General features: G+C 63.9%; 61 protein-coding genes (2 of these 61 running past the window's edge). 35 read left to right on the forward strand and 26 right to left on the reverse strand.

Going from position 1 to position 54,271, the window contains the following annotated elements; genetic code table 11:
• The 4 genes from DELCS14_RS13435 to DELCS14_RS13450 all read left to right on the forward strand — a co-directional run.
• Window positions 1–851 carry the 3' portion of a hypothetical protein gene (locus DELCS14_RS13435; protein ID WP_013802104.1) on the forward strand. Its footprint begins 109 nt before the window's first position, so only the last 851 of its 960 coding nucleotides appear in the window; the start codon falls outside the window, past its left edge; its stop codon occupies window positions 849–851.
• A gap of 18 nt (window positions 852–869) precedes the next feature.
• The gene (locus tag DELCS14_RS13440) at window positions 870–1,910 is read left to right on the forward strand and encodes a N4-gp56 family major capsid protein (RefSeq protein ID WP_013802105.1); all 1,041 of its coding nucleotides are present in this window, start codon (window positions 870–872) and stop codon (window positions 1,908–1,910) included.
• A gap of 94 nt (window positions 1,911–2,004) precedes the next feature.
• Window positions 2,005–2,460, forward strand: coding sequence for a hypothetical protein (locus DELCS14_RS13445; RefSeq protein ID WP_013802106.1), 456 nt, complete (start codon window positions 2,005–2,007; stop codon window positions 2,458–2,460).
• 19 nt (window positions 2,461–2,479) lie between these two features.
• Complete coding sequence (locus DELCS14_RS13450) at window positions 2,480–3,157, forward strand: DUF6682 family protein (protein WP_013802107.1); 678 nt, start codon at window positions 2,480–2,482, stop codon at window positions 3,155–3,157.
• A 71-nt stretch (window positions 3,158–3,228) separates the two neighbouring features.
• Here DELCS14_RS13450 and DELCS14_RS30480 read toward each other — a convergent pair whose 3' ends face one another.
• Window positions 3,229–3,504 (reverse strand): hypothetical protein, encoded by a 276-nt coding sequence (locus DELCS14_RS30480; protein ID WP_013802108.1) that lies wholly within the window; start codon window positions 3,502–3,504, stop codon window positions 3,229–3,231.
• Window positions 3,505–3,548: 44 nt separating this feature from the next.
• Complete coding sequence (locus tag DELCS14_RS30485; RefSeq protein ID WP_157158265.1) at window positions 3,549–4,055, reverse strand: hypothetical protein; 507 nt, start codon at window positions 4,053–4,055, stop codon at window positions 3,549–3,551.
• A gap of 116 nt (window positions 4,056–4,171) precedes the next feature.
• On the opposite strand from DELCS14_RS30485, the gene DELCS14_RS13460 reads away from it, so the two are divergent.
• Window positions 4,172–5,509 (forward strand): hypothetical protein, encoded by a 1,338-nt coding sequence (locus tag DELCS14_RS13460; protein WP_013802109.1) that lies wholly within the window; start codon window positions 4,172–4,174, stop codon window positions 5,507–5,509.
• A 351-nt stretch (window positions 5,510–5,860) separates the two neighbouring features.
• Here the strand turns inward: DELCS14_RS13460 and DELCS14_RS30490 are convergent, their stop codons facing one another.
• The 3 genes from DELCS14_RS30490 to DELCS14_RS13475 all read right to left on the reverse strand — a co-directional run bounded on the left by DELCS14_RS30490 (window position 5,861) and on the right by DELCS14_RS13475 (window position 9,253).
• Complete coding sequence (locus DELCS14_RS30490) at window positions 5,861–6,475, reverse strand: hypothetical protein (protein WP_013802111.1); 615 nt, start codon at window positions 6,473–6,475, stop codon at window positions 5,861–5,863.
• Between the two features lie 8 nt (window positions 6,476–6,483).
• Window positions 6,484–7,425, reverse strand: coding sequence for a hypothetical protein (locus DELCS14_RS30495; protein WP_013802112.1), 942 nt, complete (start codon window positions 7,423–7,425; stop codon window positions 6,484–6,486).
• A gap of 1,276 nt (window positions 7,426–8,701) precedes the next feature.
• Entirely contained in the window at window positions 8,702–9,253 is a 552-nt protein-coding gene (locus DELCS14_RS13475) for a hypothetical protein (RefSeq protein WP_043796090.1), read from the reverse strand.
• A 186-nt stretch (window positions 9,254–9,439) separates the two neighbouring features.
• On the opposite strand from DELCS14_RS13475, the gene DELCS14_RS13480 reads away from it, so the two are divergent.
• Window positions 9,440–9,706 (forward strand): H-NS histone family protein, encoded by a 267-nt coding sequence (locus DELCS14_RS13480; RefSeq protein WP_013802115.1) that lies wholly within the window; start codon window positions 9,440–9,442, stop codon window positions 9,704–9,706.
• Window positions 9,707–9,745: 39 nt separating this feature from the next.
• Here the strand turns inward: DELCS14_RS13480 and DELCS14_RS13485 are convergent, their stop codons facing one another.
• Complete coding sequence (locus DELCS14_RS13485; protein WP_013802116.1) at window positions 9,746–10,186, reverse strand: hypothetical protein; 441 nt, start codon at window positions 10,184–10,186, stop codon at window positions 9,746–9,748.
• A 138-nt stretch (window positions 10,187–10,324) separates the two neighbouring features.
• On the opposite strand from DELCS14_RS13485, the gene DELCS14_RS13490 reads away from it, so the two are divergent.
• Window positions 10,325–16,270 carry an LPD38 domain-containing protein gene (locus tag DELCS14_RS13490; protein WP_013802117.1) on the forward strand — a complete coding sequence of 1,982 codons (5,946 nt, stop codon included), beginning with the start codon at window positions 10,325–10,327 and terminating at the stop codon, window positions 16,268–16,270.
• Here the strand turns inward: DELCS14_RS13490 and DELCS14_RS30980 are convergent.
• Window positions 16,260–16,430 carry a hypothetical protein gene (locus tag DELCS14_RS30980; protein WP_013802118.1) on the reverse strand — a complete coding sequence of 57 codons (171 nt, stop codon included), beginning with the start codon at window positions 16,428–16,430 and terminating at the stop codon, window positions 16,260–16,262. The two genes, DELCS14_RS13490 and DELCS14_RS30980, sit on opposite strands and share 11 nt — an antisense overlap.
• A gap of 263 nt (window positions 16,431–16,693) precedes the next feature.
• Here DELCS14_RS30980 and DELCS14_RS30500 point away from each other — a divergent pair, with 263 nt between their 5' ends.
• The 17 genes from DELCS14_RS30500 (at window position 16,694) to DELCS14_RS13570 (ending at window position 31,390) form a co-directional block, all read left to right on the forward strand.
• The gene (locus tag DELCS14_RS30500; RefSeq protein ID WP_013802119.1) at window positions 16,694–17,473 is read left to right on the forward strand and encodes a hypothetical protein; all 780 of its coding nucleotides are present in this window, start codon (window positions 16,694–16,696) and stop codon (window positions 17,471–17,473) included.
• Window positions 17,474–17,600: 127 nt separating this feature from the next.
• Window positions 17,601–18,590 (forward strand): hypothetical protein, encoded by a 990-nt coding sequence (locus DELCS14_RS13500; RefSeq protein WP_013802120.1) that lies wholly within the window; start codon window positions 17,601–17,603, stop codon window positions 18,588–18,590.
• Window positions 18,587–19,099 (forward strand): hypothetical protein, encoded by a 513-nt coding sequence (locus tag DELCS14_RS13505; protein ID WP_013802121.1) that lies wholly within the window; start codon window positions 18,587–18,589, stop codon window positions 19,097–19,099. Before DELCS14_RS13500 ends, DELCS14_RS13505 begins: the two co-directional genes overlap by 4 nt.
• A gap of 43 nt (window positions 19,100–19,142) precedes the next feature.
• Window positions 19,143–19,601, forward strand: coding sequence for a hypothetical protein (locus DELCS14_RS13510; protein ID WP_013802122.1), 459 nt, complete (start codon window positions 19,143–19,145; stop codon window positions 19,599–19,601).
• 12 nt (window positions 19,602–19,613) lie between these two features.
• Entirely contained in the window at window positions 19,614–20,285 is a 672-nt protein-coding gene (locus tag DELCS14_RS13515; protein WP_013802123.1) for a hypothetical protein, read from the forward strand.
• Window positions 20,285–22,246 carry a hypothetical protein gene (locus tag DELCS14_RS13520; protein WP_013802124.1) on the forward strand — a complete coding sequence of 654 codons (1,962 nt, stop codon included), beginning with the start codon at window positions 20,285–20,287 and terminating at the stop codon, window positions 22,244–22,246. Before DELCS14_RS13515 ends, DELCS14_RS13520 begins: the two co-directional genes overlap by 1 nt.
• The gene (locus DELCS14_RS13525) at window positions 22,239–24,338 is read left to right on the forward strand and encodes a hypothetical protein (protein ID WP_013802125.1); all 2,100 of its coding nucleotides are present in this window, start codon (window positions 22,239–22,241) and stop codon (window positions 24,336–24,338) included. The genes DELCS14_RS13520 and DELCS14_RS13525 overlap by 8 nt, the downstream gene beginning before the upstream one ends.
• A 2-nt stretch (window positions 24,339–24,340) precedes the next feature.
• Entirely contained in the window at window positions 24,341–25,321 is a 981-nt protein-coding gene (locus DELCS14_RS13530) for a hypothetical protein (protein WP_013802126.1), read from the forward strand.
• A gap of 2 nt (window positions 25,322–25,323) precedes the next feature.
• The gene (locus tag DELCS14_RS13535; RefSeq protein ID WP_013802127.1) at window positions 25,324–26,373 is read left to right on the forward strand and encodes a hypothetical protein; all 1,050 of its coding nucleotides are present in this window, start codon (window positions 25,324–25,326) and stop codon (window positions 26,371–26,373) included.
• 64 nt (window positions 26,374–26,437) lie between these two features.
• Window positions 26,438–26,791 (forward strand): hypothetical protein, encoded by a 354-nt coding sequence (locus DELCS14_RS13540; RefSeq protein WP_013802128.1) that lies wholly within the window; start codon window positions 26,438–26,440, stop codon window positions 26,789–26,791.
• On the forward strand, window positions 26,788–27,105 hold the full coding sequence (locus tag DELCS14_RS13545; protein ID WP_013802129.1) for a hypothetical protein: 318 nt from the start codon (window positions 26,788–26,790) through the stop codon (window positions 27,103–27,105). Before DELCS14_RS13540 ends, DELCS14_RS13545 begins: the two co-directional genes overlap by 4 nt.
• Before the next feature lie 9 nt (window positions 27,106–27,114).
• Window positions 27,115–27,837: a hypothetical protein gene (locus DELCS14_RS13550; protein WP_013802130.1), complete on the forward strand. Its 723-nt coding sequence runs from the start codon at window positions 27,115–27,117 to the stop codon at window positions 27,835–27,837.
• Between the two features lie 2 nt (window positions 27,838–27,839).
• Window positions 27,840–28,208, forward strand: a complete 369-nt coding sequence (locus DELCS14_RS30505; RefSeq protein ID WP_013802131.1) for a hypothetical protein — start codon at window positions 27,840–27,842, stop codon at window positions 28,206–28,208.
• The gene (locus DELCS14_RS13555) at window positions 28,205–29,911 is read left to right on the forward strand and encodes a hypothetical protein (RefSeq protein WP_013802132.1); all 1,707 of its coding nucleotides are present in this window, start codon (window positions 28,205–28,207) and stop codon (window positions 29,909–29,911) included. The genes DELCS14_RS30505 and DELCS14_RS13555 overlap by 4 nt, the downstream gene beginning before the upstream one ends.
• A 50-nt stretch (window positions 29,912–29,961) precedes the next feature.
• Window positions 29,962–30,285: a holin gene (locus DELCS14_RS13560; protein WP_013802133.1), complete on the forward strand. Its 324-nt coding sequence runs from the start codon at window positions 29,962–29,964 to the stop codon at window positions 30,283–30,285.
• Window positions 30,282–30,863, forward strand: a complete 582-nt coding sequence (locus DELCS14_RS13565; RefSeq protein ID WP_013802134.1) for a lysozyme — start codon at window positions 30,282–30,284, stop codon at window positions 30,861–30,863. Before DELCS14_RS13560 ends, DELCS14_RS13565 begins: the two co-directional genes overlap by 4 nt.
• Window positions 30,863–31,390 carry a DUF2514 family protein gene (locus DELCS14_RS13570; protein ID WP_013802135.1) on the forward strand — a complete coding sequence of 176 codons (528 nt, stop codon included), beginning with the start codon at window positions 30,863–30,865 and terminating at the stop codon, window positions 31,388–31,390. The genes DELCS14_RS13565 and DELCS14_RS13570 overlap by 1 nt, the downstream gene beginning before the upstream one ends.
• Window positions 31,391–31,795: 405 nt before the next feature.
• Here DELCS14_RS13570 and DELCS14_RS13575 read toward each other — a convergent pair whose 3' ends face one another.
• Together DELCS14_RS13575 and DELCS14_RS13580 are read right to left on the reverse strand one after the other, a co-directional pair.
• Complete coding sequence (locus DELCS14_RS13575; RefSeq protein WP_013802136.1) at window positions 31,796–32,911, reverse strand: SH3 domain-containing protein; 1,116 nt, start codon at window positions 32,909–32,911, stop codon at window positions 31,796–31,798.
• A 542-nt stretch (window positions 32,912–33,453) separates the two neighbouring features.
• A complete protein-coding gene (locus tag DELCS14_RS13580; RefSeq protein WP_043796100.1) occupies window positions 33,454–33,657 on the reverse strand; it encodes a hypothetical protein in 204 nt (67 codons plus the stop codon).
• A gap of 155 nt (window positions 33,658–33,812) precedes the next feature.
• On the opposite strand from DELCS14_RS13580, the gene DELCS14_RS13585 reads away from it, so the two are divergent.
• From DELCS14_RS13585 to DELCS14_RS13595, 3 genes are all read left to right on the forward strand, one after another.
• Window positions 33,813–34,421 (forward strand): hypothetical protein, encoded by a 609-nt coding sequence (locus tag DELCS14_RS13585; RefSeq protein ID WP_013802137.1) that lies wholly within the window; start codon window positions 33,813–33,815, stop codon window positions 34,419–34,421.
• Window positions 34,422–34,483: 62 nt separating this feature from the next.
• Window positions 34,484–35,014: an isochorismatase family cysteine hydrolase gene (locus DELCS14_RS13590; protein ID WP_267234580.1), complete on the forward strand. Its 531-nt coding sequence runs from the start codon at window positions 34,484–34,486 to the stop codon at window positions 35,012–35,014.
• A 12-nt stretch (window positions 35,015–35,026) separates the two neighbouring features.
• Window positions 35,027–35,488: a YetF domain-containing protein gene (locus DELCS14_RS13595; protein WP_013802139.1), complete on the forward strand. Its 462-nt coding sequence runs from the start codon at window positions 35,027–35,029 to the stop codon at window positions 35,486–35,488.
• Window positions 35,489–35,497: 9 nt separating this feature from the next.
• On the opposite strand, the gene DELCS14_RS13600 is transcribed toward DELCS14_RS13595, so the two are convergent.
• From DELCS14_RS13600 to DELCS14_RS13620, 5 genes are read right to left on the reverse strand one after another with little or no spacing between them, the layout of a single operon-like run.
• Complete coding sequence (locus tag DELCS14_RS13600; RefSeq protein ID WP_013802140.1) at window positions 35,498–35,707, reverse strand: hypothetical protein; 210 nt, start codon at window positions 35,705–35,707, stop codon at window positions 35,498–35,500.
• Between the two features lie 5 nt (window positions 35,708–35,712).
• Window positions 35,713–35,955 (reverse strand): hypothetical protein, encoded by a 243-nt coding sequence (locus DELCS14_RS13605; RefSeq protein ID WP_013802141.1) that lies wholly within the window; start codon window positions 35,953–35,955, stop codon window positions 35,713–35,715.
• An 8-nt stretch (window positions 35,956–35,963) separates the two neighbouring features.
• Window positions 35,964–36,173: a hypothetical protein gene (locus DELCS14_RS13610; protein WP_013802142.1), complete on the reverse strand. Its 210-nt coding sequence runs from the start codon at window positions 36,171–36,173 to the stop codon at window positions 35,964–35,966.
• Between the two features lie 20 nt (window positions 36,174–36,193).
• A complete protein-coding gene (locus tag DELCS14_RS13615; RefSeq protein ID WP_013802143.1) occupies window positions 36,194–36,472 on the reverse strand; it encodes a hypothetical protein in 279 nt (92 codons plus the stop codon).
• Window positions 36,473–36,519: 47 nt separating this feature from the next.
• Window positions 36,520–37,011, reverse strand: coding sequence for an HNH endonuclease signature motif containing protein (locus DELCS14_RS13620; RefSeq protein ID WP_013802144.1), 492 nt, complete (start codon window positions 37,009–37,011; stop codon window positions 36,520–36,522).
• 116 nt (window positions 37,012–37,127) lie between these two features.
• Here DELCS14_RS13620 and DELCS14_RS13625 point away from each other — a divergent pair, with 116 nt between their 5' ends.
• Window positions 37,128–37,781, forward strand: a complete 654-nt coding sequence (locus DELCS14_RS13625; RefSeq protein WP_157158266.1) for an SOS response-associated peptidase family protein — start codon at window positions 37,128–37,130, stop codon at window positions 37,779–37,781.
• A gap of 1,322 nt (window positions 37,782–39,103) precedes the next feature.
• Here DELCS14_RS13625 and DELCS14_RS13630 read toward each other — a convergent pair.
• Window positions 39,104–39,355 carry a DUF333 domain-containing protein gene (locus DELCS14_RS13630; protein ID WP_013802146.1) on the reverse strand — a complete coding sequence of 84 codons (252 nt, stop codon included), beginning with the start codon at window positions 39,353–39,355 and terminating at the stop codon, window positions 39,104–39,106.
• Window positions 39,356–39,489: 134 nt separating this feature from the next.
• On the opposite strand from DELCS14_RS13630, the gene DELCS14_RS13635 reads away from it, so the two are divergent.
• The 3 genes from DELCS14_RS13635 to DELCS14_RS13650 all read left to right on the forward strand — a co-directional run bounded on the left by DELCS14_RS13635 (window position 39,490) and on the right by DELCS14_RS13650 (window position 41,591).
• Window positions 39,490–39,777 (forward strand): H-NS histone family protein, encoded by a 288-nt coding sequence (locus tag DELCS14_RS13635; protein WP_013802147.1) that lies wholly within the window; start codon window positions 39,490–39,492, stop codon window positions 39,775–39,777.
• Window positions 39,778–39,954: 177 nt separating this feature from the next.
• Window positions 39,955–40,092, forward strand: a complete 138-nt coding sequence (locus DELCS14_RS30985; protein ID WP_172642938.1) for a hypothetical protein — start codon at window positions 39,955–39,957, stop codon at window positions 40,090–40,092.
• A gap of 710 nt (window positions 40,093–40,802) precedes the next feature.
• Window positions 40,803–41,591: a class I SAM-dependent methyltransferase gene (locus tag DELCS14_RS13650; protein ID WP_013802150.1), complete on the forward strand. Its 789-nt coding sequence runs from the start codon at window positions 40,803–40,805 to the stop codon at window positions 41,589–41,591.
• 60 nt (window positions 41,592–41,651) lie between these two features.
• On the opposite strand, the gene DELCS14_RS13655 is transcribed toward DELCS14_RS13650, so the two are convergent.
• The 4 genes from DELCS14_RS13655 to DELCS14_RS13670 all read right to left on the reverse strand — a co-directional run bounded on the left by DELCS14_RS13655 (window position 41,652) and on the right by DELCS14_RS13670 (window position 43,102).
• The gene (locus tag DELCS14_RS13655; protein ID WP_012205894.1) at window positions 41,652–41,933 is read right to left on the reverse strand and encodes a hypothetical protein; all 282 of its coding nucleotides are present in this window, start codon (window positions 41,931–41,933) and stop codon (window positions 41,652–41,654) included.
• 151 nt (window positions 41,934–42,084) lie between these two features.
• Window positions 42,085–42,351: a hypothetical protein gene (locus DELCS14_RS13660; protein WP_013802151.1), complete on the reverse strand. Its 267-nt coding sequence runs from the start codon at window positions 42,349–42,351 to the stop codon at window positions 42,085–42,087.
• Entirely contained in the window at window positions 42,348–42,530 is a 183-nt protein-coding gene (locus tag DELCS14_RS13665) for a hypothetical protein (RefSeq protein WP_013802152.1), read from the reverse strand. The genes DELCS14_RS13660 and DELCS14_RS13665 overlap by 4 nt, the downstream gene beginning before the upstream one ends.
• A 161-nt stretch (window positions 42,531–42,691) precedes the next feature.
• Complete coding sequence (locus DELCS14_RS13670) at window positions 42,692–43,102, reverse strand: hypothetical protein (RefSeq protein ID WP_013802153.1); 411 nt, start codon at window positions 43,100–43,102, stop codon at window positions 42,692–42,694.
• A 52-nt stretch (window positions 43,103–43,154) separates the two neighbouring features.
• Here DELCS14_RS13670 and DELCS14_RS30990 point away from each other — a divergent pair, with 52 nt between their 5' ends.
• From DELCS14_RS30990 to cyoE, 3 genes are all read left to right on the forward strand, one after another.
• Window positions 43,155–43,433 carry a hypothetical protein gene (locus tag DELCS14_RS30990; RefSeq protein WP_172642954.1) on the forward strand — a complete coding sequence of 93 codons (279 nt, stop codon included), beginning with the start codon at window positions 43,155–43,157 and terminating at the stop codon, window positions 43,431–43,433.
• A 489-nt stretch (window positions 43,434–43,922) separates the two neighbouring features.
• Window positions 43,923–45,122 (forward strand): COX15/CtaA family protein, encoded by a 1,200-nt coding sequence (locus tag DELCS14_RS13680; protein ID WP_013802155.1) that lies wholly within the window; start codon window positions 43,923–43,925, stop codon window positions 45,120–45,122.
• Window positions 45,119–46,024, forward strand: a complete 906-nt coding sequence (cyoE, locus tag DELCS14_RS13685; RefSeq protein ID WP_012205889.1) for a heme o synthase — start codon at window positions 45,119–45,121, stop codon at window positions 46,022–46,024. Before DELCS14_RS13680 ends, cyoE begins: the two co-directional genes overlap by 4 nt.
• Window positions 46,025–46,104: 80 nt before the next feature.
• Here cyoE and DELCS14_RS13690 read toward each other — a convergent pair whose 3' ends face one another.
• The 7 genes from DELCS14_RS13690 to cyoA form a co-directional block, all read right to left on the reverse strand.
• Window positions 46,105–46,641: a response regulator transcription factor gene (locus DELCS14_RS13690; protein WP_013802156.1), complete on the reverse strand. Its 537-nt coding sequence runs from the start codon at window positions 46,639–46,641 to the stop codon at window positions 46,105–46,107.
• 29 nt (window positions 46,642–46,670) lie between these two features.
• Window positions 46,671–47,972, reverse strand: a complete 1,302-nt coding sequence (locus tag DELCS14_RS13695; RefSeq protein ID WP_013802157.1) for an ATP-binding protein — start codon at window positions 47,970–47,972, stop codon at window positions 46,671–46,673.
• 129 nt (window positions 47,973–48,101) lie between these two features.
• Window positions 48,102–48,815: an SURF1 family protein gene (locus DELCS14_RS13700; protein WP_013802158.1), complete on the reverse strand. Its 714-nt coding sequence runs from the start codon at window positions 48,813–48,815 to the stop codon at window positions 48,102–48,104.
• A gap of 71 nt (window positions 48,816–48,886) precedes the next feature.
• Window positions 48,887–49,327: a cytochrome o ubiquinol oxidase subunit IV gene (gene cyoD / locus DELCS14_RS13705; RefSeq protein WP_012205885.1), complete on the reverse strand. Its 441-nt coding sequence runs from the start codon at window positions 49,325–49,327 to the stop codon at window positions 48,887–48,889.
• Complete coding sequence (gene cyoC / locus DELCS14_RS13710; protein WP_012205884.1) at window positions 49,328–49,960, reverse strand: cytochrome o ubiquinol oxidase subunit III; 633 nt, start codon at window positions 49,958–49,960, stop codon at window positions 49,328–49,330.
• Window positions 49,953–51,959 carry a cytochrome o ubiquinol oxidase subunit I gene (gene cyoB / locus DELCS14_RS13715; protein WP_013802159.1) on the reverse strand — a complete coding sequence of 669 codons (2,007 nt, stop codon included), beginning with the start codon at window positions 51,957–51,959 and terminating at the stop codon, window positions 49,953–49,955. The genes cyoC and cyoB overlap by 8 nt, the downstream gene beginning before the upstream one ends.
• A 66-nt stretch (window positions 51,960–52,025) precedes the next feature.
• Window positions 52,026–53,072, reverse strand: a complete 1,047-nt coding sequence (gene cyoA, locus DELCS14_RS13720; protein ID WP_012205882.1) for a ubiquinol oxidase subunit II — start codon at window positions 53,070–53,072, stop codon at window positions 52,026–52,028.
• A gap of 298 nt (window positions 53,073–53,370) precedes the next feature.
• On the opposite strand from cyoA, the gene DELCS14_RS13725 reads away from it, so the two are divergent.
• Window positions 53,371–54,271 carry the 5' portion of an MFS transporter gene (locus DELCS14_RS13725; RefSeq protein WP_013802160.1) on the forward strand. Its footprint extends 437 nt past the window's final position, so only the first 901 of its 1,338 coding nucleotides appear in the window; the start codon lies at window positions 53,371–53,373; its stop codon lies beyond the right edge, outside the window.

Here is a 54,271-nt window from a genome sequence, read left to right on the forward strand (position 1 = left end):
CTGATGCCTCGGCCGAGGCTGGCGCAGCGCCCGCGCCGGCACCTGCAGAAGCCCCCGCACCAGCGCCCGCAGCCGCAGCGCCTCAGGCCAGCAATGCACCACAGGACGGCGCTGACGCTCCGCCTGCTCCCGAGGGGCGGCAAGCCCAGCCGGGGCAGGGAGCAGTCGATGACGACCCGGTGGTGTTCGAAGGCTACAAGCGCAGCGAGATGCAGCGCCTGCTGGGCAGCGTCGCCAAGGTGGATTCCCTCGAACAGCAACTGCGCAAGGCCAACGGCAAGATCGGCGAGCTCAACAGCCGCATTCAGGCCCCGGCACCTGCACCAGCCCCGACGCCAGCACCGGCGCCCGAGCTGCCCCCGGAGTTGCAGCAGTTCGAGAAGGACTATCCCGACGTTGCCAACTACGTCCGTGCCCTGGGCATCACGCCCCAGCAACAACGCCAGGAAGCCCCGCCGGCTCCCGTGCAGCAGCCCGTGGCCACGGGTGGCGAGCACCCAGCCCCGGCCGAGCATCACCCTGCAGCGCTGGAGCTGGCCGTGCTGGACCGCATGCACACAGGCTGGCGCGACAAGGTGGGCTCGCAGGAATTCAACCTGTGGCTCACCGCACAGGGAGAACAGGTACAGCAGGAGTTCGCGGAAGCGGGCACGGCTGACAGCCTGGGCGCCGTCCTCGGCAAGTACGACCAGTGGACCGCTGCACGCACCGCCGCCGCCGACAAGGCCGCGAAGGGGCAGCAGCGGCTCAAGGCTGCCGTGACGCCCAGCGGCAACGCGCCGCGCCCCCAGACCGCGCCTACCGAAATGGACGCAATGGAAGCCGCCTTCAAGGCGGTGCTTGGGCAGTAAGCCCGCAAGGAGAGAAACATGGCTCAATTTCAGACCACCGCGCCACCGGAGCGGATCGGCAAACTCAAGGGCGAAATCCTGGCGCACGCTGTGGCCACGGAAGTGCTGGGCATCACAGGCCTGCAGCGCGCACTGCCCAAGAACAACGGCCGCACTGTCGTGTATCGCCGCTACCTGCCGTTCGGCGCCGCGAACACTGACTGGAACACGCGCAACCGCCCAGCGGTCAATGCTGCAGCCCACGAGCTGACCGAAGGCGTCACGCCCACGGCCGACACGCTGGTGCCGCAGGACATCACCGTCACCATCAAGCAGTACGGCTGCCTCTACCAGCTCACCGACCAGGTGGTGGACACCTACGAGGATGACGTGCCCGCCGAGATGAAGAAGCACTGCGGTGAGCGCGTGGGCCTGCTGCGCGAGATGATCCGCTACGGCGTCATCAAGTCCTGCACCAACGTGTTCTACGCTGGCGCCGCCGCGTCCAGCCGCGTCACGGTGTCGGCCAAGATCACGCTGAACCTGCTGCGCAAGGTCAGCCGCAACCTGCAGGCGAACCACGCCAAGCGGGTGACCGGCATCCTGGCGCCCAGCATCAACATCGCCACCAAGCCCGTGGAAGCCAGCTACCTGGTCTTCGTGCACACGGACGCCGAGGCCGATATCCGCGACCTGCAGGGCTTCGTGCACGTCAGCGCCTACGGCAGCCGCAAGCCTGTGCACGCCCAGGAAATCGGCTCCTGCGAGAACTTCCGCTTCATCACCAGCCCCGAACTGGCCCCGTACCTGGCCGCAGGCGCGGACGTGGCCAGCACCGGCCTGATGGGCACGGCCAAGGTGGACGTCTACCCGTTCATCATGGTCGGCGAGGAAGCCTGGGGTCAGCTGGCACTGCGTGGCGCCGACTCCATCGACCCGACCTACATCCCGCCCGGGGTGAAGGACAAGAGCGATCCGCTGGGCCAGCGCGGCTACGTGGGCGCCAAGTTCTACATGCAGTGCATGCTGCTGAACGAGGGCTGGATGGCCGTCGTGGAGGCTGGTGTCTCCGCCCTGTAAGGGCCAGACCGCAGCCTGAGGAATCGGGCTGTTGGTTCTTTCAGGTGGCAGGCCCCGCGCCTGCCACCTTCTCCAACCTCAACGAGACATTCACATGGCAACACGCAGACAAATTGACGCCGGCGCCGAGTACCTGGGCCCCGAGGACACGCGCACGCTGGGTGAAATCGGCGGCCACGGCGGCATCGACGTGGTGGACAAGCCCCTGCCCATCGGCGCTCTGGAGATGGAGGCCTTCATGAACGAGATGGTCACCATCGTGGTCAACCCGTCGCAGGACCCCGACGACCCCAAGCTCGTACAGGTCGGCGTCAACGGCGTGAACCAGTTCATCCCGCGCGGCCGGCCTATCCCGGTCAAGCGCAAGTACATCGAGGTGCTGGCCCGTGCCAAGCGCACCGACTTCGGCCAGACCCTGGACGAGCGCCTGGGTGAGGCAATGAACCATCTGCACCCCATGCACAGCCTGCGCTTTCCCTTCAGCGTGGTGCGCGATGCGAATCCGTACGGCGGGGACTGGCTGATCGGCGTGCTGGCCGAGGCCCGCTGATCCAGCGCTGAGGCCGACCATGACCCTCGACGACCTGATCAAGCAGTACCGGGCCGACGCGCTCGACCAGGGCCGGGCCGTCGGCGGTGGTGACACCGATGTCTTCTGCACCGATGACCTACTGACTATCTATGCCAACGAGGCCCAGGTCGAAGCCTGCCGCCGTGGCCAGCTTCTGCGCGATTCGGTCTCTCCCATGTGCCGCATCGCCTTCCTGGCTGGCGCCGAGACGGTGGACCTGGACAGCAGGGTGGTGCGCATCCTGCGCGCCTTCATCGACGGCCAGGAGGTCGGCGAGATCTCGGTGGACGAGATGGACTGCTACCACCCCGGCTGGCAGTTCCAAGATCGCCAGGACGTTCCGCAGCGCCTGGTGGCCGGCATGACCACCGGCAAGCTGCACCTGTGGCCCAGGCCTGCAGCAGACGGTGAACTGCGCCTGACCGTGCAACGCCTGCCGCTCAAGCCCATGCGCATCTGCATGGACAAGCCCGAGATTCGGCCCGAGCTGCACTTCGCCCTGGTGCACTGGATGCTTTACCGGGCCTACGGCCGCGAAGACACCGACATGCACAACGACACCAAGGCCGCTGTGGCCCTGGCCAAGTTCGAAGCAGAGTTCGGGCGCAAGGCCAGCGGGCGCAATGAAGAGTGGGTGCGCTCGCGCGAGGTGGGTGTGCCGGGGCCGCTGGCTTAAATTTTCAAAGGAGCACCAGATGACAGCAGAGAGCATCAACCCTTCGCCAGCTCAGCAAACCCAGGACGCCATCACTCTCCTGTATCAAGCTGCACAGGAGGCCGAAATAAGGTTGCCGTCATATCGCGAAGCACAACCATCTGGTCGGGAGAATCCACAATCCCCGGTGTCGCCATCAATTGGCCGATGAGTTGGTCGTATGAGATTCTCACTGCCTCAGGATTGGGATGTGCCAGGATCAGTGCGCGCACCGCGCACACAATTGCTGCGCTCTGGACGACGGGGCCAAGAGTTGGCCCAAGGCGGGAGAACGCCTCACGCGCCGCATTCTGCTCAGGGGTTGCCATAGATTCCTCCTTACGGGAATGTAGCAGGGGCGGGGCGCCCCTCTTCAGGCTGAGAGCTGCAGCGCTGGTGCAAACACTTCGTCAGCGTGGAGGAGCTGATCCCTGATCTTCCTGAATGCTGCGCCCCTTGCCTCCGCCAAAGACTTTCTGTCCGCGATCGCGTCTTTCAAGTTCTGATTTGCCATGTGTAGGTCAGTCAATAGGTCCCAAAGCTCATGCCTCACGTAGTGGTAAATCCGTTCATCGAAGATCCAACGGGCGCCTTGGATGCCAATGAGAAATTCCCTCTCATCCCTAGCTGAGAATTCCCCGTTCTGAAGGGTAGTCGTGATGGCCGTCATTGCTGCGTTGTAGACATCCAGTCGACGCTCAAACAGATCAAGTCGAAGTTTGCTCTTTGCGGTCTGGGCAGCGGCCGCAGCTGTATCGGCCTGTTGCCGAGCGATGCCTTCCTGGATGCGGCCAAATTTATGGGTTACCCACGCACCAACTCCTGCCGCGAGCACCGCTGCAAGTAATGGTGCAACAGCCCTCAGAACTTCAAGCCACATCGGAATACCTGGCGCCATGAGTTACCTCCCTGATTGATTGTTCATGCCCCCACTGGGGTTCGACGCGCCGAGAGCATATCCGCACACTGCCATGAGCAACTCCGCAAGGAATACTCATGGCTACCAATCCACTCGTCGAAGCAATGCGGCGCCAGAACGGCGAACAGCCCTATGCGCCCGCATCCTCCAATGTGACCCATGGCGCCGCGTTCGGCGTCTACCGCAGGCCGGAGACGGCTGGCACGCGGCCGGGCATGATGCAACCCTATGCCGCCACGGGGCCGCGCTCGTTCGAGCCAGCCAAGAGCCTGGACGCGAGCTCCATGCGGATGAACGCCGCCAGTGATCCGCGCTCGCTGACATTCGGGGGCAGTACCCCCGAGGCAGCCAGTCCATATGCAGGCGTCGGGTATCGGCCCCCAGCCCCGCCGAGCACATCTTCGGCCAGCACTGCGGCGCCTCCTGCCGTGCCAACTGCGCCTCCGCAAGCTCCGTCTGCTGACTTCTCCGCAGTGAACGACTTCTCCCAGGCTCCAGCTCCCGCGCCGGCCGTCGCTCCGGCACTTGCCCAGGCAGCCACGCCCATGGCGCCAAGCGGCGCTGTCACGCGCGACGGCAACAGCTACAGCGGACCCGCTGGTATCAGCGGCGACATCACCATCAACGGCAAGCCTCCTGGCGGCACCATGAACTCGCTGCCCAGCGGAGCCACGCCAGGATCGCAGATGCAGGGCATCGCCCCGGGCCTGTCGTCATCCCTGGGCAATCCTCTGGTCCAAGCCGCCGGCATCCGCCACAGTGGCAACGACTGGCAATCCCGCAACGAGTTGCGCAATGCCGAGGTGTCGGCCAGCTCCATCACCAACTCGCGGCGCTTCGGCGGCCGTGGCGCGGAGAACAGCCCGGACATGCAACGGTACCGTGCCGCGCTGGGGACCGATGCAGCACTGCGCCAGGCCGACCCAGCCATGCAGATTGAGGGCATGCGCCAGGGCAATGCCCTGGTGCGCGCCGCCATGGAGCAGCAGGGCCAGAACCAGCGCGCCGGCATGCAGGCCGGGCTGACCCAGCAGCGCCTGGACATGGACCGCGAGACACAGGGATACACGAACCGCACCAACCGGCTGGTGGAGGCGGCACGCAATCAGGTGTCCCAGGAACAAGACCCGACCAAGCGCCGCAGCCTGGTGCAGTACATGCGGGACATCGAGGGCGCGCAGACCCCCAGCGATTGGGATGTGAAGGTCACGCCGACCACCAAGAACCTGGACGGCTCGACTTCCATGGGCAGCGTCATCCGCCACAACAGGGCTACGGGCCAGGTGGAGCAGGTGCCTATGGGGCAGGGAGGCGGTGATCCGCTGTCGAGTCCTGCAACCAGGCCCGTTGGAACTGTCTCAAGCGTGGGCGGGAAGACGGCCGTCTGGGATGGGCAGAAATGGGTGCCGCAATAGGGCGCTTACTTCTTCGGGGGCGAGAGCTCGCCGCGCTCCCAATCGGGGCCGTCATACAGCCTCCGGCAAGCCACCCCAATGAGCTCCGCTGCCCTGGTGCTGCGCGTGTCGCCTGCCTTCTTCGCTGTGCACTCTGGCCCGGACTTGAACCCCAGCATGCCCCGGCCATCTCCCTGGGGCACGGCCTGAATCCCACCAGGGTGCTCAGCGCTGCAGACCTGGAACACCGCCTGGGCTGCGACATCGTTCTGCGTGCCCGGGAGCTTGTCCAGCAGGCACGTGGCCATGTTCGCGGCCATGCAAGGAAATGCCAATGCCATATGGGCTATCAAAAGAAGGCTGCGCATATCTTTAAGGAATTTGTGTGGACTGGCTGTCTGGCGGGGAGAAATCCAATGAGTCGGGTGTGTGTAGTCTGTCGCCAAGATAGTAGAGGCCCCACAAGGTTACTGACACCATCTGGCAAACAAATACTATGTAAATGTAGGTTGCGGCAGACTTCAGAATTTGGCAGTTTTCTGGCGAAACTACATCTTTCAAAATTGGCGCTACGGTTAAGAATGCCACTGCAAGCAGAGTAAGTCCGATACTTAATACAGTTAGGTAAGCAAACATGGACGACAAAAATCGCCGTCTATTCATGGGGATACGCTCTGGATATCCGTTATAAACCACGGTCCCAATCGGCGGCGTTCCCGGCATTGGCTTCAACATGTCTTTGTTGTTGAACGTGGCTATTGCTGCCAAGGCTGCGATATAAAATCCTGGCAGGCTTTGAATAAATCCGAGCAACCGAGAAATTAACCCACTTGAACCGAAGATATCGATCTTCTCAGATGTGAAAAATCCGAGGCTCGTAACTATTGCTGCCAGAATCATTGGCAGAATCCAGTTAATAATCAGCGGCTTCCTCGTTGGATGCGTGATCGTTAAAAACGAGAATGGACGCAATAGATCGAGCAACATGATTTTCTCTATATAAGTTTTCGCATGGCAGAAAGAATGGTTTCATTCAAGGATGTTTGCTGCCCATCAACCTCAATAGCTAAATCGACATTTTCTTTCCTTGTGAATGCGGCGTCAAGGTTATTGATGTCAAATGTATTGGTTTTTGTGGCTCCATCTGGTGCTTTGTAACTTATGCGAGCAAGTTTATAGTCGGAGCCGTCGGATGATTTCTTGAATCTAGAAACTGAGTTCTTGATAAAAGCTCCCGTGATGGTCTTTGCATTGGATGCAACCACATGAATAGACTGAGCCTCTATGTGTAGATTGCCGCTTGAGTCAAAGTCTGACAGCTTATCTGCCACGAGCTCCATGCCTTGAAATGTGCCTTGCCGGAGTACATCATCAAGAAGGGCGCTCATGTGCCCGTGAGTTTCGTATTTATAGTTTACTGAGTAGACTTCGGGGTTGCCATCCTTGTCCAGTCCAGTCGGATGCGGGAAATAAAACAAATCATTATTTGATTTGTCTGATTTAAGTTGCCAAGTTATATCTCTGAGGAACTTTTCAATAGCTTGGTAAGTAACTCCAGAGCCCATTGTCATAAGCATCAATGCTTTTCTTCTGTCTGCTGACGGCTTTATGATTACGTGGCAAGAGTATTCAATGCCCTCAGTTTTGCTTTTTCCGCCTGCGCGCCGCTTCTTTGTTGTGAAGTCTTTAAAAGCAACGTCAGAAACGCTTGAGTCAGCCCGATTTAAAAGAGCGTAATACTGTTTATTTTTCGCGTCGTATTTCCAGTCGGAGATTTCAAGCGAAACATGCTTTGAAACAAGAGTTTCTTGTCCCTTTGGCTTAATTCTGGAAAGTATGTCCGCTATTGCGCAGCACGATGGATTCTTGAGTTTTGCTCGCGTGTAAGAGCTAAGCGTTAAATCATAGAAGTGGATCGTTCTTTGTTGCGGTTTCATGCGACTGTTCCAGGTGGACCTAAGGGATAGACCGATTCTTTCCGACCCCTGGCTGGGGTCCTATAGGTTGCACACTGTAACAGTATGGCTAGTTGAGCCGTTGTGCTCTTTGAGATGAATGACGAGGCGACCGTTCCACACGCCTTTGCTACGCAAATGGTCATGGCCTTCTTGACCGCCCCGCGCGAGCTTCATCGTTTCTGGACGCTGGTGCCGCGAGCTCGCACCTGTGACAATGCCCCGCATGCACGAATGCGTCTTCACCCACAACGGCGTCGAGTTCAGCGCAGACTACGAGGCCTGTGACGACGTGCTTCTGGTCTTCTTGCCGGACGACTCTGCCAGGGAGTCGCCGTTGGGAGGTCGTGACCCGCACGCTGTAGCTCTGGAGCACCTCATGTTTTACGTGGCGACGTTGGAGGTGTAGTACTGAGCCTCACCTGCGCTCAGGTTCGCTCGCCCGGGTTCCCGCTGTTGCTTGGGCATTGAACGTCGCCCTGTGTATCAGGAAACGCGATTTCTATGCCTGCGGACGCGGCAGCAGTCGGCAGAGTGCGCCAAGGTCCAGCGTGTGGCCGTTTCGCGATGAGCCAGATCGCGGCGACTACAGTCAGCGTCCCAAGAATTAGCAGGCTCAGCAATCCGCGCGGTGACCAACTGTCCTGTTGCTCTTCCGGGCTGCTTGATCCCTGCGGGGGCTCGTCATCTTCCATGAGTTGGCCTGGAAATGCCGCGCAAGGCAAAGGTGAGGTGGTACATGGCATGCGCTTTCTTGTGGGAGGGAGAGCGATGCTACGCGCGGTTTTGCCCTGTACCAATATGTATCTTCTCCCAGGCTGTGAGGCCGTACAGGCGGCAATCAGCATGCCCACCCAGCCTAGGCCAACCCCTACCTCGTCATCTCGTTTTGGACGGCACAGGTGCGGTACAACAGGTTCAGAGTTTCTTTCGCTCAGTATTTCTTCAGGGTGCCGCCATGCCAGACTCCATCCAAGCCCCGTGCCCCTTATGCAACCTCCAGTGCACTGCCTACCTCGAAGACTATGGAAAGTGGATGCATTTTTCCTGCCGCTGTTGTCGCGAGCTGAAGGTGAACAAGATGGTGATCAGCAAGCTCCGCGCTGAATCCAATGACGTGCGCGAGCAGCTATCGCAGCGGGCTCGCGCGTTGGGAGAGGGCGAATATCTCCACATCGCTGCAACGGATCAGGGCTCGTTGCAGCCCCGAGGGCAATCTGCTTGGACAGCTGAGGTGCGGACGCGGCCCGTGTGAGGTTTACGCCAGCGTGCCGGCGATGGCCAGCACAGAGCCTGGCACGAACAGGAGCAGGAAAAGGGGCGGGCGCATCAATTCATGAGCCTCGGATGCCTTGAATGTGGCATCTGCTCGGATCAACTGGAAAATTGTCCCCCATGCCGCTAACGCCCCGCCGATTGAGGAGACGACTTTCGGCGCGGTGAGCCCGGCGCATGGAGACTTCGACAATAGGGTGAGCACTCCGATGGAAAAGGCGATGATCAGCAGAGTCCATGCCGCTGCGGACCAAAACTCCTTGCGCATCTTTTTCAGTCGAGCAGCATTGGTTTCATGGAGGGACTCAACGTCCTCATTCAAAGGCCAGCTTCCGGCATCGTGCTTCCGCTTGTAGTCGGCCGAACGAATGCTCACTTCAATGGAATTTCGGGTGGCAGCCTTGATGTACCTCTGGTCCATGAACAGCAGGAAATAGACCAGCCCAGCCCAAACGTTCAGTTTTTTCGGTTGCAGTTGAGACGCGGCCAAGTTCCCCTCCAGTCGTCGCGGCGCCAGGCCGCTGATTGCCGCCATTCTATTCAGGCTCCGGGCGGCACCATCCAGGGGGTGTCTCGCGCGGGCTTCGTCGTTTCTGGGGCAGCTTCAAGCTCGGCACGTCGTTTGCCCCTCCGCAGGATGAGCCCGGCTCGGGGAGGAGGGAGTTTCCGTCTGCAGCCCAGACATGGAACGGTGCACATTTCTGGCCGGAGTCCCGAACATATGTCACGCAAGTACAAGACACTGATGCAGGAGAAAGCTGCATTGGATGCCAAGATCGCTGAGTACTATGGAGCCATGAGGCTCGATGCGATTGATGCAGCACGGGCTCTGGTGAAGCAACATGATCTCAAGGTCTGCGATCTCTTTGCACTGAACACGCCAGCAAACGCGCGTTACCGCAATCCCAAGACCGGCGAGACTTGGACGGGCCGTGGCCGAGCTCCCCGGTGGATCGAGGGCCGAGATCGAAAGCCCTTTGAGATCTGAGCGGGAGTCCGCCCTCTTGCAGGCCTCATCGTTTCTGGGCTAGAAGGGGATCTCGTCGTCAGAAAGGGGCGAAAGCGCACGCTTCTTGCGCGCCTCGGCTTCAGCCTCAGTCCTTGCCATGGCCTCCAATCCAGCGAGGGCACGCCGTTTCATTTCAAAAATCACTGGTGCGAGCTCATACAACGAGGCACCCAGAGCCGGTGCATTGAGACGCGTGAGGGCCTTCAAGTCTTCTTCGGTGAGCGTGCGCGTGGTGAAGAGGAGGTGGATGCATGCCAACGCCAGGCCTTGAGGATCTGGCAGTTCCGTTGTCTGAGATTCCACAGCTTCTATGTAAGTGTCGATCAGAATCTCGGCGTCCAAAAATGCATCGCCCCAAGCTTCAGAGTCTGCGTTTGCATCGGGCAACGTTCCGTAGAGGCGTTCCACAAGGTCGTTCTTCGAGGCGGCGAGCTGTTCTTTGACGGATGTTTTGGCCATAGGGTCTCCGGTTTCAGTTGAACCATCAGTTTGCTGTCACGACCAGCTTTGGATGCATCGTACCGCCCGCCCCGAGCGGGCTTTTCACGCCCCCGCCCAGGGTTCGCGCCCCAGCCCCTGCGTGGGAACACTGGGGGCATGGCAAATACAGACTGGGAACGCGGCACCTTTGCCGCACCGAATGCGGGTGGCGCGCCCGACTGGGAGAAGGGCGCCTTCTCCACACCTGAGCCCGCCAAATCCAGCACCCTCTCCGACCTCGGCAAGTCCGTGAAGGCCGGCGTCCAGCGACTGCCGGGCATGGTCACGGGGCTGGCTGATCTGCCTATCGCCCTGGCCACTGGCGCGCGCCCCGTCACTGCGGCGGCCGATGCGCTGGGCGAGGCCACGGGTTTCCAGCCGGGCAAGTGGGCTGACGAGACGAAGTTCTCTCCGGCTTACGAGGCCGGGCGCCAGAACGTGGACGAGGCCTGGAAGGATGGCTCGGCCGGCGACATCGCGCTGGCCTACCTGAAGAACCCTGGCTACACGGCCAATCAGGTGGCCGAGTCGCTGCCTTCGATGGTGGCCGGCGGCGTCCTCGGGCGCGCAGCCATGGGCGCTGGCGCAGTCACTGCCAAGGCTGCCAACGCCGCCACGGGCACGGCGGCGCGTGCAGCCACACCCGGTGTGCTGGCGCGCACCGTGGGCGAGAAGTGGGCCGCGCCTATGGCGGCGGGTATCGGCGAGGGCGTGGTCACGGCCGGCCAGCAGATGGAGCAGGCCACGGGCGAGGATCAGCAGCGCAATGCAGTGGCGGCCTTGAGCGCAGGCGCACTGACGGGCGCCATCGGCGTGGGGGCCGGCCGGGTGGCCAACCGCCTGGGCCTGGAGACCGCCGAGACGGCCATGGCCAAGATCGGCACGGGCGCGACCACGGAGGTGCCGCTCTCGGCCCAGCGCCGGATCCTTGGCGGAATGGTCTCCGAGGCGGTGCTGCAGGAACTGCCACAGTCGGCCCAGGAGCAGATGTGGCAGAACTACGCCGAGGGCAAGCCGCTGATGGAGGGCGTGGCCCGAGCCAGCACGGAAGGAGCGATTGCCGGTGGCGTGATGGGGGCTGGCGCCAATGTGAGCGGCGCGGCGAACCGTCGCGCTCGCCAGGCAGACCAGCAGGGCCGCCAGCGCGCGGAGGACGCCGCAGCCAGTGCCAACCAGCTGGCCGAGGAGGCGAGCATCCAGAACCTGGCCGGGCAGCCGGTCAACCCCGTGGACCTGGGCGCGCCCGCCAACTTCGAGGACCTGGTGACTTCCAGGTCGCAGGCAGAGCCTGACCCCTACACAGCATGGGACCAGCAGGTGCAGGCTGGCGCACGTGCCGCGCAGCCAGGTGCTGCTGCTCCGGCAGAGGCTGCTGGTCCGGCTGTGGACCCCTTCACGGACTGGGACCAGCAGAACGCTGCGGTGCGTGAGTTCCTCGGTCGCCCACAGGATACCCCCCAGCAGCGTCCCGACTACCTGGCCGAAGTCCAAGCCGCTGTGCGCAGCGGCACGCAGTTCTCTACCCAGCAGACGGTGGACACGGTGCGCGATGCCATGGAAGACGCTTGGCTGGCCGAGAACGTGGGCGCTGATCCTGCTGGTGCGCCAGCCCCTGGTGCTGGGCTGCAGGCGGCAGACGCCATGGGCGTGCAGCTGCAGGGCCAGTTCCAGCAGGCCAGCGAGGATGCCGGCATTGCCGCTGTGGATGCCCGTGTGCGCACCGGCCGCATCCTATCCGGGCTGCAGAACCTGCTGGATGGCGGCGCCGAGAACTCGGCCCAGGTGCTGGGCGGCCTGAACGAGGGCCTTGCCCGCATCAACGAGCAGCCGCTCGACACCACTGAGACGCAGCGCGTGCGCCGCATGGTGGACGCCTACATGGGATTCCGTGGTGTCGGCGAGCCTGCGCCGCTGCCGGCCGACCGCGCGCCAGCGATGGACCCCTTCGCAGACAACGCCGCCATGGAGGCGCTGATCCCCCAGCGCCCGCTGCAGCGTCCTTCCGAGCGCATGGGCATCAACCCTGCAGACGGCCCGCTGTCGCGCGGCGCAGCCATGGCGGTGGATGCCGGGTTCGACGCCACCCAGCAGGCCGCCCTGCAGGTCCAGGAGATCGCAAATGCCCAAGGTGCCCAGGCACGAGCTGCCGCCGTGGCCGCCCCAGCAGCCATTCCCTCGACCGGACCCGGCGCCCTGGAAGCCGCTGGGCCTGCACCCCTGACCCAAACAACAGGAGCCACCTTTGCCCCGCAAGCCGATCAAGCCCAGCAAGCTGGCGCGCAACCTCCGCAAGCAACTGGAGCGCCAGGCGCGCCGGCTGCTGGTGCTGCTGCAGCGCAGGAAGGTCTGACCAATGCCAGCACCACGACTCTCAACAATGGCGCGCAAGGCGGCGCGGCGCCAGGCCCGCAAGGACAAGCGCAGGCAGCAGCGGCCCGCCCGGCCAACTGGCGATCCAGCGCGCTACCTGCCGGCCGCGTGGCCCGGGGTCTGGGAATAGATCCCAAGGGCAAGAGGCTGGCGCAGATCCTGGCCGAGGTGGATGCCGCTGATGCGGCGCGCGCCGGTCAGCAGCAGGCGCCCGAAAACGGAATGCCCCCCGCAGCTCAAGGGGTGGACGCATCTGCCGAGGCTGCAGGCCCTGACCTGACTTCCATCCGCTCTGCGGGGGACGCGGCCAGTGTAGAGCAGGGCGCCGCCGCGCAGTTCAGCCGCAACATGCCCGAGGAATTGGCCCGGGAGATCCGCAAACTGCGCCCGCCAGTCTCCGCTGCTACGAATGCCTCTGTGCGCCAAGCCGTGAACCAACTGGTGGGCGGCATGGGCATGCTGCCCAACAGCCTGGGCCGCATCGTGGTCACCACCTCCGACGACATCCGCGCCAACTGGGAGCCGCTGATCGGCCCCGTGTCCATGGGTGCGGAGGGCGGCGGCAAGGCCCAGGGCTTCTACGATCCCAACACCAAGACCGTGTTCATCATCTCGGACCACATCGTGGCCGGCGACGAGCTGGGCGTGGTGGCCCATGAGTTGATGCACAAGCACGGCCCTGCGGTGCTGGGCGAGGAGGGCTGGAATCAGCTGCATGGCGCCATTGGCCGCTGGGCCAGCGCGCCAGAGGGTAGCCTGGAGCGCCAGGTCTACAACGAGGCCGCCGCCCGCGTGCGCGATTCCCATCCTGCGTCTGGAGATGCTCAGGCCTATTCGTCGCAGGAGCTCTTCCCCTACGCCGTGCAGGTTGCTCTGGAGATGGGTGTGCGTCCCAATGCCCTCGCCAAGCCCGGCACCGTGGCGCGCTGGCTGGACCAGGTGCGCAAGGTGCTGCGCCAGGTCTGGGCCAAGATCGCGGGCAGCCGCAGCGACTTCGCCAGCCAGGACCTGGTGAACCTGGCGTTCGGTATCGCGCAGCGGGAGAATCCCGCGCTGGCTGGCGAGCTGGACGGGGCCACACAAGAAGGCCCCCCGAATCGTCGAGTTTCCGGCACTGACACTGCAAGCGGTGTGGAGCGACCCGGCTCATCCAATTCGGGAGACAGGCCGATGGTAGCGCAGCAGTTCAGCCGGGCCGCGCCGGCCGCGCCCACGGCCAGCCACTACTCCGCCGAGCAGGCCCGCGCCGCAGAGCATGCCTTCGGCGTCCAGGTGAAGCAGACCTGGGCCGAGCGCGCGCAGGCCATGAGCCACAACATCGGCACCAAGCTGCGCCAGGGCCTGGTCGACCAGTTCGCACCCCTCAAGGAGATCAGCGAGAAGGCTTACATCCTGGCGCGCCTGTCCAAGGGCAGCGACGGGGCGGTGGAGGCGGCGCTGCTCTACGGCAAGCCCTACCTGCGCGACGGCGTGGCCGACGTGGACATCAAGGACGGAGGCTTCGCCAACGTGCTGGCCAGCCTCAAGGGCGAGCACGACCGATTCTTCCAGTGGGTGGCCGCCCAGCGTGCCCAACGCCTGAAGGCCGAGGGCAAGGAAAACCTGCTGACCGACCGCGACATCACGGCCCTACGCTCGCTGGATGCCGGCCGCATGGCCGACGGCACGGCGCGCATGCCGCTGTACGCCGCGGCGCTCCGGGAGCTCAACGCTTTCAACGAGGCCAGCCTCAAGGTGGCGCGGGACTCGGGCCTGATTGACCAGGCCGCCTACGACCTCATGAAGGACCAGCCCTATGTGCCGTTCTACCGCCTCATGGAAGAGGACGGGGGCATGCGCGGCCCGCGCTTCAGCTCCGGACTGGTGAATCAGCAGGCCTGGAAGAAGCTCAAGGGCGGCACGCAGCAGCTCAACGCCGACCTGCTGCAGAACACGCTCATGAACTGGAGCCACCTCTATGCCGCCGCCGCGCGTAACCGGGCCTCCCTGGAGACCATGGACGCGGCCGAGAAGCTGGGCGTGGCCTACCGCGTGCCCGCCGATACCAAGGGCTCCGTGAAGGTGATGCGCGAGGGTGTGGCGGAGCACTGGGCCGTCGAGGACCCGTACCTTGTCGATGCCATCTCGGCCATGAGCTATACGCCACCGGGCATCGTCAAGGCCATGGCGCCGTTCAAGCGCCTGCTGACCTTCGGCGTGACGGTGAACCCCACCTTCAAGATCCGCAACCTGATCCGCGACAGCCTCTCGGCCATCGCGCAGAGCGACCTGAGCTACAACCCGCTGGAGAACGTCGCCAAGGGCTGGAAGGCCACGGACAAGAACAGCCAGACCTATGCCTCCATGCTGGCCAGCGGCGGCATCATCAAGTTCGGCACGCAGGAGAACACCAACCAGTTGCGCGGGCAGATCGAGCGCCTGGGCGGCACCATGCTGGACAAGCAGGGCTTCGACAAGCTCAAGGACCAGATGCGCTCTCTGTGGGAGGTGTACGAGGAATTCGGCGACCGCACCGAGAACGTGAACCGCACGGCGCTGTACGAGCGCCTGCGCGCCAAGGGTCTGAGCCATGCCGAGGCCAGCTTCCAGGCCCGGGACCTGATGGACTTCAGCATGTCCGGCAAATGGGAGACCGTGCGCTTCCTGGCCCAGACCGTGCCCTTCCTGAACGCCCGCCTGCAGGGCCTGTACAAGCTGGGCCGCGCCGCCGGTGAGGACCCGCGCCGCTTCGCCGCCATGGCCGGCGCTGTGTCCATGGCCAGCCTGGGCCTGCTGGCCGCCTACGCTGATGACGACGACTGGAAGAAGCGCGAGGACTTCGACCGGGACAATTTCTGGTGGTTCAAGATCGGCGACAAGGCCTTCCGGATTCCAAAGCCCTTCGAGGTGGGTGCCATCGGCACGGTGGCCGAGCGCACGGCCGAGCTGATGATGAGCGAAGAGATGACGGGCAAGCGCTTCGGCCAGCGCATCAGCGACATGGTGTTCAACACCTTCGCCATGGACCCCACGCCCCAGGCCATCAAGCCCTTCCTGGAGGTCTACGCCAACAAGGACAGCTTCAGCGGCCGGGCCATCGAGGGCATGGCCGACGAGCGCCTGCGCCCGCAGGACCGCTACAACGAGCGCACCTCGGAAGTGGCGCGCCTGCTGGGCTCCTGGGGTCTGCCGGACCCGGTGCGCCTGGCCAAGGGCGAGTACTCGGGCCTGAGTCCGAAGCAGGTGGACTTCCTGCTGCGCGGGTACTTCGGCTGGCTCGCCACGGTCAGCACCAGTGCGACCGACGCCATCGCGCGGCCCATGCTCGACCGCGGCGAGCGCCCGGCCATGCGCCTGCGCGACACCTTCGTGGCTGGCAACTTCGTCGAGGAGCTGCCCACGGGCTCCAGCCGCTACGTCACCACCATGTACGAGCAGGCCAAGGATGTGGAGCAGGCCTGGGCCAGCTACCAGGCCGCGATCAAGTCCGGCGACGTCGAGCTGGCGCGCAGCATCCAGGAAGAGGAAGGGCCGAAGCTGCGCAACCGCATGGCCATCAACGCCGCCAAGCAGCAGATGGCCGAACTGGGCCAGCGCGCGAAGAAGATCGACGGGGATCGCTTGCTGTCGGCGGAGGCCAAGCGCGAGCGCCTGAACGAGATCGAGCAGCGCCGCAACGCCATTGCCGAGCGCGTGGCCGGGCTCACGAACTGAGCGTGCCCTGGCGCAGGAACTGCCAGATGAAGCCCACGGCGCCGAGCCCGATGATGATCAACCAGTAGGTCTCGATCATCGAGCGGCGCTCGGCGGGCGTGGTCAGCTTGAAGAAGAGGATGGCCGCGATCACGAGCAGCCAGAAGATGATGCCGGGCATGGTGGCATCGTATTGGGGGAGCTGGTTGCGAGCAATCCATCGACGACGGCAAGGTCGAGTAAGCAATTAGATCTCACTAAACTGTTCCGGCTGACAGGGAGTGGATGGTGATGTTTCGTAGTCCTGATAGAGTCATGTTCGTCAATGGTCATGAGTGAGCTAAGCTGGCTCACTGGTCACCTTGCATGCGACTGACAGGGCTAGGTGAGCAATGTGGAGATTGTCGAAAGCCCGCCAGATCCTCTATTAATCACTCGGAAAACATGAACTCTGCCACCCGAATAAAAGCAATCGTCTCTCACTTCTGCGCTTTGAAGCATGAAAGCCAACAGATTGAAGGATGGAAGACCTATTTGAATATTCAGCCTGGAGCAACTCAGGATCAAATCGAGGAGGCAGTCGTAATTGCGCTTCGTGCCCTAGGTGCAGAATTGCGTAACTTAGAGGCAAAAGCTAGGTATCTCGAAGTGCCGGAGGATTGCTATAAGGGTGTGGTGGCTGGACTATATAAGTCTCTTTCGACTAAATATGTGCATTTACCTTGGAGTCAATCGCAGGGCGGTGTAGTTCCTCCAGAAGTCCGCATGTGTTTGAGCTGGATGTCATGGGCATTAAGCAATTATTCGGAAGAGCAGATGGGTCAGGATGATATGCTCGATCTGATGATGGCTATTTCTGAGCAAGAGGAGTTGCTGGCTAACACCAAGATGCCGGTGGGGCTTAGGGAGCTGCTTGAAAGTCAGTTGAATGAATTAAAAACGGCATTGATCTTGTATCAAATAAATGGCGCAAAGCCTATTGTTGATGCTGTTAATAAACAGTGTGGTGAAATGAGAAATGCTGCGCCTGATCTCGTTAAGGAGGTTGAGAGCAGCTCTGAGGAGGTTAAGTCTGTACTTGCAAAGGGAATGGATTTGATTTCTAAGGCAGCAAAGGCGGCGGAAAATGGATCAAAAATATTCAAATTTGGTCAGGAGGTTTACCAACTTGGGAGCGCTGGTTGGCAGACTTTTGGCCAGGGCCTGTTGACTTCTGCAGGCTGATAAAGAAGCTCGCACGAATACTGGGCCTATTTTTCATGGCCATGGCGTTGCCCCTCGGCGGGAGATTTTTATGGAGTCCTCCGCCTAAGGTTCGTCAGAATTTCTCGCGCCCGGGAAACTCCTGGGCATGCCATCCACCCCCAAGCCCATCGGCCCGTTCCCCCTCGGAATGGACAACCGCGCACCCGACTTCAAGCTCGGGCTGCCCGAGGGCGCCGGCCATCTGCTGCGTGATGCACTCAACGTCGATGTGACGGCCCAGGGCTCGCTCAAGACGCGGGCCGGGTATGCGCTGGCGGAGCAGGGCCTGGACTGTCATTCGGGCTGGTCGCCGCTGGACGGCTCCTATGGCCTGTACTGCGACAGTGGCGACATCTTCCGCATCGATGTGGATGCCTCGGGCGCCACCACGCGCACCCAGGTCGCCGCGGGATACGGCCGGGTCACGCCCGTTGTCTATGCCGAGGTCAACGAGGCCGTGTACTTCACCGACGGCATCCGCGTCGGGTCCTATCACCCCGTGCCCGGCCCGACGCCGCGCTGGCTCGATGCCCAGCCGCAGGTCGTGGGCGATGTGCAGTTCTCCCTGATGCCGGCGGGCAGCAGCATTGCCTACCAGGGCGGCCGGCTGCTGGTGGCTGTGGGCTCGGCGCTGATCTACAGCGAGCCCTTTACCCCGGGCCTGCGCGACGAGTCGCAGGGCTTCGAGATCTTCCCGGCGCCCATCACCTGCATCGCGGCCGTGGAGGCTGGCGTGTTTGTGATGGCGGACAAGACCTATTTCCTGGCCGGTGGCCTGCCGGCGCAGTCCATGCGCGCGGTGCTGCCCTACGGGGCGCTGCAGCAGCAGGCCGGGTATCGGCTCGCGGCCACGGGCGGCACGGACGGCGCGCACTGGATGAGCACGCGCGGCATTGTCTCGGCGCGGCCGGACGGTTCGCTGGTCAACCTGCAGGCCGAGCACATCGCCATAGAGGCCTCGGGCGCTGGCGCAACGCTGTACCGCGAGGCCGACGGCATGCGCGCCATCGTGGCCACCCTCTCTCAATCCCCCAGCACTTCGGCCGGCGTGGGCTCCTATGCCCAGGTCCGGCTTGTACGAAAGGCCCAGCCATGAACACCAACCACGCCATTCCCTGCGGCTTCACCTACGACCTGGCGCTGCGCCGCCGCGCCGACGACGCGCTGGTGCACCGCGAGCGCCTGCACAACCGCGTGCCCGGCGAAGGCCTGGACCTGATCGCCAACGCCTGTTTCAAGGGCGCGGCCATGCCGGCCAACCTGTTCATCGGGCTCTGGTCCGGCTCCTATGTGCCCAACGGCACCGAGACGGCCGCCACGCTGCCCACGCTGGTGACCGAGGTCACGCAGTACGACGGCACGACGCGCAAGGCCTGGGTGCCGGGCAACGTTTCGGCCGGCGGCGTGAGCAACGAGCTGAGCCTGGCGCGGTTCAGCTTCACCGGCATGCAGACCGTCAACGGCGTGTTCGTGAGCAGCAGCTCGGGCAAGGGCTCGGACACCGGCGCGCTGCTGTCCATCGTGCGCCTGCCCGTGGCGCGCGCCGTCGATCCCGCCTTCTACCTGGAGATCCTGGCGGGCTTCCAGTTCATCTCCGTTTCCTGAGTTTCCTGATCCACCGCTTCCTGACCTTTCGAGGACCACCACCATGACGACCAAAGCCTCTACCGGCCTTCGCAATCACATGCTCGCCACGGGCTCGCTCAAGGCGGCCCTGGATGGCGGCTTCCTGGAGCTGTACGGCTGCCCGGAAGTGTCGATCCCTGCCACGGCCGACGCCGCGCTGGACCCTGCCGTGCACAAGCTGCTGGCCCGGATCTACAGCGACGGCACCTCTGCGGGCCTGACGCTCAGCACCACGGCGGCCGATGGCTTCATCGAGAAGCTGTCCACCCAGACCTGGACCGGCACGGTGATCGAGTCCGGTACGGTGCGGTTTTTCCGTTTCGTTGGCGCCAGTGATGCCGGAGGCCTATCCATAACGCTGCCCCGCCTGCAGGGCACCGTGGCGCGCGCAGGCGCCGACCTGAACATCACCAGCGTGGATCTGGCGGTCGGCGCGCCCCAGGCCGTCAACTTCTTCTCCATCGCGCTGCCGGCGTTCTGATCGGGGCAAGGCATGGCTGCTGGAACGCTCGTCTACGAGGCCGGGGCCCTGATGCCCCAGGCCGACGTGCTCGTGGCCGTGGTGGCTGCCGATGATCCCTACCTGGGCCTGGACTTCCAGGACCTGATCGATGCAGCGCACTGGGCGTTCGGCTGGAACGGGGATGCGATCAACCCGTCGCGCGGCTTCCTGGACCTGGGCCTGCCGCCGGCGCCGGACTTCGAGGTCCGGGCCCCGGCCCAGCTGGTGCGCACGATCAACGTGGGGCTTTATCAGGTCACAGGGGCCGTTGAGCCCGTCAGTGTCACGGCGGACGTCACTCTGCTGTACAAGGCCACGAACGCGGGCGTGCATGAGTTCGATCTGGACGCGGCCGGTTCTGTGGTCAAGCCGGTCAACGTGCCTTCAACGGTGCAGGAGCTGCGCCTGGTGAGCCTGGGCGGCGGCATCCAGGTACTCGACGGCGAGGTGTTGCTGGGCGAGATCACGGCAGCCGAACTAGCGGGCACGGAATTCGAGTGGCACGAGATGCGGCCCTATGCGCTTTCAGCGACGGACCGTGTGCAGGCGGATGGGGCCTTCAATGGCATTGATCGCCTTGCTGCCTTCTGGTGGAACGGCACCAGCGGGGGCGGCCCCTCCGAGTTCTGGACCGACTTCCTGCTGGCGCGCGAGGAGGTGTGATGCTGATCCACAAGGACCTCAAGGGCGATGCCGGCGGGCCAGAGCACCAGGCGCTCAAGGGCATGCTGGATGTGGGCAACTCCTTCATGACCGACCGGCGCGACGGCAGCGAGGTGCAGCGCTCGGGCGAGTTCGTCACCATGCGGCGCACGGGTGGCGAGGTCGTGCAGCTGGTGTCGCTGTGGGAGCCGCCGGACGCGCGCCGCCTGACGGATGGCTATGCACAGGCCGTGCCCGACGATGTGGCGCAGCCCGCCCCGGGGGCACCCGACGCTGTGCCCCGGGTGCAGCTCATGGCGTCTGCGCTGGACGAGCAGCAGGGGCCGCTGTCCTTTGGCAACCTGGCCGCTTCCAAGCTGCAGACCCGCGTGCCGCGCTTCACCCGTGTGGAGACCCGCGTGGAGACGGCCGACCATGCCACCAAGAACGGCAAGCGGCGGCTGTTCAGCTTGGGCGACGGCACGGTGCTGCTGGTGCGCGAGGTCTCGGCGGCCGGCGACACGCGGTATTTCGCGGGGATGAATCGCTTCGTACAGACCGTGCGCCGCGACAGCCGCTGCACTGGTGTCGAGCTGGTGCGCATGGACCCGGACCGGCCCGCCGGCGGCAAGGTGCTGCTCTCGTTCGGCGTGCACAGCGGCCTGGGCTTTGATCCGGGTTCGCGCTCCATCGATTTCTTTGCAGACGACGATCGGCTGTACGACGCGAGCAAGGTCTATGCGGCCAATGCGGGCCTGCTATTCGGCAGGGTCTTGCTGAGCATGCGCGCAGACCCCAGCAGCACCTATGCCGTGGCCGAGCCGGCCATGGCCAAGCAGGATGGCAAGAGCTATTTGAGCCTGGTCGCCGTGCATGGGCTGGCCGAGGACTGCTACCACCCCGATTCCTCGGGCCTGTTCCGGCTGACCTGCACGCGCACCACGGCCGATGGCGTGCAGACCTCCAAGATCACCATGCCCGCTGCCGCGGGCCCTGGGCAATACATGGCACCGGTCGAGATGGACCTGGTGCGCCTGTCGCCCCAGACCCTGGTGCTGTCCCTGCGCATGACCACGCTGCGCCTGCCCGGTGGTGGCAGCCAGGGCGCGGCCAGCGCGGGCTGGGCCTATCTCTGGAGCGACGACAACGGCGCCACCTGGGTCCATGTGCCGCATACCGGTATCACGGATGGCAATGCCGCGCCCGTGATCGCCGCCATGGTGCCGCGCGACAAGGACACGCTGCTGCTGGTCTCGGCCCTGCAGCTGGACAGCCTGGTGCCCGCGCCCGACGCGGCCAGCGTGCAGGTCTATGCGTTCACCCGCACCGGCGCCACGCGCATCAGCACCATCCCGGGCAGCCGGTTCAGCGCAGGGCTGCATGCTGGCGATGTGATCGGCGGCCTGCGGCACTACCCGCCTTACTGGGCCGTGGGCTACGGCGGCGGCGTGCGCGTGGACAGGAAGCCGCTGCTGTGGGTCCAGTTTGACCCCCAGTACATCCATGCCGAGGGCTCGCCCGGCGTGATCGACTATCCCGGTAGCCGGGTTCAGCTCATGGTCTCGGCCGACGGCGGCGCCACCTGGGAGCGGCGGATGCTGCCCCAGCCCTGGCCCCAGCGCGTGGGCTTTGTCGTGGCGCTGGACCAGCGCACGCTGGCCATCCCCGTCTACGGCCCGCGCCAGACCGACGAGAACGGCGCCATCCTGCCGCTGGCCGTGAAGCTGCACACCAGCCGCGACGGGGGCCAGCGCTGGCGCGCCACGGCGCACAGCATGCGCCTGCCGTACTGGGCCTGGGTGGACGGCCAACTGCTGCCCGGCTCCAGCGGCTACGACATCGACGACTCGCGCTTCGACTTCAACCGCGGCGAGCTGTTTCCCCTGCTGAGCCTGCGCGACGACAACGGCGAGCTGCTGCCCATGAACCCCGGCCGGCCCTGGATGGCCGACCACCGCGCCAAGGAGCTCGCCAATGGGTAACGCGCTGATCAAGAACAAGAAGCTGGTCGAGTTCGTGCCGGCCACGGCTGCGGACCCGGGGTTTCCGGGCCGGGCTGCAACCCCCGAGCGCATCACCTATGAATGGCGAGACGTGCGCGTGGAAGCCGGCATCAACGAGATGCAGCGCGTTGAATACACCGCGCCCGATGGCTCCAAGGCGGTGGGCTGGCGCACGCCCTTGGATGCCTTGAGCGACAGGGTGGGCAACCCCTTGTTGAGCGCTGAAGCAGCCCACTACAGCGATATCTGGGCCTTGGCCGATATCACTGTGGATGGCGTGATACGCAGGCAGCGCGTGCCCCTGACTTGGACCAGCGCCTGGATCATGCGCCGCGAGAACGTGCGCATCGTGATCCCAGCGCAGCCTGCGATCCCGGCGCGGCCGCCGAAGGTCGCCACCCCGGAGCGCCGCACCTACGACTGGCACTTCGGCTGGAACGGTGGGGCGCACAGCCTGCGCGAGCTGCCGGCCAACTGGATCGGCACGGCAAGCTTCATCGTCGGCAAGGCGGTTGGCGCAGTTGTGGGCTTCACGCTGGCCAGCCGCGTCCCGCGTGACAAGCGCTCATCGTTCGATGAGATCGAGAACGGCCTGGTGTTCGGAGACGGAGAGATCAGCGTGCGGCATGCAGGCGCGACCTTGGGCAGCGTGGGGGCCATGACGGGCAGCGACACAGTCCGGGCCCAGGTCGGTGGCGGGCGCATCGAATGGTTCCTGAACGACGTGAGCATCTACAAGGGGCCGTTTCGGATGAGCGAGCCTGAGCCCTTTGTGCTCGATGCCGTGCTGTACTGCGGCGACGATGCGGTGGACTCTCCGCAGCTGGATGATGGGCTGCCCGCAGAAGACGGCAAGGCGGTGCTGATGCTGGCCCGCCTCAAAGCTGCAGGCCAGGCCTTGGAGCCCATGGGGATGCGCCTGGCCCTGGCGCCGCTGGACCTCTTCGCCGCGGACAGGCCGCTGGCCCAGGTCAAGGCGCGGCTGCGGCCCCTGCGCGTGGCCGGCGACCCCATCCCGCGCGGCGCGCTGCGGCTGGCCGGCGCCCAGGTCCGGGCATCGGACGCCCGCAATGACGCCGTGGCGCGGCCCACGCTGGCGCGCCTGCAGGCCACGGCCCAGGTCGAAGTGGGCGAGGGCGCCTGGATTCCGCAGTACTCCATCGGAACCGCCTTCGTCCCGCCGCCCGTGGTCAACGGGGCCCTCATCAGCGGCCAGGGCCACGACTACCAGATGCGCCTGGGCCCGGCCTTCACCGTGGCTTCGCAGGACCGGCATGCCGAGGGGCGGCTGACACTGGCGCCCCTGCAGTTGCTGTCCGATGTGGAGGCGCTGACCCACCTGGTGCGGGCGCAGGACCTGCTGGGAGCCGATGCGGCGCTGACCGCCAGCGGCTACGTGACCCTGGTCATTGCCGAGCGCGTGGGTGCCTCGGGCGCGCTGACGCTGGGCGCGGCCGGCCTGGTGCTGGACGTGCACGAGCAGATCAGCAGTGCGGCAGAAACCCAGATCTCGGGCGCCATCGTGGCCAGCGTGCTCGAGCACCTGGGCGCCGTGGAGCGCTACCGGGCGCTGGTGTTCCGGGTCGTGGACGGCCGGCCTGTGATGGTCGATCCGGGGCATGCCTGGGTGGTCAACACCGAATCCAGTGCCTCCACCCGCTACGAGGGCTACGCCTTCGACAGCTTCATGACCGTGGGCGGCCGGCAGTTCGGTGTGCGCGCCGATGGCGTCTACAGCCTGGGCGGCAGCACCGACGCCGGCCTGCCCATCGAATGGGGGGCGGGCCTGGGCAAGCATGACTTCGGCAGCCAGGCCATCAAGCGGCTGGAGTCGGTCCATGCCGGCGTCTCGGCCACGGGCCAGCTGTATGTGCGCATCGGCGACGGCCAGCAGACCCACACCTACCGCGCGCGGCGCGTGGATGCAGCGCAGCGTGTGCAGCGCTTCGATCCGGGCCGGGGCCTGGCCGCCAACTACTTCACGTTCGACCTGGTGGGCGAGGGCGCGGCCGAGCTGGACAACATTGTTTTCGGCGTGGTCGCGGGCCAGCGCCGGATCGGGAGGGGCTGACCATGGCCAATGGACGCGCGCTGCCATCAGCGATTCTGTTTGACGAGCTGCTGGGCCGTGCCTGGGGCATTGCGCTGCAGAAGTACGGCGAGGCCCAGGCCATCGAGTCGCCCGTGGCATCCTTCACACCCGCCAGGACCAATGGCGCCTACCGGCTGCCGCAGTACAGCAGCGGATTCGATCCGGCGGATGCAGGCTCCTGGGTGGCCCAGCACGACAAGGCGCTGGCCAAGCAGCTGGATCAGGTGGCCGACGAATGGGCCGTGGAGTTCCAGGGCGTGATGGACATCGTGGCGCCCGTGGGCCCGGGCTGGCGCAATGCCGTGGAGTGGCTGCGCGCCACCATGCATGGCCAGGACGGCCTGGGCTATGTCGGCCAGGACCACCGGATAGCCCAGGCCCGGCAGCAGGGCGTGCAGGTGCTGGGCGGACTCAACCAGCGCGGGCTGGCCGTGCCGCCCGGCGCGGCCAAAGCGCTGCAGGCCGTGGCCGGCGGTGTGGTGGACCTGTACCAGGGCCGACTGGCCGCCCAGATGACCGCCGACCGCGAAGCCGAGCGCCGCCGCCTGCTGGTGGACGCTGTCACCGAGCTGGCGCGCCTGCGCAATGCCGCGCTGGACACGGCAATGGACTTTGTGTTCGGGCGCATGAACATCATGTACGACGTGTTCGGCCGCAACAACGAGTACCTGACGCGCGTGCGCCGCGACGACCAGGCCCTCGCTGCCCAGATGCAGGTGGCCAGCGCCGAGCTGCAGCGCTGGGACGCCCAGGTCCTGGCCAACCAGGACGGCAGCGCGGCCTCGCAGCGCACCGTCAAGGCCATGAACGACCGCGCGTTGGAAGTCATCGGCCTGAACGTCGAGCAGCAGGTCAAGCGCCTGCGCCGCCTGTCCACCGGCTCCGCCGCGGCGCTCAACAGTGCCGGCGTGTCCGTGAACTCGCAGGCCTCCGAATCCAACACCGTCAACGCTGAGGAGTAAGCATGGCCACCACCGGCATCGCAATGCAGGGCCTCTCGGCCGCCATCGTCTACACCGCCATCGACAAGATCGGCACGATGATCAACGACGCTGCAGGCAGGATGCAGTCCAAGATCGGCCCAGCCATCACCCAGATCATCGATGGCATCCCCGACTATCCCGAGGTGGCCAAGGCCAAGCACAGCAACAGCCTGTCTGCCGTGCTGACGGCCCTGGGCCCGGCCTCGGTCGGGGCCTCAGGCCCTGCCGTGGGCCAGCTGCCGCTGCTCGTCGAGCAGGCCGTGGGCACGTTTTTCACGGGCTACAGCAGCGTGGTCAACGACCTGTTCCCGGGTCTGCTGGACGCTGGGGCCGACGCGGATGCGTGGATCCAGTCGGCCCTGACATCGGCGGTGGGCACGACCTACATCGAGAGCGTGGACCGCGTTGCCGGCGACACCGCCTTCGCGCTGGCGCGCAAGGACGCCTGGGCAGGGGAGCGGGATCTGCTGGATGCCGCCGCCGCCAGCGGCCACCGCTTCGCCCCGGGCGCCACGCACAACGCCATCGCGCGGCTGCACGCCGAAAGCACCCGAGCAGCAGCCGATGCCATCGCGGCCACCCACGCCGCGCGCCTGCGCGAGGAGCGCGAGACCAAGATGCGCCTGGTGCGCGCAGAGCTGGACCAGCGCATGGACCGCATCAAGCAGCTGCACCAGCAGACGGCCCAGGCCTTCCGCGACAAGCTGCGCGCCAGGGGCCTGTGGATCAGCGATCAGGATGCCGTGATCGACAGCTACAACCGCAGCTACGCGCTGCCCGCCCAGTTCAACGCCCGCTTGGCGCAATTGGCCCAGGAAGCGGCCCAGCGGCACTACAAGAGCACGGCCGACGCCCTGCAGATCAGCGATGTGGCCGTGGACGTGGCAAAGCTCAAGATGGCCAACGGCCAGGAGATCGTGGACTTCCTCGGCAACATGATCACCACGCTGAACAACCAGGTGCGCGCCAGCGGCAGCTACAGCGGCAGCGAACGGGATGTGACGGACTGGGATTCGATCCTGAATCCGTGATCCACTGAGCCGCGCCCCCGGCTAGGGTTCGCTCCCGGTGGCCCTGCCGGGAACACTGCAGGGCATGACCAAGCCGGCCAATCTCAAACTGCAGATCTACCAGGGCGCGACGTTTCGCAAGCGCCTGCGCTGGCTCAACCCCGACAAAACCCCCATCGACCTGATGGGCTGCACGGCCCGCATGCAGGTGCGCGAGGAGGTGGAGTCCACGGCTGTCCTGCTGGAGCTGACCACCGAGAACGGCCGGATCGCCCTTGGTGGCCCTGCCGGCACCGTGGATCTGCTGGTCGATGCGGGCACCACGGCGGCCATCGCCTGGAGCGGCGGGGTGTTCGATCTGGAAATCGTGCACCCCGGCGGCGAGGTCACACGCTTGGCACAGGGCTCCTGCTGCGTGAGCCCGGAGGTCACACGATGAACGGCCTGCTCGTCGTTTGCGAGAAGGAGATCCTCGTGGAGCAGGTCGAGGACATCGAGATCCTGGCCGTAGCAGAGCAGGGGCCTCCAGGAATTCAGGGCCCACCCGGCGGCGGCGCCGGCGCGACCTACACGCATACCCAGTCCAGCCCGGCCGCCGTCTGGACCATCGCCCACAACCTGGGGCGCTACCCCTCCATCACCGTCGTGGACCACCTCGGCGGCCAGCTTCACCCCGATGTCCGGTATCTCGATGCCGACATTGTCCAGATCACCCACAGCGTGCCGCTGACCGGCCGCGCTTTCTGCAACTGAGGACACGCCATGAAAATCACAAACCACCTCGACGGCTCCGGCAACCGCCTGACGAACATCGGCGATGCCGTCAACCCGCAGGACGCCATCACCAAGGCTCAGCTGGATGCGGCGGTCCAGGGTTTCAAATGGAAGGACCCAGTGCGTGCGGCCACCACGGTCAACATCACGCTGTCCGGCACCCAGACCATCGATGGTGTGTCCGTGGTCGCGGGCGACCGGGTTCTGGCGAAGAACCAGACGGCGGGCTCTGCCAATGGCATCTACCTGGCCGCCTCTGGCGCATGGACGCGCGCCACCGACTTCGATGCTTCCAGCGAGGTGTTGGGCGCGGCCGTCTTCGTGTCCGAGGGCACGGCCAACGGCAACAGTCAGTGGTTCATGACCACGGACGCTCCCATCACCATCGGCACCACGGCGCTGGTGTTCGCTCAGGTAGGTGGTGGTGCGAGCTATACGGCCGGCAATGGCATCTCGATCACGGGCGGTGTCATCTCGGTGGACCCGGCAGTGGTAGCGCGCAAGATGTCGGCCACCGTCGGCGACGGCACGGCCACCACCATCAGCGTGACCCACAACCTGAACACGCAGGACATCGGGGTCAGCGTGCGCGAAGCGTCGTCCAACGCTGGAGTGCTCTGCGACTGGGTGGCCAACGGAGCGAACACCGCCCAGTTCACGTTCGCCGTCGCGCCGACCACCGGGCAGTACCGGGTGACCATCACAGGCTGATCATGAAGTATCTCGGCTCCAAATCGAGCGCAGCAGATCTGGCCACACAGGACGACCTGCGACCAGCGCCTGTATTGACGGTCCTTGGAACCACCCACGATGTTTCCGCAGCCGAGGCGGGAAGATACCTCCGTTTCACATCGACATCGGCCAAGACCTGCACATTCCCGCCAGAGTCTGTCCAGCCGCTGCCACTCAACGGTGAGTGGCATGTGCGAAATGCCGCTGCTGGCAACCTGACATTGCTGGCGGGCGAGGGTGTGACGCTCAATGCCCCCTATGCCGGAACTTTGGTGATCCCCACCGGAGGAACCGTAACGGTCAAAAGAGTGGGCACAGACATCTTCGACGTGATGGGTGTGACAGCGTGATTGCAGGCATCATCGCTTCGTCGCGGCACTCCAAGCGCATTGCCGTCACTGTTGCCGCCCAGCCCGTGGCCGTCGCGGGATATGCGCTGTACATCAGGCTTGATGACATGCCGGCTGGGTTCTGGGATGGCATGGCGCGCCGCGATGGTGGTGACATCCGGGTGAGGACTGCGGCAGGGGCGGAGCTGCCCTTTGACCTGGTGTCGCTCAACCCGATTGCACGCACCGGTACGTTGTTCGCCCAGGTCGATATTTCTGCGTCCGGCCCAACGGCGGTTTATGTGCACTTCGGCGGCGCGGGAGATCTGCCCGTGCCGTGGACAGATCCCAATGGGCGGCATGCCGTCTGGTCCGCTTTTCACCGCGTTTTCATGATGGGTGACTCCTTTGCCGACCGCTCTGGCAAGGGGTCTGATCTAGTCCCGGGTGGATTGGTATATGGCCTGGTTAGCGCGAGCACATCACCGAATCTTGGTGTCCACCAAGGTATCGCCTGGGATGGTGTGAATTACTTCGCTATCGGCACAAATGTCATCAAGAAATACGATTCTTCCTTCAACCTGATTTCTCAGAACACGAATCCGGTTGCAAGCGTCCCCGGCACAAACCACCTGGGAGATTCCGAGGTCGTTGGTGAACACATCTATGTGCCGATGGAGCAATACACGGACCCGGATGGCCACGCCAACATGTACATCGGCAGGTTCCTCAAATCGGACCTGTCATTTGTGGATGCCACGCCCGTCGCATATGCCTCCGGCGTGCCGTCGGGCGTTGATATGTCTGGGTGCGCGTACAACCCTGCGGATGGGCTGCTGTATTTTGGCGCGTGGACCGGTGCTGGCACACGACTGTGGAAGTACGACATGGCCGCCAAGCAGTTCATTGGGGTGCTCAATCTGAGCGCTCCAGTGCTGCGCATGCAAGGCCTCACGTTCTGGCGCGGCGCCATCTTCATCAACCGGGATGACACCGACCAGACTGTGCGCGTGGAGCTGGATGGGACCGTCAAGGGCATGGTTTGGGGCATCGTCGGCGGGTCATATGAGGGCATCAGCCACACGGACGATGCGCTGCTTGTGCTGCACGATCCATCGGGGGATGCTGGTGTGGTGAGAACCCTGCGGGCACGGCAGCCTCGTTTGATCTCAAACGAATTGGGCGCATACATCGCTGGAGCGGGCCACTATCGCGCAGATGGGCTGTCGCAGTTTTCGACCTGGACCATGGGCGGCAGTGCATCGACGATGATCACAGGCTTCTCACGGGCAATCATGAGTTACACGGTCACCGGCTCGGACAGTGGCGCGGGCGGCAACGTGAACCGTGCAACGCTGGCATACCGATCAATAGACCGCTGGGGATTCTGGAATAGCTCTGACAGCTGGATCAACAACGCGAGCGCGCCGGGAACGCAGACACCGGCTCGATTGCATGCAGTGCAGAAAAGCAGTTCCGGGCGGGATCTATATGTGAATGGCAGTCTCGCGGCTTCGTCTGCGAGCTCAGCAGTTCGACCTGGCTCTGGTGGTAGCCATTCGCTATACATCGGTTGCAATGATGCCCAGGTCGCTGAAGTCTGGGACGGGAATATCGGCTATTCGTATCTCTATCCCGGGATGCTGCCTGCAGCATGGATCGCAGCCGAAAGTGCCAATCTTTCGAACCCTTCTGCGTTCTACTCGTTGGGAGAGGTTGAGTAGCCCCCGTGTAGGGTTCGCCAGCGCGGGCCGGCCCCGGAATCATCGGGGTCATGAAAACTGAAACCCTCGAAGCCATTGGCGCAGCAGGAAACAAGGCGACCATCCTTGGTGGCTCTGTCGCCGTGGCCGGCAAGATGTCTGCGGCAGACCTCGCGGCCTACGTCGGGGCTCTGGTTGCGATCATCGGCCTGTTGATCACCTGGTTCTACAAGCGTGAGGCCGCCAAGCTCCGGCGCGCTGATGACGCCCGCAGGGAACGGGAGTTTCTGCGCAGGGATGCCGAGCGGCAATTGCGCATGGACCTGATGCGAGCCACAGGCGCTCCGGCGCAGCACTACGACACAGATTTGGGCGTGCTCGAGGTGGACGAATGAACGCCGGCCGCATTTCTGCCGCTGGCCTGAGCATCGGCGCCGCCATCTTGGCGTCTTGGATCGCTGCCGAGGGTTTCAGCTCCGCGCCCATCATCCCTGTGCGCGGCGATGTGCCCACCATCGGCCATGGCGCCACGCGCTACGAGGACGGCACGCGCGTGACCCTGGCCGACCCGCCCATCACACGCGAACGGGCGCGCGAGCTGGCCATCAACCTGCTGGAGCAGCAGTACGGCGCGTGCGTGCGTGATTCGCTGGGCGACACGCGGGTGCACCCGGCCGAGTTCGCCCAGGCCGTGGACTTCGCGGGCCAGTATGGTTGCGGCGCCTGGCGCGGCTCCTCGATGCTGGCCAGGACACGGGCTGGCGACTACGCCGGCGCCTGCCAGTCCTACCTGTCCTGGCGATTCATGACCAGCACCCAGCCTTTGCAGGGCTTCAGCGCCTATCGATGGGATTGCGCAGGCCGGCCCACGCGCTGGCGCTTTGACTGCTCGGCACCCGGCAACAAGGTGTGCCGCGGAGTGTGGACACGGCAGCAGGCGCGCTACGCGGCCTGCATGGAGGCCCAGCCTTGATGGCCCGCCTGCAAACCCATGCTTGGCAACTGCTAGCTTTGCTGTTGGCGGCCCTGCTGGCCTGGCAGGCCCTGGCCCGCCTTGGCGCCGAGCGCGATGCCGCGCAGGCACGCACCGATCTGGCGGCTGATCGAGAAGCCGCGGCCCTGGCTGCCCTGCAGGCAGCCGAGCGATACCGAAAACTTGAGGAGCAACACCGTGATGACCTGCGCAACATCGACACCCAGGCCAGGCAGGACCTGGCGCGCTCTGCCGCTGACGCTGACGCTGCCCGCGCTGCTGCTGGCCGGCTGCGCGGCGACCTCGCCGACTACCTCACCGCCCACCGTGCCGCCGCCCAGGCTTGCGCCACTGCCGGACAGTGCGCGCCAGACACCGGCGCCCTCGATCTGCTCGCCGAGCTGCAGCGCCGCGCTGACGAGCGAGCGGGAGCGCTGGCGCGCATTGCTGACGATGCCAGGGGCAGGGGCGGCGCCTGTGAGCGCGCCTACGGCGCCGGCGAAGCCTTGATCGAGGCCGCACAGTAAGTACCGGTCGTTGGATGGCTACGCCTTCGACGCTGCGCTGATCCAAGACGCGTGGCCCAAGGTGTCGCGCTGACAGGCATGCGCTCCTGCTGCGTGTGCGGTAGCGGGCTGCTCACGGTCAGGAGCAGACTCTTTCCTCCGCAGATCCTCAACCACCGTCTCTCTCCCTCGCTAAGCGGCATGCGGCCGACGCAATAAGACGACAATTCGAACCTTGTTCTGCCCGGGGTAGTCCTGCGAACGCTGCTCAGTACATCGTCATCGCCGACGACGAAACGAGCGCAGCAGATACGTATACCGTACTACCTACATGACAGGGTGGCGCCGGCGCCGGCTCAATGGCGACAGGTGCAGTGGGTTGTCACAGCAACCTCGCAGCAATCCAAGCCGAACCCACTTCGCGTTTTACTTGAACTTCTCCAGGTAGCGCGAGAAAACCCAGCCCTTAATCTCAACACCTGCGTCCTTGTCCGCCCACACCACAAGAGTAAAGTCCCGCTCGGTCTCCACCACGCGCACGACGTTGCCGAACTTCAGGCGTGCGAGTTCAGGCGAGTTGGCACGCGGGCTCATGCGAACGCTGACCACCTTGCCCGAGATGAACCGCTGGTCGGCAAGCAACTCAGGGACGCTCACCGCAGCCTTGGCGGCTTCCTTGACGTTCTTTGTCGCCTCCTGTGGGCTTTGGGCGGGCACCGCAGTCATGCAGCTCGTGACGGCAACGCTTATCACGGTGCTCACGACCCCACCGTAAATGTGATTAAAGAGGGTGCGGAAGTGCACCCACAGGAACAGCCGCACGAATGGATTCGGGTGGGCTGCCACAGCCTCGGCAATTTGTTCCGTCGCCGCCTGGAAGTCCGCCTGTTCGGATGCCATCTGGGCGATGTCCTCAACCTGCGCCTCAGCCTCACGTAGGTCCTCTTCCGACTCGCCCATTTGGCTGAAGTCGATGTCTCGAAATGTGGCGAAGATGTTGTCGAAGGATTTGCGAGCAGCTTCTATAGTGCTCAGCGCAGGATTCGCCTGCTCTAGTTGACGCACGTAGTCGACGGCGGACATTCCGCCCAGTGCCTGGTGCTGCATTTGCTCCAGCAGGCGTTCGTACGACGACGTCTTGGGCATTGCGTCCTCGAGCATCTTTGCGGTCAAGCTGCCACTCAGACCAATGGCCCGCTTGAACGCTTCCGTGTCTGAGCCGAACAGACCAATGGCTGATGTCTTAGGAAAGTAAGCATTCATCAGCCGCTGTACCTGTTTCGTCGCAGTCTCTTGTTCCATCATCTGGTGGATAAGGCTTGAGCCGCCGATAGACTTCAGCATGGCGAGCAGCCGCTGGTCGGGCGCGTGACGCCGAATTTCCGCCTCAATGTCCTTGAAGTGGTTGTATCCACTTAGCTGGTTGAGCACCTTATGGATGTCCCGGAACGGCCTAATCTGCCGTTCCAAGTCCTCCTGAAGCTTTTGCAGGGCTGTATTCCGCGGGCGCGCCGGCGGCTCGGCGAGGTTTGAGATGTCCATCCCACCATTCTGCCGAAAATGCGTTTTCCGAGGCTCGCCTGAAGGAGTCTTGTGTGCGGAAAGGGGCCGTGCGACCTCGCGGCTGAAAATTTATTAATCCTGGCCGTCACTTACCCCCAGGGTTCTTCGGGGTCTATATGTGAGGGCAAGGATTCGGAGAAACAGCTGCGCTCCCATTCCTCAACACATCACCAAGAGAAATTTATGACTGACACCAAACTCCGCATCTGCCAAGTAGCCTACATCCGGTTATCCGAGGATCCGCTGCTGCGGGGCCTTAATCGTGCGAAGTTAGTTGGCCTGCTGAGAGCGAACTTCTTCAGCTCTACGGGGAACTAGTAAACAGCCACGCCTTGCGGCCTCCCCGCGACTTGCCCTCATAGGCGAGCGGCCGATTTGCGCAAAGCGGCTGCTGCTTTGGGTCGACATGCGACAGTCGAGAGCCGATACCCGACCGCCGCGAGGGCTACGAGGTGCGGCTGCTGGCCGCGCAGAGGGCGTGCACGCGATCGATCACGCCGTAGACGCCGGGTCAGCTGGTGTTACTCGGCTTGCCTCATCGTCGCGGCGCGCGCTGCTTCTGCCGCTTCTCGAGCTTCCTTTTCGGCTTGGATGACGCGTTGCTGCGGTGTCATTGACGCGCCGTCGTAGCCGCCTGTGGCGCGCTCACCGATCTGTATGTGGGAAATCCGCGACGCTCCGTAAAACAGGGCTGCAGCGATGATCAGTAGCGCGATGAATCTCATGCAGCCATTGTGCCGTCCGCCCGTCATTATTTGACGGTCTTGGACGTACACGTAACTTTCGAGAAGCACTACATACCCGTCAGTTGCTGCTTACGCGCCAAGCGCCAAGGTTGGCCGACCATCGCCGGATCGCAACTGTAAACCGGAGTAGTCAAATGGCTAAACCACGATATGACGATTCTCAGCTCAAAGATCTGTTGCTGCAGATGATGGAAACGGAACTGGGAGGTGAGCAGGTGTATAGAACTGCTCTGACCTGTGCCCTGAACGATGACCTTAAAAAGGAATGGGAAGAGTATCTCGAAGAGACGCTCAGCCACCAGAACGTGGTGCGCACTACATGTGAACTGTTGGGGGTCAACCCGGACGAAGCTTCGCCTTCCCGTGATGTCGTGAAGCACATAGGATCATCGCTGGTGAAGGCGATGGAATTGGCTCTCCGAGGTGGTAGCGCAGCCGCTGCGCAACTCGTGGCGTGCGAGTGCGTGGTCCACGCTGAGACCAAGGACCACGCCAACTGGGAGCTCCTGGGCAAGGTCGCAGAGGTGGCTACAGGCGAAACGGGCAAGGCCCTCAAGGAGGCTCACGCTCGAGTGGAAAAGGATGAAGATCATCACCTGTATCACACCAAGGGTTGGTGCCGCGAGTTGTGGATCCAGAGCTTGGGTATGCCAGCAGTCCTGCCTCCCCCTGAAGAGGTCAAGCAGGTTGAAACTGCCATCGGCGCATCACGAGCGGAGCAGCAACGCGAATCCATGCTGTGATGCCCAGGACGAGGTGGTTAGAACCCACGCAAGTGCCTCACAGCGCGGAGGTGCTGTTGCTGGTGGATGTCATCAACCCGCTTCAATTTCCCAATGCTGGGCCTTTGCTGCAGGAAGCGGTACGGGCTGCCCGGCGCATTGTGCGGCTCAAGGCCAGGCTTCGCGAAAAGGGCGTAGCTACGATCTACGCCAACGATAACTACGGCACTTGGCACAGCGAGTTCAGCGACATTCTTGCCGCCTGCCAGGGTTTGGCTGGCGAGCGTGGCGAGATCGCTCGGCTGCTTGCGCCTGATGCGGAGGATCTGGTGATTCTCAAGCCCCAGCATTCGGCTTTTCATTCCACTCCGCTGCTGCATCTGCTGGGCAGAATGCATGCGCGCAGGCTGGTCATCGTGGGGTTTGCTGCGGACATGTGCGTCATGCTCACGGCTACGGATGCACGCATGTCGGGCTACGAGGTCTGGGTGCCCAGCGATTGCACGGCGGCCGAGACGCCTGCGCGGCGGCAGCAGGCATTGCGGCAATTGAGACAGGCCTTCAAGTGTTCAGTGCGCATCTCAGCGCGTAGTCCCTGGGCGGGGCGGAATTGAAGGGGCGTTGGTATGTGGAACCTGGACATCCATCCGTTTGAGTTGTCCGTGCGTGCGCTGGCGGTCTATGTCCTGCTGCTGCTGATGATGCGCATGACGGGGCGGCGTACCGTGGGCCAGTTCACGCCTTTCGATCTGCTGGTGGTGATGTTGGTGAGCGAGGCGGCGGGGCCCTCAATGACAGGGTCTGATCAGTCCCTGCCTGGAGGGCTGCTGGTGTGCGTGATCCTCATTGCGTTGAATACGGCCGTGGGTTTCGTGACGGCGCGCTGGCGCGGGGCGGAAAAGCTGCTGGAGGGCGAGGCGGTGCTGCTGGGGCGGGATGGAACGATCTTCGAGGGTGCGCGCAAAAGCCACCGGGTATCGCGCAACGATATCGAGAAGGCGCTGCGCGAGGCAGACTGCGAGGAATCAGAAATCCGCTGCATGTTCCTGGAGGCCGACGGATCCATTAGCGTGCAGAAAAAGCAGTAGTCGAACCTGTCAATCCTCTGGGCAGCGCTCCATGGCCCAGTCCAGGGCGGCGTCGGCCGAGTGGTGCGGTCCGTCGAATGCCCTGATGCCGCGCTCGTCATCCCAGAGGGCGCCGTCCCAGCGCCGCGCAGCAGGGAAGGGCAGGCGGCCGTAATCCACCACGACCGCATACCAGCCCGGCGCCGTGGGCGCGCCGCCCCAGGTCATGCCATCAGCCATGGCGCTCAGCCAGCAGGCTGTTCCAGTTGCTCGGCGCCGCGCCCGACCCAATGCCAGAATTGATTGCGGCCATGCGAATAGCGCTGCAACTCAAACGTGATGCGCACTCGGCCGGCAAGCAGCGTTTCAATCTCACAGGTGATGTGTTGTGGCTGGCCCCGCCCAGCCACAGGCAACAGGCGTTGTGCTGCCGACATCTCTTCACCACGCACCTTGGCGATTACGCCGCGCTCAATGGGGTTTTGCATGGTAGCTCTCAGAAGGGAGCGTTGGACTGGTGCACGGACACGGGGCCGACACCGCTGTAGACCATGTCACCGTCTGAGTCGTAAACCAGAAACCAATCAGGGTGGAACTGTTCGATGAAATAGTCCTCCGGCTTACCCGGCATGACTTTGACTTCAGGCGTGCCGAACCAGCGCGGCATCGTGAGCAACGTGGGGAATTCCTCGTATGTGAGCAACATGGTGAGCCTCCTGGGTGGGATCAGTAGTCGAACTCGCAGGACCACTCCTGCGCGTGCCATGCGCGGTCACAGTGCTCCAACCCGCTGAACTTCATCTTGCCCGCGCACGCGTAGATCAGCCGCGGTTCGAACAGTTGGTTCTTTCCGTCGTCTCCAAGGATGCGCAGCACGGGAACGGTCCGCTTCTCGCCAGGCACGGGTGCGTGCAGCAGGTCCAACTCGCCCTTGATGTACTGCAGCGGGCCGCGGTGATAGCTGCGCGCGCCTGCCTCGCGGAGGATGGTGACTTTGACTTTCATGACTGTATAAATATACAGTAATACTATGCGTAAGTCAGCGTGCACTTCTACAAAGTGTTCCCCTCGTGCATCGATCGCTTCGCTTCGACGTAGGCTGCGTGAGCCTCTTCCGGGGTGTCGTACAGGCCGAGGTGATGCGTCTTGCCATGCACATGGAGAAAAGCTCGCCACCTGTTTTGGTGAGGGGAGACGCCGAGCAGTCCAGACTTGTTGCCCGCCTTGGCTGAGCGAAGGTTTTGAGTGTTGCGAAAGCGATCCGCCAAACGAAGGTTGGCGATCCTGTTGTCATCCCGGGCTCCATTGATGTGGTCGACTTGATCGGTCGGCCAAGCCCCATGAACGTAGAGCCATGCCAAGCGATGGGCGTAGTACAGCTTGAAGTTGATGCGGATTGCGATGTAGCCGCTTCGCATCTTTGCCCCCACCTGTGTCCCGGCCTGGTAGCGCCCCATGCGAACAAGGCGCTCAAATTGGCCAGTATCTGGGTCGTACTTCAGCAAAGATCGCAATTGGATGTCAGTGAGAGCTTCGCTTGTCATGGTCAGATGTCAGAGATGTAGAGAGTGAGGATGGGGGGCAGTAGTTTGGGTCATCACAAACGGAGGCTGCTATCTGTAATCGCTACAACACCCCGCGAGAGATAGAGATCGAGCGCATGTGGCGGGTTGGCCGGCAGGCGCCGCTCCCGTGGTGGAAGCCGCAGGTCACGCCGCTGGCCCTGGGTCCATACATCACTGCAGGCGGCGTGCTGGACATCGGGCAATGGGGCATGATCCCGCGATCATCCAAGACACGCCGGCCCGTGACAGCCGAGGGCCGGCCGATGTCGACCAACAACGCCAGGCGCGAGACTCTGGCAAGGTCGTGGACCTTTGCCCCGGCGTGGCGTGCTGGCCAACGTTGCTTGATTCCCGTGGAGTCATGGCTGGAACCCTATTGGGGGCTTGGGATCCGCAACGTGTGGTGGTCCTTCCGCCGAGCGGATGGTGGGCCTGCAGCCTTAGCAGGGCTCCACAGCGAGTGGGTGGACCCGGGGACTGGCGAGGTCGTGCCCAACTACACGATGATCACGCAGCCCGCAGACGGGCACCCGGTGCTGTCGCTCATGCACCGGCCCGGCAAGGAAAAGCGCGGCGTGGTGATGCTTGAGGAGCAGGACTGGGATGCTTGGTTGCACGGCACGCCAGACCAAGCCGATGCGCTCATCAGGCTACCTCCGCTGGGCGCGCTACGGTCAGGCGCGGAGAAGCCCGAAGAGGAGGCGTTGCTGCCGGCCGAGCAGCTGCAGGCGCTGCGTGCGGAAACCTGAAGCGACCCGAAGTCTCACCAAAAAGACAGCCCGCGATGCGGGCTTTTTGGTGTTCAGTTTGGCGTAGGTTTTGGCGTAGGTTTCTGGGAATTCTCGTTGTTTTCGGAGGAGGCTTACGTCCTGCCATTGAACGACGCCCGCTTCTACTGGTGGATCAGCATCTTACGCGATGCCGGCATTTGACCCAATGCGGAGCGGTCCGCATCTTCAACATCCTGTCCTTCATGCCGCACCGGCATAAACCTCCGCTTGGTCGCCTGAACCTTGGCGCCGCTGGCACTTCGCTGTGCGCACCCGATGTATGCCTGCCTTGCATCTCTGCAAAGCGGGCCAAAGCCGCAAGAAGCGGCCCCCGCAAAAAAAGCCCGCCAGCGGTGCTGCGAGCTTGTGAATGCCTGCGAAGTGCAGGCACGGGGAAGAAAAAGTCCGGTGCCCTTTTCAGGGCATGCCTATGAATTCCAGGAGGAGAACCATGAGTCAACCATAGGCCCGGCTGTTAACCGCATTTCAGCTCGTGACCGGGAACATCGGCCCTGCCAGCGTGGAGATGTACAGCGAGATGAGGGTCACCACGGACCAGAAAAATGTGAGGAAAAAATGTCGCATCACAATCTCCTTCACGTCATTGAACAAGTGCGCGAACCGCCCGAATGCAAGCCTTCGCAAAACGTCGGAAGGGGCTGCGAGATCTGGTGCTGCGCAACTGAATGAGCTGGTAGCTGCCCCTTACCGGAAAGGCATCCAGGAGACTCCGGTGGTAGCGGGCATCAGGGTCTGGATTGAAGGACTCACTCGGTACGACTTGACTCATGCTTGTCTCCATCAGCAGGGGCATTGCGGGTCTCGGGACTGACGCTATTTCACCTGCTTGTGAGGCTTCCCTGTGCGAGCCAAGTAAGGGTGCTCATGTAGGTCGAGCATGCCCCGTATGTATGAGTTCTTTCGACACGGTGTCCGCTTGGAACTGCGGCCGTTGAAGGGGCAACGAAAAGGGCCCGCAAGCGGCGAAGCTGCGGGCCCTGGAAGAAAAATGCCGATGCCGTGGTGGCGTGCCTGGGGAAGGGATTTGAGAGGGAGGGAGGAGAAAATTCCCAGGCTCGGCGGAATCCGTTGCTGGCCAGTATGCAGACCTTTCCTGAAGGAAAGCTTTACGTCGTGTAAAGAAGTTGCAGGTCTGCTGTGTGATGCAGTTGGGCCGTGGCTTGAAGGCGGCCGTGTTCGCGCCTGCTCCGAGCGTATGGCTGTGCATTTGCGCTGTGCATCCGCGCAGTGACGGCGGGGCGTCAACGGCTTGCGTCTGATTCGTGCAGAGCGCTATCCCACTACTTGGCCGGATGGTCCTTGCGGTACAGCGTCCACTCTTCCATTTCCGTGCCGTTCGGCAGCACGCAGATGCCTTCCTGGCCCTGGGGCGTCTTCTCCATCCGAACTTGTCCGCCGATTTCACCGCAATAGACCGATGCGGGATTGGCCATGCCCACGGAGGGTGCCAGCTTCTGTTGGGCGCATGCGCTGAGTGCCAGTGCCACCAGGGCCACCAGCGCGATTCCTGAGAGTTCCAGTGCTTTGTTCATTGCGCCACTCTATACCTCTGGAGGTTGGGAGTGTTGTTGCGTCCGCAACCTTCGGTTTGCGATGCAAAGGTATGTCAGCGCGGCATTTTGTGCATAGAATACTGACTCGCTAGCATACAACCCAAGAAAAGTCCATGACACCTGATTACAAGACGCTCCTGCAGCAAAAGGCAGAGATCGAAGCACGCATTGCCGAAGTCCTGAAAGCCGAAAAAGGCGGGGCCATCGCCAAGGTTCGCGAGCTCGTCCAGCAATTCCAATTGACCCAGGAAGATGTGTTCAGCACGGGCAAGCGCAAGTCGCCCGTCGGTGCAGGCGTGGCCAAGTACCGTGATCCGTCCACCGGCGCAACGTGGACCGGCCGGGGCAAGCCTCCTGCGTGGATCAAGGATGCAGTGGACCGCACTGCCTTCGAAATCTGACCAACAGCCCGCACCCGCGGGCTTTGTCTTTTCTGGCCACTTGCGCTCAGTGGGCCCACGGCAGTTCACAAGCGTCACCTTGCGCCAAGGCCGACGCCCTTGTCATGCTCTGCGCTGATTGCCTTAGCTGTGCTTGTCCGACAGGGCTGGTCCCGGGCGGCGACCATGCTTGAGGTCATGAACAAACCTACTCCCAACACCCCGGGCCAAGTGCCCACCTCGTCGTCCCGCAACCGGTTCGCCACCAAGCGAACCATGTACATCGTTGCCGCTATCGTGGCTGTGGCACTGGTGATCATGTTTGTGCCCTGGTAGGCGCGCATCGACGTCCCGCTCCCGCGCCCGCTCATGTCCGCAAGGGCATGAGAAAGCCCGCCATCTGGCGGGCTTTCGTTTTGGGGAATCGCTTGCCTCAGTGCGCGTGGTGCGCCGTGGGTGCTTGCGCCGGGGGGAGTTGGGCCAACTTCTGCGAGCAGTCGCTGCACACATGCCACGCGTGGAATTGGCGGGCTCCTGTGGCGGGTTTTTCCTGTTCGCACTGGATGCAGAAGACGGCGGGGGCCAGGTCCATGAGCCGGATCGGCTCTCGGCCTTTCTTGGGACTACGCATAGCTCTCCTTCAAAGTGTTGCTCCTCGGTATCCATTGGGCGCCGGGTTGGGAAAGGCCGGTCGTCAGCGGGCGCGCCATGGCGCAGCAGAAGCCAGCGCCATCGAGGGTGCGTGTTCAACTTACAGCCAAGCCGTCTCACGGTTGTGACTTCCGCATGACCGTGTGGGGAACGCGCCGCAGTGGTTTGACAGTGCAATTTGCGCAGTCTTAGAATTTGCCTCTTCCATTCCTGCGACCGCTGCGAGCCTGACATGAACCTGTGACGCCTTCGGACCCTAGTCCGACCGATCCCCCCGAAGCCCATTCCCGGCCCACGGCGGACGCCCGCGTCACCACCTGCATGCCCGTTGACTGCTCCGCGTTTTCTGAACGCAACCTCGCGTCGCCGTGCGGCCTCTTTATGAAAGAGTGCCCATGACAGAACCCATCGACATCCTTGCCCACAACACCGCCGCCTGGAACCTGCAGGCAGCGAAAGACTGCGACTGGTCGCGCCCGGTCGACAGCGCTGAAATAGCCCGGGCCCGTGCCGGAAGCTGGCAGGCGCGGCTCACGCCAGGCCCCTTGCCAGCGGGCTGGCTGGATGATGTGCGCGGCCTGCGCATCCTCTGCCTTGCCGGCGGCGGCGGCCAGCAGGGGCCCATTCTTGCGGCGGCGGGTGCGCAGGTCACCGTGTTCGATGCCTCTGCCGGGCAGCTTGCACAGGACCGCCATGTAGCGCAGCGCGAAGGCCTTGCGCTGACCTGCGTGCAGGGCGACATGCGCGATCTGGGCGTTTTTGCAGATGCCGGCTTCGATGTGATCTTTCATCCCATCTCCAACCTCTACGTGCCTGATGTGCGGCCCGTATGGCGTGAATGCGCGCGGGTGCTCGCGAAGGGTGGGCGCCTTCTGTCCAGCTTCTGGAATCCGGTGGTCTTCGTGGAAGACCGCGATCCCGCGTTGCGCGAGCAAGGGCTCATGCGGCCTGCGCGGCGCCTTCCGTATTCCGATGTGGTGGATTTGCCGCCCGCAGCGCTTGATGCCAAGCGGGAGCGCAATGAGGCGCTGGTGTTCGGCCATACGCTGGCCGATCAGATCGGCGGCCAGCTGGATGCGGGGTTGGTGCTGACGGGCTTTCATGAAGACTGGCAGCCCCATGCCCGTTTTGTGATCGAGAAGTTCGTGCCGACCTTCATTGCGACACGTTCGGTGAAACTCTGAAGGTGCTGCTGCCTGGCCTTGACGCCCTCAGGTCGGCCTTAGGTCTCCCTCAGGTCGCCCTCAGGTGCGCAAGGCCGGCGTCCAGGTCTGTTGCTGGGCGGGTTCGGTCACGGGCTGCGCCGGCTTCGGTCGGGGTGCCGGGCCCTTGGCCTGGGACGATGGCTGGGCCTGCCGTGCTTGCTCGGCGCCGGATTTGGCCAGCAGCATCATCACGGCCATGCAGATCAGCGTCAGCATGAGCACCACGCAGATGGGGCCCAGATCCACGGAGGCGATGTCCAGCCCCTTCAGCGACTGCCAGCGTTCTGAGCGTACTTCCAGCGGTTCTTCGGGATCGGCCATGGCACCTCCACTGCGTTGAGTGTGGACACATGCTAGGCGTAAGTGAGCATGCAAACAATATGGAGACTTCGCCAGGATGTGAGGGTATACAGCAGCCCGGGCTCGGTTGGCTTCACGCTTGAAGGCTCTTTCCGCTGCTGCCGTGTGACAGCTACTTGACCCACATCAACTGCACCGCCACGGCCAGGGCGATGGCCAGCAGCCCCAGCAGCACGGCCATTGCCACGACGGTGACCGCCCTGCGGCGCTTTGCCTTGCGTGGGTTGCGCAAACGGGGCGGGGTGGGAGGGGGCTGCGTGGCATCCAGGGCCGCAATTCTTGCCAGCCAGTCTTCGGCTGTGGGCAAGGTGGAAGTGGGCGATGCGCAGGGTGAGGCGGGGGGCGATGCGGGTGGTGAGACGGGCTTGCCACGGTTCATGGCCCCAGCTCCTGACGCATCTCTTCAAGCACCTGCACGGCGCCCTGGATTATGGCCAGCCTGTGCTGCAGCGCAGCCTTTTGGGCCTGCAGCCGGTCCAGCTGCTCGGCGACCAGCGCCTCGTCGGCCCGCAGCTTCTTCAGCCGCTCCTGTATGGCCTCCATTTCCGGGGCGCTCATCTGCCAATCCTCCAGCATCGAAGGGCGCCGAGCGTGGCCCGGACCCTTCTCACAATTCACACGAATGCCGGCAATTATCTGTGCGCCTTAGTGATTGGCTATGAATGAATTGACATAGATTGTCATCGACCGGCGCAGAAGGCCGAAGGCTGTGCAGTTGTTCAAAGCAGCCAGGTCCTGTTGGGCCGGTTGCCGTCGATTTCCACAAGTCCTGCGTCCTGCAGTATGGGCAGGATGTAGGTGATCACCACGGCCGCGTTGTCGTTGGCCTGTTTGGCCGCAAAGCCCAGAAAGCCGGGCCGGTGCTGGCTGGAGGCCACGATGCAGGGCCGCTCGGCGCCGTGATGCTCCTGGGCCAGATGGCGCAGCACGGCGCCGAAGGCTTCCCGCCTTATGCGCACCGTGTTGCCCTTGTGCGTTCTGACTTCCAGGCCGCTGTCGCTGCGGCGGATGACAGTGAAGGACGCGGTGCGTCCCTTGTCGGGCGTCTTCAGGGGCTTGTCCTGGGCGATGCCGTCCCAGAAGGCATTGAAATCGTTGTTGGAGAGCACGCGCACGAAAAAGAGGTCCATTGCCTGGAGGTTTTCTTGGACGTGGAGTCTCCCTGGCTTCGACTGGCCGAAGATGAGCAAATCTGAGCAGTTCCGCTCAATGCGCGAGAAATTTGAGGAAGATCCGGCCTTGCCGCGTTCTGACCTCGGTCCCTTCGATAAAGCCCATCAGTCTGGCCGAACCGTCCATGGAGTACAGCGCCGGTCCATCGATGCGGTAGATGGGCCTGGTCCCGCAACGGACGAATTCATCGCCTTCGACACGCCCGATTTCGTTTCCGTGCCCATCAAGCACAGTCCACGAGCCTCCTGCAATCATGGCCTCACCCGGCAGTTGCCGGTTCCCAAGTGAAACCACCAATCTAAGGAACGCGAGGTATCTGAATCTGAGCGAATCTGAGCAGTCGTGTAAAGCTGGGCCGCCGACGCCTTGGGCAGGGTCCTGTGGAAATTCGTGTGCGCCAGGCCCAAGCCGCATCGCACCGGCCAAAAGAAGCTGGCTGCGATCTAGGGGCACTGCATGCGTGGGCGATTGAGCGGTTCGCAGCCAAGTAGAATTGTTTCATATCAAAGACATGCTGCTCTGAAAGTTGCAGCGACCGGGCCCGCTTGGCGGGCCTTGTGCATGGGGCGCGGTCCCGCAGCCGGTATCTGGGTGCATGTCCTGATTCTCTGTAGGCCCGGCCTGCGATCCAATCTCGCGCATGGGGCTGAGCCTTCTCGTCAAATTGCTCTCATTTATGAAGATCTGCTGTCGCCAACCGGATGCGCCTGCGGCATTGCCTTTCGGCTTGCCCGGGGGCCATGCCGTGTGGTGCACGCCGCGCTGCGGAGGGCGGGCGTGAGCGAACAGGCGCTGTACGATCTGGCCCCCGTTCTGGAGCTGATGCTGCTGGGCCTGTTGCTGGCGCTGGGCCCCCTGGCCTGGGTGTGGCTGCGCAACCGCAGCGGCGGCTCGCTCAAGCGGCTGCAGGCGCTGTCGGTGCTCACGCTGTTCCTGACCTTCGATCTGGTGCTGTTCGGCGCCTTCACCCGCCTGACCGATTCCGGCCTGGGCTGCCCCGACTGGCCGGGCTGCTATGGCAGCGCCAGCCCCATGGGCGCCCGCGCGCAGATTGCTGAGGCCCAGGCCGCCATGCCCACCGGGCCGGTGACGCATGGCAAGGCATGGATAGAGATGGTCCACCGCTATCTGGCCACCACCGTCGGCGTGCTCATCATCGCCATGACCATCATGGCCTGGCGGCGCGCGCGGCGCCTGGGCAGGGCGGGTGGCGCAGGGGCCGAGCGTACAGGGGCGGAGGGCACAGGCGGTGCCCTGAGTCCGTGGTGGCCCACGCTGGCGCTGTTCTGGGTCTGCCTGCAGGGCGCCTTTGGCGCCTGGACCGTGACCATGAAGCTTTTTCCGGCCATCGTGACCCTGCACCTGCTGGGCGGCACGGGGCTGCTGGCCTTGCTGTGCGTGCCCGCCGTGGGGCTGAGCCGTGCTGCGCGTCAGCAAGGGGCGACCGTGATTTCACCCGCGCTGCGCGCGGGGCTGTGGCTGGGTCTTGCGCTGCTGGTGCTGCAGGTGGCGCTGGGCGGCTGGGTCAGCACCAACTATGCGGTGCTGGCCTGCAGCAGTTTCCCGACCTGCCAGGGCAGCTGGTGGCCGGCCATGGATTTTTCGCAGGCGCTGCAGATCTGGCGTCCGCTGGGCCTGCTGCAGGACGGCAGCAACATCAGCTTTGCGGGCCTCACGGCCATCCACTATCTGCACCGCCTGGCGGCCTATGTGGTGGTGGCTGCGCTGGCCGGGCTGTGGTGGCGTTTGGGTGAAGTGCCCGCACTGGCGTTGCAGCGCCGCGTGCTGGGTGCATTTTTGGTGCTGCAGGTGCTGACAGGCCTGTCGAACGTGGTGCTCGATTGGCCGCTGGTGGCCGCGGTGCTGCATACGGGCGGCGCAGCTGCGCTGGTGACCGTGATTGTTTGGTGCCTGGCGGCCAGCCGCCCGGGCGCACTGCGGGACGGTCTGCCGGTTGCCCGTGGAGAGATTGCATGAGTAAACAAGCTTCCCTGAGTGTCGAGCCCTCGCGCTGGACACAGTTCTATGCCCTGACCAAGCCGCGTGTGGTGCAACTGATCGTGTTCTGCGCACTGATCGGCATGGTGCTGGCCGTGCCGGGCTGGCCCAACGCCGACCAGTGGCTGCACATGGCGCTGGCCTGCCTGGGCATCTGGCTGGTGGCGGGCGCGGCGGCCGCCTTCAACTGCCTGGTGGAGCGCCATATCGATGCGCGCATGAAGCGCACCTCCTGGCGGCCCACGGCGCGCGGCGAGCTGAGCAGCCAGCAGGCGCTGGCCTTCTCGGCCATCCTGTGCACGCTGGGCGCGCTGGTGCTGCTGCTGTGCACCAACCCGCTGACCATGTGGCTGACGCTGGCCACCTTCGTGGGCTATGCCGTGATCTACACGGTGATCCTCAAGCCTGCCACGCCGCAGAACATCGTGATCGGCGGTGCCTCCGGTGCCATGCCGCCCGTGCTGGGCTGGGCCGCGATGACGGGCCAGGTCGGTCCCGAGGCGCTGATCCTGTTCCTCATCATCTTCCTGTGGACGCCGCCCCATTTCTGGGCGCTGGCGCTGTACCGCGTGGAAGACTACCGCCAGTCCGGCCTGCCCATGCTGCCCGTGACGCATGGCAGCGAGTACACGCGGCTGCAGATCCTGCTGTATACGGTGATCCTGTTTGCGGCCTGCATGCTGCCCTTCATGTACGGCATGAGCTCCTGGCTGTACCTGGTGGTGGCCGTGGTGCTGAGCGTGGGCTTCTGTGCCTATGCCTTTGCACTGTGGCGCAATTACTCGGACCAGCTGTCGCGCAAGACCTTCCGCTTCTCGCTGATCCACCTGAGCGTGCTGTTCCTGGCGCTGCTGATCGATCACTACCTCTGGCTGGGCTGATGGGTTGATGGCCCGAGGGCCATGGCCGCGCAATGAAAAACCGGGCCCTTGAGGCCCGGTTTGTCTTGGTGACTGCCGCCTTACTTGATCTGCCGCTTCTCCAGCTTGCGCGCCAGCGTGCGCCGGTGCATGCCCAGGCGGCGGGCGGCTTCGGAGATGTTGAAATCGCTCTCGGCCAGGGTTTCGTGGATGTGTTCCCACTCCAGCGTCTTGATGGAGGTGGGGTTGCGTGACAGTTCCACGTCGGTGCGGCCTTCGAGGCGGCCGAAGGCGGCCTCGATATCGTCGGTGTTGGAGGGCTTGGCCAGATAGTGGCATGCGCCTAGCTTGACCGCCTCCACGGCCGTGGCAATGCTGGCATAGCCTGTGAGCACGACGATCAGCGCCTCGGGGCTGTGCTGGTGCAGCATCTGCACGCAGCTCAGGCCCGACGCGTTGCCCGCCAGCTTGAGGTCCATGACGGCGTATTGCGGCGAGTGCGTCTGCAGCAGCTCGCGCACTTCCTCGGCGCTGGCGGCCTGCAGCACGCGGTAGCCGCGCCGCTCGAACGAGCGCGTCAGCGTGCGCGCAAAGGTCGCATCGTCTTCAACCAGCAGCAGGAGGCGGGAGCTGTCCATGGGCGATTCGGGTTCCTGTGGGCGCCGCTTCAGGCGCCGGGTTCAATGGCAATCGATGACAAGGGCAGGCGGATCTCCACCTCACTGCCCCGCGGCGGGGTGTTCCTCACCTGAACGCGTCCGCCCAGCGAGCGCGCCACGTTGAGCACCAGGAAGAGGCCCAGCCCCCGGCCCGGGCGCTCCGTCTTGGTGGAGATATGGCGCTGGCCCAGCTGTTCCAGCACGGCGGGAGCAAAGCCCGGTCCCTTGTCGCGCACCGTGATGCACAGCATGCCGGTGCGCACGGCCAGGTGCAGCGCCACATGGCGGGGGGAGGCTTCGGCCGCATTGTCGAGCACATTGCAAACCATTTGCTGCAACGCGGTATCGGAAAGAATGGGGAAGTCCTCGTCGGCCTGGACATAGTCGAAATGCTCCACGGCGTGGCGTGACTGCCAGTGCGCGACCACGCCGTCCATGAAGGCGCGCAGCGTGGTGGCCTGTGGCGCATCGGCGCGGGTCTCGCCGGCCGACATGAGCACGCTGGAGACGATGGACTTGCAGCGCAGCAGCTGCTGCTGCATTTCCTGCAGGTCGGCCAGCAGGTCGGGGTCTTGCGTGATGGCGGGCATGCGCTGCCAGTCGCCCAGGATGACGGACATGGTGGACAGCGGCGTGCCCAGCTCGTGCGCCGCGCCCGTGGCCAGCAGGCCCATGCGCACGATGTGCTCTTCTTCGCTGGCACGCTGGCGCATGTTGGCCAGCCGTGCGTCACGCCGGCGCAGGTTGGAGACGATGCGGCGCAGGAAGACGACCAGCAGCACCGTGGTCAGCCCGAAGCTGATCAGAATGCCGCTCACGTACAGGCCGGGCAGCCCGTCCGGTCCCGCCGCGCCAATGGGCAGGGGCCAGTGCACGATGGCCAGCACCAGGGTGCACAGCGAGGTGCTGGCAACAATGATCCAGGCGTGCACGGGCCTGAGCAGCACGGCGCCCAGAATGCCCTGCAGCAGGAACAGGTAGATGAAGGGATTGCTGGCGCCGCCGCTCAAATACAGCTGTATGGCCAGTGCCAGCACGTCGGCCAGCAAGGCCAGGAACAGGTTGCGCGCCGAGATCTGGCGGCGGTGGCTGCGGTACCAGTAGATGTAGCCAAGATTGGTGAAGACGCTGGCCATCAGCACCAGGGCCATGGCCGGCAGCGGCAGGGTGATGCCGAAGCCGTAGTGCACCAGGGAGATGGTGATCACCTGCCCGACCACGGCAAACCAGCGCAGCTGTATCAGCAGCTGCATGTTCTGGCGTTCGGTGGTGCGCTCGACGCGGAACAGGGACTCTGAAGGCGAATTCACGCGGGCGATTGTGCGCTACCGCAGGCAGCCGTGGCGCGGCAGGGTCTTGTAGAGGACTGGCGTAAAAAAGGCCACCGATGTCATCGGTGGCCTTGTTGCCTGCAGCGACGGCTTTACGGCCTTACGGTTTTACGGCTTGCTGCTTGCCTGCCGGTCATTGCGCCTGACCAGCCAGGCCGCGCCGACCACCATCAGCGCCAGCCCGTACCAGGTCAGCGCATAGACCAGATGGCTGTTGGGGAAGCGGATCACGGTCATGCCCGGGCGCGGCCAGGTGCCGTCCGCCACGGGCTGGCCCGGCAGGCCTGCGTCGATGAAGTAGGGGGCTGCATGGTCCAGGCCCTGGGCCTGTGCAATGGCCGCCACATCGCGCGAGAACCAGCGCTGCTGCGCGGGATCGTTCTCGCGCAGGAAGCCGCCGCGCGGCTCGCTGATGCGCAGCAGGCCGGCCACCGTCACCGGATCCTGGGGCGCCTGTGCGGGCTGATCCTGCCAGCGTGCGCGCTGCGCTGTGGGAATGAAGCCCCGGTTCACCAGCACCTGGTTGCCGTTGTCCATCTGCAGCGGCGTCAGCACCCAGAAGCCGGCACCCAATTCGGTCACGGCCTGGGTCAGCACGGTCTTGCCGGCCAGCCAGTGGCCGCTGGCCTGCACGGCGCGGTACTCGTGGTCGGCGGCCGTGATCTGCGGCCATTCGGCGGGCGGGGGCAGGGCAGCGGGCGCGGCGTGCACGCGCTGGTCCACGCGCTCTATCAAGTCCAGCTTCCAGGCACGGCGCTGGACCTGCCAGCTGCCCAGGAAGATGAAGCCCAAAAACAAGGCGATGCCCACCGAGATGAGCATCGCCTGAGCGAGTGGGCCACGCCGGCGCGATGCGCCGGCGTGGCTGGAGGGCCCGGAGTTTCCGGATGCGGTCAAGGCGTGACCGAGGCCGGAGCCGTCTGCGCGGCAGGGTCGGCCGGCATGGTGTGCTGGGGCATCATGTTGGTGTTCATGTGGAACATGACCCACAGGGTGCCCGCAATGCCGATGGCCACGAAGACCACGGTGAAGATGGTGGACAGCAGGGTCCAGCCGCCTTCGATCTTGCCGTTCATGTGCAGGAAGAAGACCATGTGGACCAGGATCTGCACCACGGCGAAGCCGCCGAGCACCATTACGGCCGTTGCACGGTCCGAGATGACATTGCTCATCACCAGCCAGAACGGGATGGCCGTCAGGATGATCGAGAGCACGAAGCCCCACATATAGCCCGAGAAGGTGCTGTGCGGGCCTGCGTCGTGGTGGTGATCGTCATGGCCGTGATGGTCGTGGTGACCGTGGCCATGGCCGGCGTGGATGTCGTGTGCAGCCATTTACAGCACCCCCATCAGGTAAACAAAAGTGAAGACGCCGATCCAGACCACGTCCAAGAAGTGCCAGAACATCGACAGGCACATCAGGCGGCGGTTGTTCTCGTGCGTCAGGCCGTGCTTGTTGATCTGGATCATCAGCGTGACCAGCCAGATCAGGCCGAAGCTCACGTGCAGGCCGTGGGTGCCCACCAGCGTGAAGAACGAGGACAGGAAGGCGCTGCGCTGAGGGCCTGCGCCCTCGTGCAGCAGGTGGGAGAACTCATAGAGTTCCAGGCCCAGGAAGCACAGGCCGAACAGGCCGGTGATGGCCAGCCACAGCTGGGTGCCGCCCAGCTTGCCCTGCTGCTTTTGCAGCATGGCGAAGCCGAAGGTGATGGACGACAGCAGCAGGAAGGCCGTGTTCATCGCCACCAGGGGCAGGTCGAACAACTGGGCGCCCGTGGGGCCTGCAGCGTAGTTGCGGCCCAGCACGCCATAGGTGGCGAACAGCGCTGCAAAGATCAGGCAGTCGCTCATCAGGTAGAGCCAGAAGCCCAGAGCGGTGCCGTTTTCGGGATGGGGCTCCTCGGCGAGGTGGTACTCGCGCGGGGCCAGGGCGGCAGCGCCGCCTGCGGTGTAACGGGTATCAGACATGACGTGCCAGCTGTTGTGTGCGCAGTTCTTCCGTGGCCGCGACTTCCGCGGCGGGGATGTAGTAGTCGCGCTTGTAGTTGAACGTGTGGATGATCGATGCCAGCACGGTGGCGGCGAACGACGCAATGGCCAGGGGCCACATGTGCCAGATCATCGCGAAGCCGAAGACCGTGGACAGCGCGGCGATCACGACACCGGCGCCGGTGTTGGACGGCATGTGGACGGGCTTGAAGCCGGTCAGCGGACGCTGGTAGCCGTGCTTCTTCATGTCCCACCAGGCATCGATCTCATGCACCACGGGCGTGAAGGCGAAGTTGTACTGGGGAGGGGGCGAGGAGGTGGCCCACTCCAGCGTGCGGCCTTCCCATGGGTCGCCGGTCACGTCACGCAGCTGGTCGCGCTTGAAGTAGCTGACCACCAGCTGGATCAGGAAGCTGCCGATGCCCAGTGCCACCAGACCGGCGCCCAGGGCGGCGATCACGAACCAGATCTGCAGCGAGGGGTCCTCGAAGTGGTTGGCACGGCGTGTCACGCCCATCAGGCCCAGCACGTACAGCGGTGTGAAGGCGACCCAGAAGCCGACCAGCCAGAACCAGAACGAGCACTTGCCCCAGAACTCGTCGAGCTTGTAGCCGAAGGCCTTGGGGAACCAGAAGTTGATGCCGGCGAACACGCCGAACACCACGCCGCCGATGATCACGTTGTGAAAGTGGGCGATCAGGAACAGGCTGTTGTGCAGCACGAAGTCGGCCGGGGGAACGGCCAGCAGCACGCCGGTCATGCCGCCGATGGCAAAGGTGCACATGAAGCCCACGGTCCACAGCATCGGCACCGTGAAGCGGATGCGGCCGCGGTACATGGTGAACAGCCAGTTGAAGATCTTGGCGCCCGTCGGGATCGAGATGATCATCGTCGTGATGCCGAAGAAGGTGTTCACGCTGGCGCCGGAGCCCATGGTGAAGAAGTGGTGCAGCCAGACCAGGTAGGACAGGATGGTGATACACACCGTCGCGTACACCATGGAGGTGTAGCCGAACAGGCGCTTGCGGCTGAAGGTGGAGACGATCTCCGAGAAGATGCCGAAGCAGGGCAGGATCAGGATGTAGACCTCGGGGTGGCCCCAGATCCAGATCAGGTTCACGTACAGCATGGGGTTGCCGCCCAGCTCGTTCGTGAAGAAGTTCGTGCCGACGTAGCGGTCCAGCGACATCAGCACCAGGGCTGCGGTCAGGATGGGGAACGAGGCCACGATCAGCGCGTTGGTGCACAGGGCGGTCCAGGTGAAGACGGGCATCTTCATCAGGTTCATGCCGGGTGCGCGCATCTTGATGATGGTCACGATCAGGTTGATGCCTGACAGCGTGGTGCCGACGCCGGCCACCTGCAATCCCCAGATGTAGTAGTCAAGCCCGACCCCGGGGTTCTGCGCCCCCAGGTTGGACAGTGCCAGCCAGCCGGAGGTGGAGAACTCGCCCAGGAACAGCGAGATCATCACCAGCACGGCGCCGCCCGTCGTCATCCAGAAGCTGAAGTTGTTCAGGAACGGGAAGGACACGTCGCGTGCGCCGATCTGCAGCGGCACCAGATAGTTCATCAGGCCGGTAACGAAGGGCATGGCCACGAAGAAGATCATGATCACGCCGTGGGCCGTGAAGATCTGGTCGTAGTGGTGCGGAGGCAGGTAGCCCAGGTTGTCGCCGAAGGCCATGGCCTGCTGCAGGCGCATCATCAGCGCGTCGGCAAAGCCGCGCAGCAGCATGACCAGACCGAGGATCATGTACATGATGCCGATCTTCTTGTGGTCGATGCTGCACAGCCAGTCGCGCCACAGCGGGCCCCACAGGCGGAACTTGGTGAGCAGGCCCAGCACGGCAAGGCCGCCGAGCACCACGGCGATGAAGGTCGCCAGCACGATGGGCTCATGCGCCATCGGGATGGAGTCCCAAGTGATGCGACCCAGCAGCCAGTGGGCCTGTGCCGGGGAGGTATGTTCAGACATATCGAGTCTCTTAGGTCGTGATGGGAGCGGGCGGCGGTCTGGCCGTCGTCCGCGTCCGCTAACTGCTTATTGCTGCGCAGCGGCTGCGGAGCCGTCGCGCTGGTCCAGGAAGGCCACGACGCGGTCGGCGTTTTGCACCGTGCACACATCCTGGGGCAGGTTCATGCCCACGGCCTTGAGATAGGCTTCGCCGCCAGCAGCGTCGATGGCCATCATGTGATGCATGCACATCTTGCCTTCTTCGACACAGCGGTTGAGCACCTTGTCGTACAGGCCTTCGTCCACCGTGGCGAAGCGCTCGACCGGGTTGCGCTCGCTGGGCTTGACCAGGTTCAGGTAGGTATCGCGCGTCAGGGCCTTGCCTTCGGACTTGGCCTTGGCAACCCACTGATCGAACTCTTCGTTGCTCAGGCCATGGAACTTGAACGTCATGCCCGAGAAGCCGGCGCCGCTGTAGTGCGATGCCAGGCCGTGGAACACGCCGGGCTTGTTGATCACGGCGTTCAGCTCGGTCTGCATGCCGGGCATGGCATAGATCATGCCGGCCAGGTCAGGCACGTAGAAGGAGTTCATCGTCGAGGTGGCGGTCAGCTTGAAGTGGATGGGACGATCCACGGGAGCGGCCAGCTCGTTGACGGTGGCGATGCCTTTTTCAGGGATGAAGAACAGCCACTTCCAGTCCATGGCCACGACCTGCACCTCCAGCGGCTTGACATCGGTGCTCAGCGGCTTGGTGGCCGAGACGCGGTCCAGCGGACGGTAGGGGTCCAGCTTGTGGGTGCTGATCCAGGTGATGGCGCCCAGCGCGATGATGATCATCAGCGGCACGGACCAGATCACCAGCTCCAGCGTGGTGGAGTGGTGCCATTCGGGGTCGTAGTGGGCCTCGGTGTTCGACTGGCGGTATTTCCAGGCGAAAAGCAGCGTGAGGATGATCACCGGGATGATGATGATCAGCATCAGCAAGGTGGCCGTGACCACCAGGTTGCCTTGCTGCGCGGCGATGTCGCCGGCGGGGTTGAGCACGACGGCTTTGCTGCAGCCAGTGAGACTGGCTGTCAAAGCGGCCGCGGTGAGCCACGCAGGCCCACGGAGTTCCTTGATTTTTAGCATGCTAGGGGCGCAACAAGAGCGCGTTTACATAGAAACGCGGATTACAAGATCCGGGCAAATGTATTACGAAGTATAAATTTGTCCATTGGACATTTTGTCCAACGTCAAGGAGAACCCGGGAACTTTCTGCTACCTGGGCGGGTGCACGGCATGTGCCTGGCGGTCCGGAGGCCGCATTTTCGCGTCGCGCGCAGCAGGACAAACACCGAGGCCGGTCGAGGTGGAAACCGCCTTGCGCCAGATCAAGCGAGGGCGTAGAACAGAGCTGTCAGTGAGACGAGACAAGGAGCATCCATCTATGAGCGGCCTCGACACAACTGCAAGCTTCCCCGGCGGAAGCTATGAGAGCAAAGAATCTCTGTCCCGCGCCGACACCCACGAAGATGTCACGCCCAACGAAATCGCCGTCGGCGTGATCATCGGGCGATCCTCGGAGTACTTCGACTTCTTCGTGTTCGGCATCGCCTGCGTGCTGGTCTTCCCGGCACTGCTGTTTCCCTACCTTTCCAAGCTCGACGGCACGCTGATGTCGTTCGCCATCTTCTCGCTGGCCTTCGTGGCCCGGCCGCTGGGCACGGCGCTGTCCATGGCCGTGCAGCGGCGCTGGGGGCGGGCGACCAAGCTGACGCTGGCGCTGTTTCTGCTGGGCGTGTGCACCGTGGGCATGGCCTTCCTGCCCAGCTACCAGCAGGCGGGGGTGAATGCCATCATCGTGCTGGCGCTGCTGCGCATAGGCCAGGGCATTGCGCTGGGCGGCTCGTGGGACGGTCTGCCGTCGCTGCTGGCCATGTCGGCGCCCAAGAACCGGCGCGGCTGGTATTCGATGATGGGCCAGTTGGGCGCGCCGCTGGGCTTCGTGCTCGCGGCAGGGCTGTTTGCCTTCATCTACGCCCATGTGGGAGCCGACGAGTTCCTCAGCTGGGGCTGGCGCTATCCCTTCTGCGTGGCCTTTGCCATCAACGTCGTGGCACTGTTTGCCCGGCTGCGCCTGGTCGTGGGCCAGTCCTACACCGAACTGCTGCAGCAGCGTGAGCTGGAGCCCATGGGCGTGCTGCCGCTGATGCGCGACGAGGGGCGCAACGTGGTGATCGGTGCGTTTGCCGCCCTGGCCAGCTTTGCGCTGTTCCACTTGGTGACCATCTTCCCGCTGTCCTGGATCTCGCTGTACTCGGACCAGTCGGTGACCCATGTGCTCGGGG

Origin of the sequence: Delftia sp. Cs1-4 (assembly GCF_000214395.1) — a bacterium.
GTDB lineage: Bacteria > Pseudomonadota > Gammaproteobacteria > Burkholderiales > Burkholderiaceae_C > Comamonas > Comamonas acidovorans.

Coding starts and splice junctions, on each gene's coding strand:
- DELCS14_RS30990 (WP_172642954.1), top strand. CDS start 43,155: ATGAGCAAATCTGAGCAGTTCCGCTCAATGCGCGAGAAATTTGAGGAA.
- cyoB (WP_013802159.1), bottom strand. CDS start 51,959: ATGTCTGAACATACCTCCCCGGCACAGGCCCACTGGCTGCTGGGTCGC.
- DELCS14_RS13585 (WP_013802137.1), top strand. CDS start 33,813: ATGGCTAAACCACGATATGACGATTCTCAGCTCAAAGATCTGTTGCTG.
- DELCS14_RS13570 (WP_013802135.1), top strand. CDS start 30,863: ATGGCCCGCCTGCAAACCCATGCTTGGCAACTGCTAGCTTTGCTGTTG.
- DELCS14_RS13500 (WP_013802120.1), top strand. CDS start 17,601: ATGCCATCCACCCCCAAGCCCATCGGCCCGTTCCCCCTCGGAATGGAC.
- DELCS14_RS13670 (WP_013802153.1), bottom strand. CDS start 43,102: ATGGACCTCTTTTTCGTGCGCGTGCTCTCCAACAACGATTTCAATGCC.
- DELCS14_RS13505 (WP_013802121.1), top strand. CDS start 18,587: ATGAACACCAACCACGCCATTCCCTGCGGCTTCACCTACGACCTGGCG.
- DELCS14_RS13445 (WP_013802106.1), top strand. CDS start 2,005: ATGGCAACACGCAGACAAATTGACGCCGGCGCCGAGTACCTGGGCCCC.
- DELCS14_RS13620 (WP_013802144.1), bottom strand. CDS start 37,011: ATGACAAGCGAAGCTCTCACTGACATCCAATTGCGATCTTTGCTGAAG.
- DELCS14_RS13485 (WP_013802116.1), bottom strand. CDS start 10,186: ATGGCCAAAACATCCGTCAAAGAACAGCTCGCCGCCTCGAAGAACGAC.
- cyoD (WP_012205885.1), bottom strand. CDS start 49,327: ATGGCTGCACACGACATCCACGCCGGCCATGGCCACGGTCACCACGAC.
- DELCS14_RS13575 (WP_013802136.1), bottom strand. CDS start 32,911: ATGGACATCTCAAACCTCGCCGAGCCGCCGGCGCGCCCGCGGAATACA.
- DELCS14_RS13525 (WP_013802125.1), top strand. CDS start 22,239: ATGGGTAACGCGCTGATCAAGAACAAGAAGCTGGTCGAGTTCGTGCCG.
- DELCS14_RS13450 (WP_013802107.1), top strand. CDS start 2,480: ATGACCCTCGACGACCTGATCAAGCAGTACCGGGCCGACGCGCTCGAC.
- DELCS14_RS13475 (WP_043796090.1), bottom strand. CDS start 9,253: ATGGCGGCAATCAGCGGCCTGGCGCCGCGACGACTGGAGGGGAACTTG.
- DELCS14_RS30495 (WP_013802112.1), bottom strand. CDS start 7,425: ATGAAACCGCAACAAAGAACGATCCACTTCTATGATTTAACGCTTAGC.
- DELCS14_RS13650 (WP_013802150.1), top strand. CDS start 40,803: ATGACAGAACCCATCGACATCCTTGCCCACAACACCGCCGCCTGGAAC.
- DELCS14_RS13535 (WP_013802127.1), top strand. CDS start 25,324: ATGGCCACCACCGGCATCGCAATGCAGGGCCTCTCGGCCGCCATCGTC.
- DELCS14_RS13630 (WP_013802146.1), bottom strand. CDS start 39,355: ATGAACAAAGCACTGGAACTCTCAGGAATCGCGCTGGTGGCCCTGGTG.
- DELCS14_RS30485 (WP_157158265.1), bottom strand. CDS start 4,055: ATGTGGCTTGAAGTTCTGAGGGCTGTTGCACCATTACTTGCAGCGGTG.
- DELCS14_RS13550 (WP_013802130.1), top strand. CDS start 27,115: ATGAAAATCACAAACCACCTCGACGGCTCCGGCAACCGCCTGACGAAC.
- DELCS14_RS13490 (WP_013802117.1), top strand. CDS start 10,325: ATGGCAAATACAGACTGGGAACGCGGCACCTTTGCCGCACCGAATGCG.
- DELCS14_RS13600 (WP_013802140.1), bottom strand. CDS start 35,707: ATGGCTGATGGCATGACCTGGGGCGGCGCGCCCACGGCGCCGGGCTGG.
- DELCS14_RS13480 (WP_013802115.1), top strand. CDS start 9,440: ATGTCACGCAAGTACAAGACACTGATGCAGGAGAAAGCTGCATTGGAT.
- DELCS14_RS13510 (WP_013802122.1), top strand. CDS start 19,143: ATGACGACCAAAGCCTCTACCGGCCTTCGCAATCACATGCTCGCCACG.
- DELCS14_RS13545 (WP_013802129.1), top strand. CDS start 26,788: ATGAACGGCCTGCTCGTCGTTTGCGAGAAGGAGATCCTCGTGGAGCAG.
- DELCS14_RS13635 (WP_013802147.1), top strand. CDS start 39,490: ATGACACCTGATTACAAGACGCTCCTGCAGCAAAAGGCAGAGATCGAA.
- DELCS14_RS30505 (WP_013802131.1), top strand. CDS start 27,840: ATGAAGTATCTCGGCTCCAAATCGAGCGCAGCAGATCTGGCCACACAG.
- DELCS14_RS13565 (WP_013802134.1), top strand. CDS start 30,282: ATGAACGCCGGCCGCATTTCTGCCGCTGGCCTGAGCATCGGCGCCGCC.
- DELCS14_RS13580 (WP_043796100.1), bottom strand. CDS start 33,657: ATGAGATTCATCGCGCTACTGATCATCGCTGCAGCCCTGTTTTACGGA.
- DELCS14_RS30500 (WP_013802119.1), top strand. CDS start 16,694: ATGAACTCTGCCACCCGAATAAAAGCAATCGTCTCTCACTTCTGCGCT.
- DELCS14_RS13615 (WP_013802143.1), bottom strand. CDS start 36,472: ATGAAAGTCAAAGTCACCATCCTCCGCGAGGCAGGCGCGCGCAGCTAT.
- DELCS14_RS13460 (WP_013802109.1), top strand. CDS start 4,172: ATGGCTACCAATCCACTCGTCGAAGCAATGCGGCGCCAGAACGGCGAA.
- DELCS14_RS30480 (WP_013802108.1), bottom strand. CDS start 3,504: ATGGCAACCCCTGAGCAGAATGCGGCGCGTGAGGCGTTCTCCCGCCTT.
- DELCS14_RS13700 (WP_013802158.1), bottom strand. CDS start 48,815: ATGCTCATCTCGGTGGGCATCGCCTTGTTTTTGGGCTTCATCTTCCTG.
- DELCS14_RS13560 (WP_013802133.1), top strand. CDS start 29,962: ATGAAAACTGAAACCCTCGAAGCCATTGGCGCAGCAGGAAACAAGGCG.
- cyoE (WP_012205889.1), top strand. CDS start 45,119: ATGAGTAAACAAGCTTCCCTGAGTGTCGAGCCCTCGCGCTGGACACAG.
- DELCS14_RS13665 (WP_013802152.1), bottom strand. CDS start 42,530: ATGAGCGCCCCGGAAATGGAGGCCATACAGGAGCGGCTGAAGAAGCTG.
- DELCS14_RS13655 (WP_012205894.1), bottom strand. CDS start 41,933: ATGGCCGATCCCGAAGAACCGCTGGAAGTACGCTCAGAACGCTGGCAG.
- DELCS14_RS30490 (WP_013802111.1), bottom strand. CDS start 6,475: ATGTTGCTCGATCTATTGCGTCCATTCTCGTTTTTAACGATCACGCAT.
- DELCS14_RS13530 (WP_013802126.1), top strand. CDS start 24,341: ATGGCCAATGGACGCGCGCTGCCATCAGCGATTCTGTTTGACGAGCTG.
- DELCS14_RS13440 (WP_013802105.1), top strand. CDS start 870: ATGGCTCAATTTCAGACCACCGCGCCACCGGAGCGGATCGGCAAACTC.
- DELCS14_RS13625 (WP_157158266.1), top strand. CDS start 37,128: ATGTGGCGGGTTGGCCGGCAGGCGCCGCTCCCGTGGTGGAAGCCGCAG.
- DELCS14_RS13605 (WP_013802141.1), bottom strand. CDS start 35,955: ATGCAAAACCCCATTGAGCGCGGCGTAATCGCCAAGGTGCGTGGTGAA.
- cyoC (WP_012205884.1), bottom strand. CDS start 49,960: ATGTCTGATACCCGTTACACCGCAGGCGGCGCTGCCGCCCTGGCCCCG.
- DELCS14_RS13515 (WP_013802123.1), top strand. CDS start 19,614: ATGGCTGCTGGAACGCTCGTCTACGAGGCCGGGGCCCTGATGCCCCAG.
- DELCS14_RS30980 (WP_013802118.1), bottom strand. CDS start 16,430: ATGCCCGGCATCATCTTCTGGCTGCTCGTGATCGCGGCCATCCTCTTC.
- DELCS14_RS13540 (WP_013802128.1), top strand. CDS start 26,438: ATGACCAAGCCGGCCAATCTCAAACTGCAGATCTACCAGGGCGCGACG.
- DELCS14_RS13595 (WP_013802139.1), top strand. CDS start 35,027: ATGTGGAACCTGGACATCCATCCGTTTGAGTTGTCCGTGCGTGCGCTG.
- DELCS14_RS30985 (WP_172642938.1), top strand. CDS start 39,955: ATGAACAAACCTACTCCCAACACCCCGGGCCAAGTGCCCACCTCGTCG.
- DELCS14_RS13660 (WP_013802151.1), bottom strand. CDS start 42,351: ATGAACCGTGGCAAGCCCGTCTCACCACCCGCATCGCCCCCCGCCTCA.
- DELCS14_RS13520 (WP_013802124.1), top strand. CDS start 20,285: ATGCTGATCCACAAGGACCTCAAGGGCGATGCCGGCGGGCCAGAGCAC.
- DELCS14_RS13610 (WP_013802142.1), bottom strand. CDS start 36,173: ATGTTGCTCACATACGAGGAATTCCCCACGTTGCTCACGATGCCGCGC.
- DELCS14_RS13690 (WP_013802156.1), bottom strand. CDS start 46,641: ATGGACAGCTCCCGCCTCCTGCTGCTGGTTGAAGACGATGCGACCTTT.
- cyoA (WP_012205882.1), bottom strand. CDS start 53,072: ATGCTAAAAATCAAGGAACTCCGTGGGCCTGCGTGGCTCACCGCGGCC.